The sequence below is a fragment of the Acidovorax sp. FG60 genome (assembly GCF_057808995.1).
Window position 1 is genome coordinate 1 of sequence record NZ_JBMDJC010000019.1, and the last position, 56,074, is coordinate 56,074.

Sequence of the window (56,074 nt, forward strand, 5' to 3'; positions counted from 1 at the left end):
CGCCAGTGCTAGCTTTGCGTACCGTCACTTATTGCACTGAAAACGAGGAGACCCCAAGGCACTAAGTACGGAGTATAGGAATCCGAAGGGGTCCGCACTGGCTGCGGACTCGTCAGGCATCCTGGTGTCCAGCCACAAACTCAACAAAGGGCCTCCGACAGACAAAACAATGGTCCCAAATTGGAACTCTCGCACGATCTTCTTAAAAGGTTTTGCTACTTTGTTCATTTTGACATCCAGAAGTTGTTTTTTGGGATGAATTGACGGCGTTTCCAGTGGAACGACGGCAGATGCTCAAGCTCACTGTCCGAGCAAGGCCTTCCAATCAGCCTCGGACTGCGGAGGCTTGAACGTGCTGTACCGGCCCTTGTCGTTCACGAAGATCAGAGGGAGCCTGTCAATTCCCGACTCGACGGCCATCCTGGAGTTCTTGTCGATGGCGAAGACGCCCTTACCAAGCGTTGCCTTGACCACGGCATCGTTTCGCAGACGGTTCTTGTCCACAAAGGACGCCTTCTCGCCGTCACGAAGCCACTCCGCGAGCCAAGGGAGCATCCGCGTGGTGCCAGCAGCGCCCATGAGGACGGCCTGCGCGCCGACGTTGATTTCCTTCTGGGCATCGGAGACAAGTGCCATGTCCACCCCTGCCTTGCTCTTCGCAGCGGTATAGCGCTGCAGCAGTTCACTGAGGAACTGACGCCCCTGAGGCTGCCCGAGATCCAACACAAGGACAATTCGACGGCTGCCCGTACCGGGCGCGAGCTCGGCCTTCTCCAGCAGCGCAGGCGACATTGTGTTGCCGGCCTGCTCTCTCATGAACGTGCTGCCGAGGTCCTTGCCCTCTTTCATGTCCACCACGGAGCCCACGACGGCGTAGCGGCCCGAGGTATCCGAGTAGAGAACTAGGCGCTCGGGCTTTCGCTGCCCGTTGGCTGGGTTCTCTATCATGGCTTCATAGACAACCGCCTTCAGCCCTTTGATCGGTGTATCCAGGGTAGAAAGCAGCCGGATGTCGCTCACCTTCCCGACGGCCGAGTTCGAGAGCAGCTTCTCCAACTGCTCGACCTTGTTGATCCAGGCGTCGTCCACCGCAACATCTGGTGGAGTCTCGATCTTCAGCTTCTGGCCCCCGAAAGAAGGAAGCGAGGTGGCCACGACAGCCACTGCGAGCGATATGGTGGTGATGAGTTTTTTCACAGTTCAGGCCTTGATGGATTGGCTGATAAGGCCGTTGAGCAATCCGAAGAACAGTTCTGCCCGCGCTGCCGCGTCTTCCGGCGTCACGACGAACTGGCCCAGGACGCCGAGGGAGGGGGTTTTCAAAACCTCATAGCGGCCAGCCGCGTCAAGCCACTGTTCGATTTGCGCCAAGGTCTGCTTCTGGCGCATCACCACCAGCGCCTTCCCGGCATCGCCATAGCGAGAGACGACCCCTTCGATGTCGGCGAGCGAAGGGCTATTCCCCTTGGCCTGCATCAGCTCAAGCGCATCCGCATCGAATTTCGCCATCGTGCCGGGTGCCAGCTTCCCCAGCGCAACCCTGGCCGACATCAGCGTGATTTCTGCCTGGCTGGATGCATTCAGGATCACAGGGTTCACGACAAAGCTGAGCGTGCGCGGCAGTGACTCGGCCCATTGCGCGATGCCGGCGTGGTATCGCTGGCATGCCGGGCACGCGTAGCTGATGAACTCCCGGACGCGCAACTTGTCATTGGCGACCGGATTGCGCAGCACCTTGTATGGCTTGGTACCGCCCACATCGGGCATCGACGCTTTCTGGGCAAGCGCAGCGACAGGCAGCGCTGCAGCGAGACCCAGCAAGGCCCTGCGCGTGGGAGAAGAAGGGTTAGGTTCCAACTGCACGATTTGCTCCTTCAAATGATGTGACCCCGCGCGCGACTTCTCGCACTGCGGCGGTCTCCAGGGTTCGGTAGTAGGGCTGCGCTTCGGCGGCCTTGCGCAGTGCGTGAATGTCAGACGCTTCGATCGCAATCCGCACCGCCGGCGTCGCCGTGAACATTTCGATGACAGCCTTGCGGCTGCGGTAGCCCGCGATGCAGTGTTCACATCCCGCAGCATGCGCGCGATAGATGAGCGAAGGGGCCTCGACCCCATGACGCACCAGGTGCGATCGCTCAAAATCATCCGGCTCATAGGGCTCCCGGCAGTGTTCACAGAGAATCGGGATAAGCCGCTGTGCACAGACCGCGCCCAGTCCCGCCGCCAGCGCGTTCGGATTGACCTGGAGGTCTAGAAGCCGCGACAGCGTGATCACTGCGCTGTTCGTATGCAATGTCGAGAGCACGAGGTGGCCAGTGAGCGCGGCCTGGACAGCAACACTCGCCGTCTCTCCATCGCGGATTTCCCCGACCAGGATGACGTCCGGGTCCTGGCGGAGCATGGAGCGCAGGGCCTGCGCGAAACCCATCTTCAGGTTGACTTCCGACTGGCAGATCCCGTCGAGTTGGTACTCCACTGGGTCCTCGACCGTGTTGATCTTGTTCAAGGGGGTTCGCAGGGTCAGGATGATTCCGTACAAGGTCGTCGTCTTTCCCGACCCCGTGGGCCCGGTCACCAAAAAGAGACCTTGAGGCTTGGAAATGACCTCGCGCATCGCTTCCTTGATATCGGCATCCATCTCGATCGCATCGAGAGTCTGGAGGTTCTTGGCGCCGTCCAGCACGCGGCAGACGATCGAATCACCGTGGGTGGTAGGCAGAATCGAGATCCGCAGGTCCACCACTTTTCCGGACTCCAACGACTTGAATCGGATCTTTCCATCGTGTGGCAGTTGGCGTTCCACCATCGAGAATCGCGCCTTCATTCGGATCTTGTCGTTGAAGCTGGACGCCATCTCCAGACTCACTCTCCGAACTTCCTGCAGATCTCCGTTGTGGCGGAACCGGACGATCATCTCCGTCTCGAACCACTCGAAATGGATATCGGATACTTCGTGATCGATGGCGATCGACATGAGCTTGTTCAACAGGTCCACCGCTGGAGCATCGCTATTGGACGTAGAGATGAACTGCAGCGGCTGTTCGTCTACTTCCCGGACGCGCCGCGTCGCTGTAGCTTGTTCCATGACTTCACAACCTTCTGTACGTAGATGAGCTTGGCGGCCGGTTTTCCGTTGGGCCCGGTGTTGTATGACCCAATCGCCTCGTTGGTAAAGCCAAACTGGCGGATGTTCTGGGCCAGGATCCACGCGCCTACCTGAGCATTGATGCATGGGTCATACAGGTCCGGCTCGGTGATTCCAAATTTCGCAAGCGTCCCCAGCCACACGGAGTTCACCTGCATAAGCCCGTGGTCCGTGGTTCCGTTTTTGTTGCTGTTGACCGCCGCAGGATTGAAGTTCGACTCGGTCTTCGCAATGGCCACAAGCCACTCGTGTGGAACTTGCTGGTAGGCGGCCGCGCTGCGCAGACACTCGTCAATCCTGGCCCAGGCCACGGGTGCCACGAAGAGGATCCCGCACGCGAGCATCGCGCTAGCGAGTTTTTTCATGGTTCACCCGCGAGCGCGAGAGGTCGGCGGACTTCGCCACTACGGCGTCCCGAATCTTCCTAGTGAAGAATGGGTCCGAGAAGTCCACCATGCCGAGCTTTGAGATCTGCTGTGGCGAGAGTAGGCCGGAGTAGTTCGGATTCACCTCGGCATACTGACCTTCATCCAGCAGCCCGATATGCTTCGCGGCCAACAGCACGCGATCTACGATCAGGTCTTCCGACAGCATGCCCTGGGACACCACGACGTGCTTGTCAGGGGGCGCCACCAGGACAGTTGCCGGGTACACAGAAACCTGCATTACCTTGCTGTGCCCGGCGTCCGGCAGGACCTCGTCGTCTGGCCTCATGTCAAAGATGGGACCGCCCTGCTTGGTGATGAAAATGACATAGAGCCCATGCTCCTTGGCCATGCGCTTGACGATGGGGTACTGCCTCTCACAGAAGCTGCACTCCGCGTCCAGGAACACCCAGAGCCCGGCCCTGTCCGACAGCTGGCGCATATAGTGCGCTTTGTTCTGGTTGATCTGGCGGTAGAAGTCCGACCGCATCGCGCTGCTGATGGGGAAGCGATTTGTTTCGTCGAGCGCAGCATCCAGAACAGCGCGCTCCTGGAACTTGTGAGAGAAGTTTGTCGCCTTGTCCACCATTACACGGGTGACGTAGCGGTACTTGTCCATCTTGGCGTCGGTAGGGTCGTCGATCGCATCTTCCATGACCTTGGAGTAGTTCTGTTGGAACCATTTGACCGAGAAGGTGGATGGGCCAGGTTGCGGCGCCGCTGCCGGGCTGGAAGCAGCCTTGGCGGGTACGGCGGCAACCGGCGGTGGTGGCTTCTGCTCCTTCTCCTTCGGCGCCGGGGGGTCCGGCTGCTGTTCGTACCAGAACCAGCCGCGGGCCTTGTCAGTCAGAAAAGGCTGATCGGCCGCGGACACGAAGCTCGCGGTCACCAGCATTGCCGCCGGTAACAAATAGGGTAGTAAACGCATGGATCATTGCTGACAAACGAATTCGTAGTCTACCGCAATTGTTACGCTTATCAAATGTTGTACTTGAATTAGTCTTTCTGCATCTCTGTCCAACTTTGTTACTGATCGCGCTGCAGCAACCTGATTTCCTGCCGCACGCGCGCCCATCAGCTCGCTCACTCGCTTGTACAGCTGACCATAGTAGGCGCGAGCCTGCGGGGTGCCCTCAAAGAACCCTGTTTTCCAAAGGACGCCCCGCAGCGCCATCAGCTGCGACGATCTTCCGCTCAAGGTGTTCACCAGTTTTTTCAGATATCGGCGAAGCTCAGGATCGGCAGCCACCTGTTCAGACCGGTGCTGCAGCACTCCCACCACATAGCGATACGCCGCGTCAGCGTTCCCATAGCCGGCCGCCAAGCGATAGCCCTCCAGCGTCGGCCCGTCCGTTACTTGGAGCACGTGCTCGCGCAACAAGGAGTAGATGTACCCCATCTTGAACGCCAGCTGACCGCGGAACGTGCCGATCTGGACCTTTGCAAGCGCATCGGCAACCTCCTGCTCGGTAACCTGCTCGCCAGCCACCCAGCGGCTGTAGACCAGGAACAGCAGGTTGTACTGCGCCTGCGGAACGCCCTGCCGTGCTGACTCCTCTAGCGCGGACTGCAGCGAGCGCATCGGCAAGTCAAGCTGGCCCGTGTAGATATTCTCGGCATGGATCAGCAGGTGAGCAGGTTCCCGGCGAGAAATCCCGTCAAGCCAGGCGAGGCGATTCTTCCTGTCCTGAGCGCGCGAGAGACCGCAAAGAGGGTGGGTTGCCTCCTGCCTCCCACCTATCCGGTCCGTCGGTATCCCCGTCTGAGCGTTCGCGCTACTGGCCGGGCCCAGGGCTAGGCCCAGAGTTGCCGCCGCCGCCATACCGCTCAAACAACGGCACGTTCTCAAGATTCGTCTGACCAATCCGATGCTCATCATGCGTTCCCTCATCGACGTCGCGCCGCCGGGCCCGGCGCTGCTTTCTCCGCCGCCGCTGCCGGGCGACGTACTCCTCATCGTCCTCATCCCCATCGAACGCCTTCTTCAAGGCCACGATGGCTACTGCGATCACGATCAAGATCAATGCGCCCACAACTTCCACACGTCCTCCTACTTTTCCGCTGGTTTGCAAGCTGCATACGATGAAGGCATCTTCGATTTGTCATTCGGGTCGTAGCAGTTCTCGAACTGATCTACAGCGCGGGACATGTCGAGCAGCTCAGAACTGTTTTCCTTGAGCAGATCAACGGTCTTGACCGCAGGCACTGTGCGATCGATGTCAGCGGTGGAGTCTTCGATGGCGAGCGAGCGGCTCAGATCAATTTCATTGCCTTGCACCCCGTAGCGCGACTCCGGGCTTTGCGGGTTGATGAGTCCAGACTCGATCAAGGAATCGGTCCACTCCGTCAAATCGACCTGCGCCCAGTCCACCTGGCCCAGCTCCTGAGGCGTGAACCCGCTGCAGTTCACAGAACACCCCTGAACCTGGTACCCCGAACGGCCAGGAATCAACCCTTTCCGCAAGATCTCTGTCGCGATCACTCGCGCTGCAATGGACTTGTAGCAGCAGTACAAATCACGTTTCTGGATGCAGCCCAGAAATGCTACTTTCTTAGAGCAACAAGTCCCCGCGAACGAACACAATCGCCATTTTTCATTTGCCGCCCACTCGTACTCCGGCGTCTTACAGGCAAAGATGATCTGAACGATAAGGCGGAAGATCAAGTACGAATTCATCGCCAATTCAAACCCGGGAGTGAGCGTGATGACCTTGTCCGGACCGACCATGAAGATGGCATTCGCCAGCTCTGGACTGATTGCATTCACAAACTCAAAAGCACGCTTCATCAGCTCCTGCTGGAAGCTCTTCAACGCACTGCCGAACTTCCCGAAGTAGGACTGAGCTGCTGGGAGCTTCGTGACTCCATCGGCCGCGGCTTCCGCAGGAATGGTGGTGGACGAACCCGATGCCCCAAAGAATCGATCGAGACCGCTGCTCACCGGCTTTACGATGGAGTCGTTGATGAAGGCCGAGCCCTTGTCATAGAGATCGTGAAACGGCGCAGTGATCTGATCGGAAACCTCTCCGTAGAAGCGCCCAGCGTTGTTGTAGACATCCTTGATCCCAGTGTTGGCAAGGTAGCTTTGGGTGATCGAGTTCTCGCCGATCTTCTTGACGATGTAGTAGCCCTGCAGGTACTGCATCCAGTTGGGTGCCTCGTTCTTCACGTCCTTTCGGGCCTGACGGCAGCAGTTCCCATCTACCAGTGCCACATCGGTGATCACCTTCCCGCTACCAACGGTATAGGAGCAGTAGTACTGTTTCCCGCCAAAAATGGACAGCGTGCAGGTTTCCGTGAGCGATGCAGGCGGTTTTCCAGTCTCCGCGCACACCATGTCGTACTTCATCATGTTGAGCGCTTCCATGCCGCTGGCTGCTGTCGCGAAGTCAGCTTTGGACGAGCCTGTCAGATTGGGCCGCGTGCACTCGGTGCCTACGCACCGCAACGTTCCCTGACAAACATCAACCTGGTTCTCGGTGTCGGTGGTCCAGTTTCCCGGAGCCTGCTCCCCGCAGTCGAATGCCTTGTTTTCCACATAGCAAATCCCCGAGAACAAGCCGACGAACCGCTGGTCCGCGCAGACGCTGAACGCCGGCAGCGGGCGGCACTGGGAGAGCTTCTTTCCGTCGACGTTTTCCGCGTATGCGCAGTTGCTCTGGTAGACCTTGTCGCCCTCCGTGATTTCGTCAAACTGGACTCCCTCGCCTTCCATCTTCCCGCACTGCAGCAGCGGGCCGCCCTTGGCTCCCCAGCACATCTTGTCCAGGCCGAACCAGTCTTCACTGTCGCTCGCATTTGGAGCTGATGGGCCTGCCTCGGCGTAGTCCGGGAAGGACGCGGAACCCTTGAGCCAAGGGCTCAGCATGTCAATGAATCCCGAAGTCGCCAGCCCGTGGCCAAACGTCACCGAACCACTCGTCACGGTCGAGCGTTGGTCCGTGCACGCCATAGTCGGCTTTTTGCATAGGTTGTCGCTAACCATCTTGAGGTAGTCGTTGCAACCGGTGATTTCATTCACCGTGACCATTTGCAAGGCGGCAGCGAACTCAACTTCGGTGCGCGAGCTGTCTGCGGTGGCGCTGACAGCTGGGAGCCAGCCATCCGAAGGGCGACCAAAGTGGCTTGCGTTCGCCGTGCCCCCGAGCATTCGGATGCGGCTCACGCCCGTCTTCTTGGGGTCACCTCCGAAAGGAGAGTGGATGTATTCAACGTAGTAGCCCTCCTCCGGCTCGGTATTGCAATCCGGGCAGTCAAGAGCGGGCGACAGAACCGGGAATCTCGCGATGTTCGCGACGGCACCCTGCACAGGGACAGGGTCCCTGCGGTACGTGAACTGGCCCGTCGGCTTCCCGAGCGCGTCCAGCACTGGCAGCTTGACCTTGTTCCACCCACGGACTCGCAGATAGACATGATCCCCAACCTCAGCGAGTCCAAACTGGCGCTGCATGCCAGAGCATCCGTTCGGAGTGAAGGCCTCTTTGATGATCTTCTCGCAGTTGTTGACCTGCTCCCGGTTGTATGGCTTCCCGCCGTTCTGCGTGAAGCTGCCGTCGCTGATCCGATTGCAAGAGTTGACCAGCTCCATGGCTTTCGTGCCAGAGGACGCGTTCATCTTTCCCACCATCTGCGCCTGAAGCCCAGTGTCGCTGGAGTGGTCGTTCCGTGCTGTGTTCGCGATCGCGTCGTTGACCCACTTGTGCCCAGTGTTTGCGGCCGTGTCCTGCCGGCGATCGTCATACATTTCGAGCACTGATGCACCGCGCTCACCAGGACACCAGTTGATCACGTCCCCGCCTCGCGATGGGATTGCGCATGTCGTCGGGGGATCTGGCATGCATCCGGATGGCGGAGGCTCGTAGTAGTTCACCTCCGTCCGGTACAAGTCCGCAAGCAAGATCACCTCGCTGGTTCCCTGGGGAACCGACGTGGTGATGACCGACGTCCACTTGTCCTTTGCCGTCCCGTAGCTCGCTACATGCTGCGTGGCATCCAGCATTGCACCATTGACCACGAAGAAAAGCCTGTGGTTGTATGTGAAGTAGTTGTACTTCGTGCCTGCTGAAAATGGCGTGTACTCGTACCGAATCGCATGTCCCTCGTCGACTTGGTCCTGCCAGGTACTGGCGCTCGCGCCGAGGGTCGGCAGCTGCAGACGCACTTGGCCTTGCGAGTAGGTCGAGGCCTTCGTGTCCACGTCGAACAAAGGCTCCTGGACGCACTCAGCGTTCGGATTTCCGTTGCGAAAGCACGCCTTCTTCTCGGGGGCACCCACCACAGCCCGCTTCTCGGTTTCTTGGAAGGTGATGCGGTAGATCCGGTGATTGGCATCGGCCGCGCGAGCTGAGCTTGTCTGCTGCTTGTAGAGCGACACGAACTCGGTCCTCCGGCACCCATCCTTGCGACGGTTGCGAGAGTTCTGTTTCGTCAAAGCCTCAAGCTTTGTGGGGTCGGCATACGTGTCCTTCCCCATCTGTGACATCTCGTTCGCCTCAGTCTGGTTAAAGTTTGGAAAAAGCTCGTTGACATTGACCTTTCTCCCCGTGCTGCTGGTCGATGTCACACCATCCTGAGCACGGTTGTAGTCCGCATTCGGGTTGGGCATCAGCGCATCCAGTGACTGCGAGGCCATGTCCTGCCCTGACTGGGCGCTGTCCAGCGTTGCGGCCTTCGAGGCGGGCGCAAACTGGGTGGACCACTTGGTCGAAGCCGCGCGATCAAGGCTGACCTCACCCGCCGTCGGCGCTCGGTAGATCGCGGAACCTGCCAACGGCGTGACGTTCGGCGAGGTCGGCCCTGGAAGCGTTGCAGGTTGGTCAATCCAGCCTGTGACGTTTCGTTCTTTGGTCGTAGCAGCATCGAGCGCGGACTGCTCCATCCGCGTGGTCACGGCCTGGGCAAGGGCGCCAACGCTGTAGTTGAACCCGAGAACGGCTATCAGGATTCTTCCGGTGAGTTTGAGCCACATGGTTTAGGGAGCGGGGGTAATACCGAAACAGCAGTCGGTGTATTGAAAGATCATGTAGGAGTGGTCTTCGCCGGTGGCGGGAACGTTGCGCCACATGCCCCACAAGGGGGTAGGCAGGCCCGTCGGGTGCGTACAGGTTCCTCGACCATGGGGCCGGTCGATCATTCGTACGGTGGCACCGTTTCCGCTCGCACCAGGAATGGTGTTGTACTCGGGTGATGGAGCGACCATCTGCCAGCGGAACGCATCCTTACGCATGATGGGCTGCACCTTGCGCTCGCAGATGTTCGACCCACCGACGGTGCCGCGCAGCAGCCCGAGGCGGTGCATCAGGGCCATCGAGCGCGCAGCGATCAGCGAGGAAAAGCGGACGGTGTCCGAGGTACTGCTTGACTCGTCAAAGCCCGTCATTGGATAGAGCATCCCCCACTGCCCTGCTGCCCAGTGCAGATAGTTCAAGGGCTTGTCATTAACGATGGTGCTCATCGAGTCGATCGGCATGGTGGCCAGCGCGCTCACGGTGCCAAGGAACATGCTTTCAGGGTTCATGAAAGCCGCGTATCGCCCCACAACATCGTTCCAGTTCGGAAACAGCGGACTCATGTTGATGACGTCGAAGTCCAGCAATCCGTCGGGCGCGCAGGCGTTCTCATCGAGCAGCCGCATCATGTAAATCAGAGGCGCGCTGTATGCGACCCAGTTGTAGAAGCCGTTGCTGCGGTCGGCCCGGCCGGTGTTACTTCCAGAACCGAACCAGCCAATGCTGGGCATGGACGCACGCGTTCCCCCAAGCGAGGCAAAACACATGGGCTGGCGTGTGACGTCGATGACCTTGGCTGGAGCCCAGAATCCCACGGAGAACCCAATCTTCGGAAACTGGCCTTTCGAAATGTCCCCACCGCACTTGCACAGTGGGCTCTTGTAGGCGTCCTCGGGAACCCCGCTCTTTCCGGAGATCATCGTGGCACCTGCGATGCGGATGGGGAACATGCCGCTCCAACACACGTCAGTGAACATGTTCTTGAGCATCGAGTAGTTGTTGCACATCGTGCTGCGGGCCTCGGCCCAGGCGCTCGATGTGGCGGCCAACAGCACGGCGAACGCCACGCACCGGAAAAGGTATGAAAGCATCTTGCTCATGGCCGATCCCCCGGCCGAACGTACTGGATCACCAGTTCCTGCCCCTCCGGCCGTACGAGCGCTGGAACGGCCTCTACACCGAACGCGCCCGACATCCAGTCATAGAGCGGGTATACCGGGGCGCCGATCTCTTGCTGAAGACGTGGGACCTCTGCCGAAGACACAAAGAAGACGTCCACGCTCTGGGCGCCGTACTGCTTCACCCATGACCGCGCCAGAGCGATCTGGCTCGCGTCCTGGCCGTTGATCACGACCACGGTCCGGTCGAACTTCGAATGCGCCAGCGGATTGACCAAGCCACCTGCAGGTGCGAGCACCTTGTACCTTCCCTGCTCCACCACCACCACGTCCTGCTGGACCGCAACGCGGGGCGAGTGCCGGATGCGTCTAGTCTCTCCAGTCGTCGGGAGCATGGACTGAGCTCGAACCTCGCCCCTAGAGGCCTTGTCGGCAAGTTTCGCCTGGATGCCGGCCCAGTCCAGCTTTGAGCCCTCCTTCTGGATTACGTCCAGCACGTCAGGTTCTGCGATGGTGTACATCGGCCCGATTTGCAATGGTCCGCGCTTGCGGACGTTCTCCACAGCGCCAAACAAGCTGATTTCTCCGCGTGATTCAAACCAGCTCTCCTTGTCCTTGACCAGGAACACGGGCACGGCTTGCGCCTCGACCTGGCGGAAGACGTTTGGATCCACGTCGATCAGAACGTACTCTGATGCGGGGTCGGGGAAGTGAGCTCTGAAGCCCGCGATGGTCCGGCCCAACTGGCGCGGTTCGAACCCGCGTACCGCAAAACGAACCTTCTCCGCGCCATACTCGTGCGCCTGGGCGAACAGCGCCCGTAGCGCACCGGCAGGCATCGAGGAAGAGATCAACACCACGATTTCTTCGGTGCCCTCAAGGTTGCGCTCGCGCTCCGCAATGTAGGGCTGCATGGGCGCAGAGAACTGCGACGCGGCCATTCGAGCCGTTTCCTCAAAAGAGGGGTTTCGCGTATCCGACGATGCGAGACTGCTCAACAGGCCCAAAGTAGCGGCTATCAAGGCTTTCCTTCTCGGTGCCATACGCAAACCAGGTGCCTTCTGGCACTTTGTACTTCGCATCAAAATCCCCAACAGTTTTTCCAGAAATCGACTTGGCCAGCCACAGTCGGTCGTAGGCCCAAGGCACCCCACGCATATACAGCTCGGTCCCCGCGATCTCCACCAGCTCGCCGGGTAGCGCCGCCACGATCTTGACGGCGCGTTGCCCTTCTCGGGCCCCGACTCCAAGGTTGGTAGCCGGATAGCTGAAGACCGCGTAGTCGCCGCGCTTCGGCGCGCGGATGGGTTTGCGGTAGTCCAGGAAGTACACGTAGGACGGCAGACAGCTTGGGAATCCCAACAACCTCTGCACATCGAATCCAAGGCGGAACGGGGACGCAAGGATTGAGCCGCCGATGGCGCCGGTGATAGCCGAAAGCGCGAGCGTCCAGCGGATGTACGACCCAGCCGTTCTACTCACGGCTTTTCCCCCGGAGAATCACCTCTGCCTCTTCGGGTGGAAGCCCACCGCGGGTGACGCGCTCCATCACCTCTCCTTGCCACTGCTTCTCGCGCGCACCGAGGAACTTGCAGTCCCGACCCGGCAGGAGCGCATCTCTTGCCTGCAGCGAGGCCTTGTGCTGAAACTCCGACCAGGACGAGTCACTGGCGTTGAACATGCGCGCGATCTCCACTGGCATGTCCACGACCGCGAGCAGTCGCTCGAGCCTCGCGCATTCATCCTTCTCGTTGAAGACGGCCGCCGCCCAAAGACCCGTGAGGACGACCGCAACGAAAACAATTGTTCGACCCAACATGTTTACCCTTTCAGCCGTACTCGGCGATGTAGTCGTTCACAGCGTCGACTGCAGGTTTGCCGCTATCGATGTCGGCCATGACCTGGCTACGCTCCCGTCCTTTGGTGGAGAAGAGGACCTGCGAGAAGCGATCGGTGATCAAGCGAAAAATCCCGATCCCCGAGGAGCAGATCACCATGAACTCGGAGTACTTGCCGAGTACCGTGTGCACGGAACCCATTTGCTGGAAGACGTTTGCGCCCAGGACGAGCTGTTTGGAGTCTTGGATGCGGGCAATTGACTCAGGGTTCTGCTTCATCACGATCTTGAAGTCGGAGTTCGTGGCAATGGCACGGCCCGAAGCCGACTCGTATAGGTCCGCAATATCTTGGGTGATCAAGATCCCGCATCCTTCGTACTTGCGGAATCGACGCCATGCGTCTTCGAGGAACCGCGCCACAATGGGATCCTTTAGGAGGTCCCAGGCCTCGTCGAGCAGCAGGATCAAGGGCCGAGACTTGCCGGCCAGGTACATCTCGTGCTGAATCGCCGAGATCACCTGCATCAGAACCACCTGTTGGAGGACTTTGTTGGACTTGAGCTCTTCGAGCTCCAACACGACGAAGTCCTTCGAAAGGTCAACGTTCGCGCGCCCGTTGAACCAGGAGCCCATAGAGCCCTGCTTTGTGAACGAGAAGAGTTGAGCGCCAATGTCACTGATGCGAGGGTCGTCCTGCTCCAGGAAGTAGGTGGCGACGTCGTCGATGGTCGAGGCATTCCCGTGGGACCCCCACACCGCCTTGATTCCCTGCTCAACTGACGACCGCTGGAAGTCTTCGAAGCCCTTCACAGGCGCCGCCATCTTCTCGATCAGTGCGCCAATGAGGGTCACCTCGTCATCGATCTTGACAACGTTCGTGAATGGGTTCAAGCAGATCCCAGAGTCGGCCCGAAAGTCAATGAACTCGCCCTTGTAGGCCTTGCACTGCTTGTAGTAGCTTCGGCCGACGTCGATGGTCCAGACTTTGGCGCCCGCGGCCAGGTAGTCGCTGACCACTTGCTGGGCCCAGAACGACTTGCCGGCACCTGATCCAGCAAATACCACGGCGTTGTAGTTTGCAGAGCCCGAGTAAAAGTCCAGAGTGCCCACCTGCCCACGGCGCGTCGCGTAGAGCATCGCGGCCTTGTCACGCTCCGTGCCCTTCCACTCGCCCATCAGGGGGGCCAGTGCCAGCGCATGGCTAACGCCCATGGTCGAGTACCGAAACAGATTCTTGACCGACTCTGCGGTAGGCGCCAGCGGAAGCAGGTTGGTGAATGCAGGGAGCACAATTCCCTTCTCTTCCTGCATGGTGATGTTGAGCGAGTCGTAGTAAGTTGCCAGCGCTGCCGTAGCGCCCGAAAGTAGTTCGCTGTCTGAATGGATCAGCGCGACACCGAGGCTCGCCTCGATGACGGGCTCACCGCGTTCGATGCAGTCCATCACGATGTCCATGCTGTTTTTCTTCGCAGCGAGGCGAGGAATGAACTTCAGCAATGGGCCAAAGGCTTGGTAGCTCGCGATGACCGATTTGGTCTTCATGTCGGACTTCTTCTTCGCCTGGTCCGGAAAATGAATGGAGAGCGAGAGAAGGTACGGGCACCGCAACTGGTTGTTGTTGCCGAGGTAGTCGCCCAGCATCATGTAGCCCAGCGCGAGGCTGGCGCTCTTGGGGAGGGCTTTCACCCCCAACACTCGGATGTCGGTCGCTTCGTTCAGCACCAGTCTGTCAAGCTCGGTGTCCAGGCGGTCCCCTGGCTTGAAGCACTGCTCGTCAAGCGTGAGGTTGTCGACCACTTCGATGTTCTGTGCACCCTCCCCCGACCTATAGAGCGAGGCAATCAGGTCGACATAGTCCTTGCCGCGCATCGGCCGCCCGAAGATGCCTGCGGCACGCAGACTATCCTCGTACTTCAGCTTCACGTCGCACAGAAACTTGGCTTCCTTTTCGGTCGGGTTCAGGCCCGCGATTGGAATCTTGAGGCTGATGATCAGGCGCCGATCGTGCATGAGCTGGCCTGAGCTTGGGAGCAGCGGCTCCTTCGCGCCAGCCTCGATGAACGCTGCGCGACGCGATGACACCTCCAGCAACGTGCGTTGCGTGTCGGAGCTCTCCACGCGATGCATACCCTCCGCCTTGACCTTCAGGTAAGACGTCGTGTACTGCTTGATGTGAGGGAGGCCGATCATGCTGAACTGCAGGAACGAGCCGGCCGGGAGTTGCAGAGACGATGCGTTCGCCAACATGTCCGCAGTCTGGTCGTCCGCACCAACCATGGGCGCAGATTCCCAGCAAACGCCGAGGTATCCCCCGCGGCACTGAAAGACATAGTTGTCAGAGTCGTATGCCAGGACCGGGATGTGGACGGATGGTCGGTTTCGCTTGGCCATCTAGCGGTCTCCCAGGACTGCCTTCACCACATCGCCTGTGGCGTCAAAGACTTCCAGAGTCTCCGGCGCAGCCAGGATCAGCGGCTTGTTAACCACCAAGTAGCCCTGGTCAGCCAGTGACTTGGAGGCACGTTGGATTCGGTCGGAAAGCTGGGCCGCGTCGCTGATGCCGGCAGACCCAATGCCACCGCTCTTGAAAATTTCGTCGCTCACTTTCCGGATGTCGATCGTTGCGATCTTGAGCTCCGGCGCTGCGTGATCCTGGTTCATCCGCGTGTATCCAAAGTACACGGACACAGACACCACCACGTACACCGCCAGTGCAATGGCGATCGATTTGACTACTTCCATGTGCGTCCCCTAGAACAACAGATTCACGCGGCCAGCGAGCCACTCATTCACTGATTGAAGAGCGGTGGGCAGGGAGCGACCCCGCTTCACAACGACAGGGCGAGCACCCGCGAAGTGTTTTTCAGCAACGTCCTCGATCACTGCCACTTCGTCAATCAGCTTCATCTCGAGGGCGACGTCAGTGGTCCAGACTTCACCACCATCAATATCGGCGGCTGGGGAGAGCTTTCTTCGTTCCCGGACCTCCGAAGAGAATCTGGCGCCCAATGTCTTCACGATCTGCATGGCCTTCTCCTCGTTGGCCGCAGTCGAAGGGATGTAGGGATTCAGCATCGCCTTGTAGGGACCCGATGCGTAGGCCTTGTAGGTAACGCCAACCTTGTTGAGGAGGTCCGAGAAGTTTCCGTTCATCAGAACCGCCCCAATCGAGCCCACCAGCGAGTACGGACCTGCCGCAATGACAGAGCCTTCCAGGGCGATCATGTAGCCGGCGGACGCGCACAGCCGCTCACATACGGCAACCACTTTCTTCTCGGGGAACTCGCGAGCCACCGACGCGATGCGATGTTTGATCCTCACTGCGTGATTGGGGTCTCCACCAGGCGAGTCGATGGCGAGAATGATCCCGCTCTTCGACGAGGCCATAGCGCGCTCAATTTGGCGATGCAGGCTGTCAATGTCGAGTGCCGGGCCGATCTCGCCCGTGATTCGGACGACTGGCACGACGTTTTTATCGTCCTTCTCTCCGCTGAACAAGATCAGTACGCAGAGCGTGAGTACCACCGCCACTACAGCGCCCCAGGCGAGGCGGCGCATCGTCTTCCAGCGTGCGTTCGCCCGCAGATCGCGGGAGGCGAGTTCGTAGTAGGTATCCATTGGAGTTTTCATTTCCGCAGCACCCCTGGTTCGCGATCGCCGCGAATCTGCACAAATGGCACGGAGGTTCCGCCGCTCCTGATCTCCTTCTCACCAACCTCCCAGCGGCGCTTCGAGATTTCGACGAAGGTGTAGCGCGCCCAGTGAAGGTTGTCCGCCTCATCAATCCACGGTGCAATCCAGATCCGCGCTACCTCCGATCCCGACCGCAGGGGGCGAACAGCCCTGTCGCCCGGCACCTTGACGGCTGTGGCGTCAATCAGGCCGCGTGTCTCCTTGCTGGCCCTTGTGTCCTGGTTGAATCGCACAACGTCGCTGGAGCTGGCCTTCCAGCTCTTCGGCGTGCGGCCCATGCGTACCTCGGACGAAATTCCATGGGTCGCCTCATAGACCTCGATCGGCGTCGGGCATCCCTCCTCCTTCTTGCAGGCGAACTCGGTCTCGCCGACGTTGAAGGTGGACGCGCAGCCGACGGTGGCTACCGAAGCAACGATCAATGCTGCGCCCAGGCCAATTCGATGGAGTTTGTTCTGTTCTGTCACTTGAGTGCTCCCAGGGTATTTCGTATTGCGGAATTGATGTCGTCGCTCAGCGACTCTGGCTTGGAACTTTCTTTTTCCGGGGTGCCAAAAGCTGCGCCGGACTGCCAGACAGGCTGCGCCTGGGGTTGCTTCGCAGGATCTTTTTGCGCCGCGGTTTCTCCACCCTTCGGCTGCGATGTCGGCCGGTGCAGCGCGGTTCTCACCGCACCATCGCCTGAGTCGGCGGCGATTCGGTTCAGCGAGGTCGATCCTTTGAGCGGGAGGGGTACGCCCTGGCTCACGACCACCGTGACCACTTCGCCCGCAGCCACGTCGATGACCGGGAACGTCTCTTCCGCGAGCTTCAAATAGTGCTTTGCGATGGCATTGGCGGTCTGGGAGAACCCGCCAGCAACGCCGCTTTGAAGCACTTGGCCCATGCTCTCGTCCTCGTAGATCGAGCCGGCACCAGGTGCCAGGTTGAGGGCGGGCACTCTTGACCTTTGGAGTGGGGACGCAAGTCCAGAGATGGTGCCGCCGAGGAGAGCATTTGCGATCAGCTGGCCCTGCTTGCTGGTAAGGCGGCCCGCAACACCTACTTGGCCATCTGATCCGACGATGTAGGCAGACAAGGGCGTCTCCAGGACACCGCCGTCAGGGCGCACGCAGGTCAGTGCCTCGCCGCGAAGAATCACGCGCTCAGTGGCCATCTGCCCGTAGCCGGAGGCGAGCAAAAAGCAGTCGCGCACGTCGATGGAGGCGAAGTTCGCAAGGATCGCCTCGCGCTTCACGCGGAACACCATAGGAATCGGGTTCTTTTGTGTCGCGGCCGACGTGGGCATGGACGCGCCGGTGAGCATCACCGCCGTGAACATAGAGCCCACGGGCATGAACACGTTCTGCGCCTTCTTCGCGTCAAAAGCGGCTTCAAACGCCTGCGCTTTCTCTTCCTTCACCTTCTTGAAGTCGAAGCTTTGGCCACTTGAATCGGTGATATTGATCTGGCGCGGCTGCACACTTGCGGCTGGCTGCGCTGGTTTTTCCGCGGCACTGGCTGGCGGCACGGCTGGGGCCGGGGCGCCGATTGGTCCGGCCCCAGCCAGAGGACGCGGCAAAGGTGGCGCGAGTGGTGGCGCAGCCTTGAGATCGAGAGTTTCGCGCTTGACATTGAACTCCGGCACCCGTTCAGCTGGAGCGTCCCGTTCGCGATCAGGCGAATCGCCATGTTTTGCACGACTCTGTGGCTTCTCAAGTTCGGAAACCCGCTGATTGAGCGTCTCCATGGAGCTCTGCTGCTTTTCAGCGATCTTTGTCAGGTCGGAGAGGCTCTTACGGACTGAGTTCATGTCCGAGGTGAATTGCTCAACGCCTGTGAGCCCGCCCTCGCGATAGATAGTCACCTCGGGCTTCTTCAGGGAAGGGCTCTTCTGCTTCTTCTTGTCGCCCCAGACCGCCATCAGAAGTGCAACGCCAAAGAGAACGATGACGGCAGCGGTGATGTAGAGAACGCGCTTGGCCTTCAGCTTGTCAATTTCCATGCTGGGCTCCCGTCACTTCGAGGTGCGGCGACCAGCAGGCCGCTCTTCGGAAGCAAAGTCCTTGCTGAAGTCCGTCGCCTTCTCGCTGATCAGAAAAGCGTACGTGAACTCCCCAGGTTGAAGCGAGACATGCGGAAAGAAGGTGATAGCCTTGATGCCCTCGCGGTAGAACGCTCCCTCGTTCATGTCGATGGGGGCAGTCCCTTCGTTCGTGAGCTTGTAGCGATAGATGTCCAGGTAGCTGCCCTGCATGACGAAGTTCGGCACGATGCGCACGTCATCAATGCGTGCTTCGCCTACCTCCAGTGGCACGGGCGAGAAGCCAGGGACGTTCCCTCGAATTGCACCTACCACCAACGAGGCCAGCATCGCCTCGAAGTCGTTGGAAGCAGGCTTCACCATGGGGCCAACATCTGGCACGAGCGAAAGCTGCCTGACGGACCGGAAGTTCTCCAGCTTGACCAGCAAGTTCTGGCCCGGGATACCCGCCCTTGGGACTATCGTCAGGCTGATGGTCTGGGTCGGGTTGCCCTTGTCAAAGATGTAGATCCCGATGGGGTCGACACCAGAGGGGAGGTAATACACCTCGCTGCCCGTGATCTTGTGTTTCTCGGATTTCGGGTCGGTAATATCAACCACGATGGGATCCTCGAACGGAGTCGAGATTCGATTCAGAAAATCCGACGAGAGCGTCACCATCTCGTTCACGCCCACCCGTGTGTGCAGGACAAATGGCTTGAATTGTGGATCGTCGGGTTTCAAGCCCGGAAGGCGAATATCGCGGACTTCTGGGGGCGGGGCCATTCCCGCGCGGGTGCGCAGGTCGGCAGCGGCCTTCAACGCTTCGCTGGGCGCGCCGCGTTGGATGACCGTTTGCTTCGACTCCCCCTTGACCGAGACTGCACCTTCTTTCGCCGGAGCCTTCGCCTCCTCGCCTGGGCCTGTTTGAGCGAATGACGTGTTTGCAAAGGCACTGAGAATCAGCGCGGCAAAGGCAGTCCACAATTTTCTGTTGCTATTGAACATGGGCATTAATCGACCTTGATTGCTGGTTTTTCTTTCAACTCGGTTTGAATCGCCTCCTTCAGGTTGCGCACGGGCAGATCGCGCTGCACGATAATTCCCTGAGCGTCGATTTCATTGGCTGCCTGGGCCTCTGGAGTTTCTTCTCGGCGTTGCACGGGCTGTCGTGCCGGTTCAATGTCCTCGATCTTGTTCTTCGCTTTCCCCATGAGAATGGTGAGACTCTGTGGAATATTTCCTACATAAGACGTGAAATGCGTAATCCAAGGTCGCCCATCGGAAATTGCGACGGTTAGCTCATAGACAATATTCCGCGTCTTATCTACGCCTGCTCCTTTTGTCCGCAGTGTCCCAATCACGAACACCCGATCAGTCTCCTTTTCATAGTGGACTTGACTAGGTGAGAAGTCGGTGCTTACTGCAGCTGCATTCAGGACTGGATCCTTGATTACTTCAAGTGCTTGCTTGCGGAACTCGCCAAATATCGCTGGCGAGACAAAAGTTGACATCGTGTCGATAATTCCGGGCGCGGAGAGTGGCTGGAGATTTGCGACTTGGTTCACAAAGAATAGTCCGAAAGCCTTCTTGTATTCGGCATTTGCCGCCCTGGAACCAATCTCCGCCCCTTGCGTCATTTGAGGAGGGATCACACGCGTGACAACTTCTCGTGAGGAGTAGGAGAACATAAATATCACTGAGGCCATGGCGAGCAGCACGTTCGTGGCAAGCGAACCGGCCAGTGCGAACTGCATCCAGCTCAGGTTTTGTGCGTATTTTTTGAAATCCATTTTTAGTCGTCGAATCGTCGATTGAGGCCGCTGTCGTGAACCGAGTTCATCCGAATCAGCCCGGGCCACCACAGCATATGAAACAATAGACCTCGCATATTCGATCCCTTGACACGTGCGAATGCTTTTGTGAAAGCTATCGACGCCACGATGGCAAGGAATGTCATATCCCAGAGATAGAGAATCACAAAAATTGTGAGGGCCGGAATAAATTCATCGGCCTCCCAGAAGAGGATATGCGGAGGATCGTCGACGATCGCGGATGGGATATCGATAGTTCTCATTGCAGAATTGCCCTTATCTCGATCACTGGGTTATCTGTAGCCATTACCTTCATTCCAGCCACAACGAACTTCCCGCGCTGATAGCCCGCTGCCAGGAACTTGGGCAAGACCTGCTCCGCCCATGCCTTGTCGATGCCCTCAAGGTCGGTCTCTGTCGCGACGACGAAATCCACCAAGTAGCGTTCCGCGTCTTTTGGCAGGAGCGATGTGGTTTTGACGCCTTGAAGGTCCGCCTCGCCATGGCGTACGGCAACGCGCGCGATCTGCTTCGTCGACAACGCAGCCGAACCGACGGATGCCTTCCCAGGCTTGGTTCTCACGTAACGCACGGGCTTGTCCCAGACGACGATGGCGAGGTCATCGACGCGGTCGGCGTTTCGTGGCCCATAGACCGGCGCGCCCTCCATGTCCGCAAGCCGGTAGGCCTCTTGCCGTGCCGGCAGCGGGGCCGAGCATCCGGCGACCAGCGAGCAAACCGGGATCAGGATGGCCGCAGCCTTCCAGCAGTGGGTAACAAACATGTCTTGCAAGGAGGATTGGTGCATTTGGTGCGTTATGTTACGCCATTCAGCAGCCAGACACCAAGAACAATTTTGTTATCACCTCTGTTTTTCGCGTTTGTTGCGTCAAAACGTATAATTGTTTTGTTACTTTCACCTAAACAAGGAGCCTTCATGCGCCCTGCCTTGCCTGTTCTTTTAGCGTTCTGCGCCGTTGCGCTGACGGGTTGTGCGACGGCACCCGCCCCTTGCTTGTCCTTTGGGGACCAGCACCGCATTTATCGAGCCGAGGCCTCGGGCGTGTACGACGCGTCGGCACGAGCAGCAGTTCTCAAGAAGATCGGCTGCGAGATCCCGGATCCCCAAGCAAGGGTGTCGCGCCTGGAAGGAAGGCCTGAGCTGGTTGCAAGCGACTCCATCCCGCAAATCAACTCATGGTTTGGCAACTCCCAGGATGCGGCCGCGTGGGCGGCTGGCTACGCCGCGCGTCATCGAAGCGCGGAAGTCAGCCGCGCGCTTGCTCAGGCCTTCGAGCGCAACGAGCGCCCGACAGCCACCGCGCTCTACGCAATGGCCCTGAATCAAGGCAGCGTGGAATCTGCTCATGACCTAGCCTTCGCCTACCTTCACGGCTGGGACGGACAGGCCAAAAGCCCATGGGCGGCGTACTACTGGTACCACCACGGTGCGATGCGAGGCATTCCCGAGAGCCTCAAAGCATGTGTCGCGCTGGAGGAGACCTTGTACGCAGCAACACCCGCATACGTCACGCCTTGCAAGACCATCGCCGCAGGAGGCCTCAAGTGAAGAAGCTTCCACTTCGCCTGCGTCCGGCCTGGCGCACCTACGTTCTGAACATCGGCTGCTCACTCGCCTTTCTGGCACTGGCCCTCTACGTGGGCCTTGACACGTGGTCATCGCCCGTGGTGCAAGAAACGGTCGTGTACTGGCTCAATGGCCTCGCTCTGCTGGCCGCTGGACCTGCCCTGTATTGGCGCTATTCCCACCTCTACGTCCTGGAGGATGGCCGTGTCACCTCGCGAAAGGGCATCTTCAGCGTGAGCACGACCACCGTGATGTTGCGGGACGTGCGGTCTGTGAACATGACTCAGTCGCTCATCGGCCGAATCTTCGATGTCGGCACCCTCACCTTCAACACCGCCGCGGCCGACGAACCCGACGTGCTGTTCGATGACATCTACACGCCAAGAACGGTGATGCAGCTAGCCCAGCGTTGCATCGCCTCTCCCGGAAAAACGTCCACCGACTGAGGAAGTCATGTCGAAACCCAAGCGCACACTTCGCGAGCTTCTCCCTGTCATCGAGTTCGGCGGGCGAGAAGACCTGCTGACGGCAGGATCTATCGCTGCGGGACTGACCCTGGCCAATCCCGGAATCGCATCACTCGCCAGCAGCTTTGTGAGCAGCCTCTCAGCAAGTGCCCCGATTGCGTCGGCTATTTCCTCCGGTGTGATTGGAGCATCGGCAATGGGCCTCTCAGCGGCTGGGGCATGGCGGCTGGGGCGGACCATGCGCGAAGTCGCGCTGTCGCCAAGACGGGCGCACGAGTCCAAGGTGAATATCCTTTCGGATGTAGATCTGCCCTCCCCCGCACGATGGAACGACTGGGACGGGATGATGCTTGGCTATGACGTCGTCACTGGCCGGCCTGTGACCGTGGACTGGGAGCACTGGATGCGACATGCGCTCATTGCAGGGCAATCAGGTGTCGGGAAGACCGTCCTTGCCGAGTGGGTCACACTCCAGCAGATAGCGCGTGGTGGCGGCGTTGTCTTCGTGGACGGAAAGATTGACTCGGACAATCTCCAGAAGATCTATGCGATGGCCTGCTGGGCCGGACGAGCGGCGGACCTACGCGTCATCCATGCTGGAGACCCGAACCTGTCCAACACTTACAACCCGGTCCTGTTTGGGGACCCGGACGAGATCGCCTCCCGCGTCCTGTCGCTCATCCCCGCGAGCGAGGGAAGCCCTGGCACCGACTACTATCGCCAGGCTGCGAATCAGGCCATCGCGACCCTCGTGAATGCTTTCAATGACATTCCGGCAAACCAGCACATAGCCGGCATGCGGGGAATCGGGTACAACTTTCTGGACCTTGCCATTGCATTGCAATCGCCCGCGGCCATGATGCACCTCGAGCGCCAAGTGAACCTGGACTCCGAAGGCGGGCGGATGTTCAAGCTCTGGCTAGACCAGTTCAAGGTCGCCTCGCGAGAGGCTGGCGGCAATCCGACCCTCGACATGAAGAAGATGCGCGATCTATTCGGCGGGATTGGCGGTCGTCTCTATGGCTTCGGGACTGGCAGCTTTGGGCAGTTCACGAACACCTATAGTCCGGAGTGCAACCTGTTCGAAGACATCATGGCGAACAGGATCATCTACGTCGCCCTCCCCACGATGGGAAAGGCCGAAGCGGCGTCGAACTTCGGGAAGATGTTCACCGGGGACTATCGGACCGCCATCAGCTGGATCCAGCAGCTTCCGAAGCATATGCGACCATGGCCCCCTACTCTTGGTCTCTTCGACGAGGCGGGGAGCTACGCCACGCAATCGTGGGCTCGGATGTTCGAGCAAGGTCGATCCGCGCATCAAGCCCTGGTCCCAGCCATTCAGACCATTGCGAACCTGGATTCCGTGAGCCCGGAGTTCCGCTCGATGGTCGTCGGGAACACCTGGACGAAGATCTTCTTCAAGCTCGGTGAAGAGGAGACTGTCGCGGCTGGTTCGGCAATGTTCGGAGAGGAGGAAGCAATGGCCTACAGCGTGAGCAGCAGCCGGTCGTCGGCGACAGGCGCGAGCGAAGGTCAGCTTTCCACGGCGAATCGCACCCGCTCGGACGGCATGGGCATCACGAAGCGCTCCGAGCGTGTACCTCGGGTCCACCCGACGACCTTTCAGAAGTTGGGCAAGGGCGAGGCACTCGTCCTGTATGGCAACTCGCAGATCTACCACATCAAGATTCCCAAGTTCGACTTCACGGCAGACTTCTACAAATCCATCGGGCAGTACGCGGTGAACCGCCTCGCGACTCCTACGGTCAAGGGACTGGACTTCTACAAGAACCCACAGCGGTGGACCTCTTCCGAGAGCCAAGGGGGTACCTCCTCGCGTGGCGCCGGGCGCGGCCTTAGTCCTCTGTAAGGAGCAAGAATGCTGCGAGCCTTGCTCTCCGTTTTCATTGGCTGGAACATCATCGCGCTGGCTGCCGGCTCCCTCTTCTCTGATCAGCCACTGGACATCATCTACTCCCTGGTGCTCTTCTTGATGGTGATGGCCGCGGCGGGCGCGTTCGCGGCCCTCTCGTTCACCGATTTCGACCTATTCGACTCCGAGTGGAAGGGGCTACTTGGAAGGGCAGCGGGCCAGACGCGCTTCGAAATCAAGAACTCGATGGGTGCCTTGCCGACAGTACGGTTCTACCTAGCGGCCACTCCGGGAACGCCGGCTCAAGAGCTGTGTGTCAAGCGCGCTCGGATCGGCGACATGACAATGTGGTGGGACCCGCAGCTGAGGGGATGGTGGAACCGATATAGGGCGTCGCACCCCGACCATGCTGCGGTCATGACGGCCTGTGCCGAGTTCCTCCAGGCAAATCGGTCCGTGCCAGCAACGTTCCATCCTCAAGGCCACGGGGGAGCCAGTCTTATCGACCACTCGCAGAACGTGGTTCTGATGATGCACCGTCATTGCGCGGAATGGAGATACACGGGGCACCACAACAAGGCAGGGGCAAAGATGTTCGAGCTTCTGGATCGGTCCAAGCCTTCTCACGCGTTCGACGCTGACGACCCGCTGCCACCCCTCGCTGCATTCGCGCACGACATAGGTAAAGCGATCTGCTACCAAGAGGGAAAGGCTGGTGTCTGGACCGAAGTGCATGCGGACCATGACACCATCGGCGCGCGAATTCTGAGGATGCTTCCAGAATGCGAGCGATTGGACACGGCGGAACTGATGCGGCTCCTCATCGCAGTGGGCTATTACCACAAGATCTCCCGCATTCCCGGGACGCCGAGAATCGACGATCGAGCCCGAAGCCTCACTGAACTCCTCTATCGCGTCGACAACCTCACCGGGATTGAGGAGGCAAAGGGCCGTCTCATTGGCACAAGTGAGGACGCACAAGGGCCGGTTGACAATGCCGAGCCTGCCCTTTTGGGGAACGCACAGCCTGCGATTCCTGTTCCCTTTCAGACGCCCATGGATGAAGCCGAAGTCGCACAAAGTACCGTGCACGCTTGGGATCAGTCCACCGGTGTACAAGGCATTGCCGCGCCCGCCTCGATGCAGGATTTCGACACGGCCGCCATGGAGGAGCCTGACCGTGCGGAGTTGTGGGGCGAGCTCGCCGGCCGGGAAGTGGAGCCAGAAGTCTCCTATCGAGCCGGGCCGCAACGACAAGCAGGACCGCCACCGCAACACGCCGAGTCGATCTCCAACACGTTGAGCTCCTGGGAGGCTCCTAGCATGGACCATGGGCTTCGATTTGAAGCTCTGCTCGCTCTTCTGCAGGGGGCGCAACATGGAAGCGGCAATCCCAGGGGACGAGGTCTGGCGTATCGGTTCGGAGACTGGGCCTATCTGATGATGGACGAAATCATCGCGGGCCTTCAGGCGAACGGCTACCCTGTGCCCGAAGAACTGCTCCACAGCGCGGACTGTGCCTCGATCTTCGAGCAGAGCATTTGCCGCGTCCTGGAAGACAAACAGGCACTGTTCCGCCTGCACGCGGGGAAATACTATCCGCCATCTGCGTCCATCTTCCTCGTGAAGAAGGAGCCCTCTGCGAGTGTTGCACGGCGGGCGATCATCGCCCTGGCCACGAGCATCGACGTGGAACACTCCGAAGAGGCCAAGCGCCCATCGTTTATCGCGGAGCCAGTGTTCCCGTCCCAAGGTGAATCGCACGATCAGCTTGTGCAGAGGGCACTCGTGAAGAGGCAGGCGACCGTCGGAAAGAGTCCCTCAAAGAAGAAGGATCTGGGCGGCCCACTAGGCGATCCGCTAGCGTTTGACGCATCGCTGCTATTCGCCTGGCAGACGTCGAACCCGGGCTCGAATCCGATGGTTCGGACAGACATGGGCTCGTTGTTCCTTGTCGAGGCGGTGGAGGCAATGAACATGTTGCCGCCCCAAAGGTCGAGCCTTGCTGAGCATGAAGGACGCAGCTACTACCTGGTGCCAAAATCCCCCAGCCGACGCCGATAAGGTGCAAGCTGGGATCCGAGAATGAAAAAAGCCACCCGAAGGTGGCTTTTTGTATTGCGCGATCAGAACTTGTCACGCAGGGAGCGCTTCTAGCGTGCTCGATTCGGACTCTTCGTCCGTGGTGTGACGGGCGATGATCGACTTGTCGATGCCTCGCTCTGTCCACCACCGCTTGTAGGCAGGGGTACCCCGCCGCGTCACCACCGAGAAGTAGGGCCCTACCAGTTGGTCCAGGCCCAGGCTGGACATGAGCACCTTGGCCTCTTCCTGCACCGGTTTGAGCTGCGTTTCCGCCTCCGCCAGCCGCTTCACCTGGCCATGGTACATACCAATCGCGTCCTTCAGAGGCACATCCAAAGGCTTGGCACGTGAACAGTTAAAGGCGAGTACCGGCTTGCTCCGGTATCTGTCGATCTCGTCCTCCGTGGCGCCCACTTCCTCGATGATCGCGCGCCAGTCCGTCTTTGGCTTCGGCGCAACCTGCTTCAGCTGGAAGCCGTCTACGCGATGCCCCTCCGACATGGCTTGGACTAGAGTTTGCTTCGAACCAAGGACCAACTCTTCTGCGGCAAGCTTCTCTCGGATGAGAGGTTCGATCTTCTCGATGAACTCCATGAACCGGGGGCCTCCCGCCGGCGCCACGTTCTTGCGCAACGAGTCGATGAATCGCTCCTCGGCCGCAAGCAACTTTCGCGCAAGGAACTGGAGCTGCCCAGAGTAGTAGGTCACCGTGGCGATGTCCTCGAGCTCGGGATGACCAGCGCAGAAATAGCCTACGAGATCGGGCCTCCAGGTGTCAGGGTGGCCGTGGTAGACCAAGAACTGATGTGCCAGCTGCGGTGTGTAGTACTCCGGGATTTCCTGAAGCAATGCGCGCTGGTAGCACTTCTCGCTGCCCTTGATCTCGGTGATTCGGTCGTCGAAGGAAACACCATCGAACGACGAACGGATCCGCCGGTTGAACTCGCACTCTCCGAACGATGGCATCAGCGGAATGCCTGTCCGCCTTTCGAAGCGTTCACGGATTATTGGCTCAAGCTCAGTGCCCCGCCGCATTGCCTCATTGGTCTGCACCTTGAAGCAGTCATAGCCGCGCTTTTCGAAGAACAGCGCGTTGATGTGTCGGACCCACGAAGGGGGTTCGACCAGGCCTTCGGCGGCTGCGATGATGATTGCATCAGAGCCGCCTATCCCACGCTGGCGCCACTTGTGCCATTCGGCGGTGTCAGGTGTGCCGGACTGCGCCTTGAAGTTTACGTAGATCATGAATTCTCCTGTTTATGAACCCGGCCTCGCCGGTACAGGGAGAATTGACGACCCGCGGCTAGTAACCGCCCCTACGGCTGCCGCGTTGCCGCATCGATTGCCGCGACTCGTTGCATGACCTCATCAGGAATGCGCTGAACACACGCATGCTCGTAGGAGATGTAGGTGGCCTTCTTGACCCCGAGCGCTGCGGCCATCTCGGCCTGTGTCAAGCCATGGCGCTTGCGGACGGCCTTGAAGACCTCCGCCTGGTCCTTGCTGCCGCTCCCATACTGATTGCGCACCCGGCCTGCGGCCGCGCGCGCGACGTCTTCTTGGGCGAGCGTCTCGAAGTCCAGGTCCCCGCCAGCTGCCGCCCGCACGCTATCGCAAAGTGTCGCGAACGCCCTACTTGAGTCCAGGTGCTGTTCCACCTCCACTGCCACGTCATCCCGCGCAGGCAAGGCGTCCAGGACGTGTGCGTGATCACCTTCGGGATCGTCTCGGACGACCGGGCGGTGTTCATCGTACTTTCGACGGAGTGCGCCAGCAATGAGAAATGCGCAGCGATATGCAAGGCCGGCAAGGGGGCGATCGTCGATTTCGTGCTTGCTCAGCTCGATCCAGGTGTCTTGCTCCACGTCGTCTACGTGGTGCATCGCGCCGCGCTTGTAGCAAGCCAGCTGTACCGATCGGCGGACGGCAGCCCGTATAGCCGGGTCGCGGCTCAGGTGAAAAGCATTGGCCATGTGAACACACGTCGCTTGGCGATAGAGAGCTGTGTAGGGTTGGCGCCGATGAGAAAGCAGCGCATGGCATCGCCTGTCCCCGTGACACCCACAACACCCCGCGCAATCATCTCGTCGAGAAGCTGCGGAGCCTGGCCATGGTTTCGACACGCTTCGACCGCTTCGGCAAACGGCATCCCGGGGTATTGCCAGAGATCCGCGGCGACCTGCTCCGCTTTCCGGTACTGAGGGAACGCATGGAACACCATGTCGCCGATTTCCGCAGGGATTCGATCTGAGAGCAAAGGGAGGCTTCGGTGAAGCGGCGCATCTCGCAGCCAGAGTTCATACATAGTGCGCAGCTGGACGACCTCAGGCCTGCAGCTCAATGCTTCGCAGGAGAGGTGGAAAGACACCCCCTTCGCGTCTTTTGCCCCGTTGACAAACAGCCATTGCACCGCCCTCCAGCGGGATTCCTGGCTGGAGCCTTTGGAGGTGAGCACCTTGATGTGCCTTTTGAGCCTCATGACGATCCAACGCGTCTCGGGCTCGTAGTCCTCGTCTGTTACCTCTGGCGTCTGGCGGTCATCTTCAGCGGCGTCAGCAACCCGGTCGAACAATTCGGCCATCTCGCTGTCAGCTGGCGTGAGCGTGTTCTCGAACGCGAACGGATCGAAATCCTCAGGCACCGCCTCGTCATCGAACTCCGACAGTTCGTCGAGATCTTCGGGCCCTCCAGACGTGGACAAATCCATGGAAAACCTCAGCCAGCGTTGTCGAGGGCCTCGTCACTACCTCCAGTCGGGCCGCCTTCGACCGGCGCCGTGTCCGGGGATTGTTTGGCGACCGCCTCCCTGCGACGCAACATTTCGTCGCGGTACGTGGTGATCCAACCAGGCACGGAAAGAATGTCCTGCCCCTGATTGGCACGCTGCAGCAGGTCCGTCTCGATGTAGACAACGTCGCTGATGATGCCCTGGCCGTCAGGGGCGGGAACGATCTTGCGACGCAGCCTGCCCGCGACCTTGATAGCCACTCCGGGGTGCTTTACCCGCTCGAGTTGGGGTCGAACTTGCGAACCCACCAGGCGAATGGGAAGCGACTTGTCCCGTTCTTCGTGCTGGCGAATGTCGACTCGCCCATGGCCATGCTCTTGGTACTCGTTCGGCGGCACGTAGGAACGGCGATCGACGAAGCCTGCAATCATCACTCGGTTGCCGTTGTTGTCCAGCGCGCCTGTCCGGTTGCTACCGCGCGTCATTTCGTACATTTCAATGATGGCCGAGATCGCCTCGTCTTGACTGTTTTCCTCCTTGAGGAGATCCAAGAACTCCTTCTTGATCGAACCATCGCGGTGGTACGGAAGCTTGATCTCGCCCATCAAATGCTCCAGCTTCTCGGAAGAGATTTTGTTTCGGAAGCCAAGCAGGAAGTTGCTCATCGGTGGCATGGTCAGCACCGACGGATCGCTGACCGAGACCACGACCGGCTTAACGCTCGTGCCCGAGTCGGTGATGTGGGAGTAGCAGTGGACCACCACCGTTTTGATGGAATTGCGCGGCGGCATCCGGTAGCCCAGGTTCGGCAGGAAGACTGGGATGTCGAGCTGCTCGTTGCCAGTCTGGCGGACATAGAAGCGGTCGCGCTCTTCGGTGATGACGATGGCACCTGTCAGGTAGCCAATGTTGAGCATTGCATTGACGAAGCGAAAGTTTGCGTTGGCACCGGCCATGTTGGCTCCTCGGAAGAAGAAGGCGTTATTAGTACGCAAATTGTACCAAAGAGGACTCAGGCCGAAAACAATTAGTGATAACAATTTTGCAACGCTTGCACCAAAGAAAAAGGCCCGCGCAGGGCGGGCCTTTTTTGGTGTGATGCAAGCTGGTCATGGGCTTGGGGCCCCTCTCAGGGTCTTGAGGTAGTCATTCCAGTCGTTCCCGGCGGGTGCGGGATCGTCGATGACATTCAGTTCAAGGGTTGCCAGCTCCCCAGAGATCTTCGCCATCGCGTCCCTGCCTGGTTCATCGTTGTCCAGGCCGGTGTGGAATGTCGAGTATCCGTGTGCTTTCATGCTCGAAAACCATTCAACCTGCCATGAATTAGTCCCAGGAATACCCATGATCGATCTCGTTTCACCGAGCTCAATACAGGACAGGACGTCAATTAGGCCTTCGACAATTTTGACCTCCTTTTCCGCCTTGATGAAGTATGGATAATTCAGAGAACCAAATCTCAGTGCCTTTTTAAAGGTTTCTGATTCTTCGACCATTCTGAACTCTACCGCACAATCCTTAGGCAATATACCCACGACGGGTCTGAAGGCCGCCGCAGGCCATTTCTTTGGCGCTGTCAGTAATCCGCAGTTCTCGGCTACATCTTGACCGCCAAGCACTTCGAAGATCATCTTTCTAGCAAGATGCACGTCACTCGGGAGAAATCGCAATTGGTCTGCCTCCACCATCTTCTCAATGGAGGCCGAAGAAATGCAACGTCCCCGCAGATATGCGAATACCTTGTCGTCCGGATGTTTCGATAGGCCCTCTCGAAGCAGTTGGATATGCGAGCGAGACATCGCGCTGCTCGGCCGAGATGGCCGTTGCGGTGGACAGGGCTCTTTCGCGTCCGAGGGCGCGAACCGTCCCCCATTGCGCGTTCGGGCGAACGCATCTGCCGTTGAGCAGCCGGTGGCCGCTACGATGAAATCCACAATGTCACCATGACTGCCGCATGCCTGGCATTTCCAACGCTCCTTATCATCCTTCCCAAAAAAGATGCAGAAGCGATTTGAGTGCGGGGTTCCGATGCCACAAGTTGGGCACCGCGGCCCCCCGAACGTGCGTCCTTGCTTTCGAACGGGATAGCTGAGATCCAGCGCTGTTTGTACGAGTGACATGGAGCCCTCCGTTGTTGATACAGCACTACTTGCGCTCAGTGCGCGGATAACTGCCCGGGAGAGATCGCGAGGTCTTCGACGTTTCCGCCATTGTTGCGGTAGGCAATGAACCACTCAGGCCTCTTTCCGGCACCAGACCACGTGATACTCGCGTCCAGAGGATGACGATAACGAGGCTCGCCCTTCGACTTGCGTCTATTGGCTGGGATCGCGAGAACCCGGGAGAACATGATCTCCTTTTCCCAGGGTTTGACGATCTCTAGGATCACCTCGGCGAGCGGGCGCTTTCGTAGTCTAGACAATTCGGCGATGGATTCGCGAATGGAGTCGTACGACTCCTTCACGCGCTGATCGACTTCTTTTCGCACCCCCTCCATTCGGTCCATTGCGGCTTCCAGATCGCCCAGTGGCTCAGGGATACTGTCATTTGCTGGTTTGCTTCCTTGCATTTCCGGCTTAAACTCCATTAATACTCGTGCGGTGCTACAATTCAAGATCGGGAGTAATAATCTTGGCTGCAAAACCTTTCCTGTTCGCACTGTGTGCACTTGGGCCGTCCGTATCGATGGCTTCCCAGTCCCCGGATTCCACGAGCAACGCCGTTTTGGTAACTGTGCTCATTTTTTTCGGCATTCTGGTTTTGGTGTCTGAGAAGCTGAGGACATTTGCGGCCTGGTTGGTGGTGAAACCTTTCATTTCTTTTGGTAAGGCCCATGTTTCGCTGGCGAAACATTTGTTGCCGAAGGATGTTGTGTTTCCTGACGTGGCCAAGCGGACTGCCACGGATCAAACCCCTTGACAGCGGCCTGTCTAGGCTGCGTCCAACTCGATCTTGAAGGGACGCATCCGCCCACTCGGGGTGCCTGCCACCCCGTAGACGTCTGATTCACTGAGGGACCTGACGGACGTTGCGAATCCCGTGACCTTCCCGTTGGCGTAGCGTGCTTCAAGGACCTGCGCAACGCACCGATTCGCCGCCTCGAAGTCTAGGTCATGGAACAGTGTCATCCCGAAGTCGTCGACCATCAGGAAGTCATACTCCGAGAGGAGCGACATGAGGCTGCTGCCTTGGTGGGACTCTTCCGCGAGAAGCGCCTGAACCATGTCGTACGCCGTGACGTAGATTGCTGATAGCCCTGCAAGGCCCATCTCGCGCACTAGAGCGATGGATGTATGCGTTTTCCCATGGCCGTGCTCTGCGACCAGCACCAGATCGCAGTCGGTGAGGTGTTTGCTGACCTGAAGTACATATCGATCCAGGAGTCGCGCGGCTCCCGGGAAGAACGAGGCCACGCTTCGGACGTTGGCTTGCGCATACCTGGCCGGTGGGTTCGTGCCCATCAACCCCGCGTTGAGAAACAAAACCGACCGGACTGCTGAAAGATCTGACACTCCCGACCCCTCGTGAAAACAAATGGTACCGCAAATGATACCATTTGTTATAGATCACAAGGTGGCTTGCGTATCAAATAATGCTGCTTAGGGCTTTGTTTGTTACGTTTTTGCTGCGCAGAGTTGGAACTGCTGCAGCACGGCCTTGCCGAGCGCGGTGCCAGAGCTCGGAGTCGCCTCCAGCAGGTCTGCAAGCCCTGTCAAGCCCTCCATCCCACCCGAGAAGAGCCAATTCCGCATGTCGTAGAGAGCATCGCGAGCCTCTTCAATCGACTCAAAAACCAGAACGGTGTCAAGTCTTTCGCTAAGCCATGACAGCGTGGCCTCGTACTCGTTGATGGGTTCAATCGAGTAGCTGCCGTCATCCTTTGTATAGGCATCGGCGCGATAGAGCTTCGCATGCATTCCCTGGTCCATCAGCACTTCGTAGAGCCATTCCTGCTCAGTACCAATGAGCTCGCTTGGAGCTGGGTTGCCGAGGCGCCCGAGCAATTCCTTAGCTGTGATTCGCTCGAACATCACACGATCAGTCACGTGGCAAATCGTCTTGCGCTCCAGTTGGACCTGGGCAACGAACGATTCCATATCTGGCGCAGACCAGCACTTCGGCAATCCCTTTTTTGGTACCTCAACAACGTAGAGCATGCGTCCCTCGAAGCAAACGAAATGAGAATTATTGGTTATTGTCACTAATTGTAGCAGTCAATGCTTTCTCATTCGTCTACAAAGGTGTAACAATACATTGTCATCTGCCAAGGTGTTGACCACGAGCAGGATCGCAGGCTAGCTCCAATTGTTCCAGGGTGATCCGGCCCTCACGGGAACTGGTGGCAAAGACAATACGCTGTACCACGTCGGCGCTTGGGGACAGCATGTAGACAGCGCCTGCCGCCCGAGCAATTGCAATGGCCGGGCGCCGCAGTGTGGCAGAGACCGCCATCGCGTTTGCGAGTGCCCGCCACATCTCCCTCGAGCTGAACTGGGCCGTCCAAAGATCGGATGTGTGCTCAGGGCCATGGCCGCTGTCTGAAAGGACGATGAGGCCATCACCCAGCTCAAACAAGGCCTCTGGATCTGCCCGCCAAGCTCCAAGGCTGGCACTCTCGCCAGAAAGCGACAGCTGCACTGGCAGGCGGCCAATGAACATCGGGAGCTCGCGCCTCACTGGAGGGAAGCCGGCAAACGCTCGTGGCGAGTGAAAGGCAGCCTGGACTCGAACACCAAGGCGATCGGCAGTTGCGTCCCATCGGATCGGGCTTGCTTTCAAGGTGCCCCCCCTGCCCGTTCACGCTCCTGGGCACGCTTGATCGCGGCGCGGATAACTTCGGCCGTCCGGAGCATCGACTCATCGGCCAATTCTCGCGAAGCTGCGGGTAGAACGAAAGCCTCGTTGTTGCGCGCCGCGCTGGCTTCGCTTGCCTGTTCCGCGTGCAGATGCTCGACGTTCCGCACCTGGCGGCTGTCACCGTCAATCAGCGGCTCACCGGCCGGCGTAAGCACGGCGAGGCCGATCGCGCCGATGGCCACGCCCACCATCGCGCTCACGCCGGCGGCCACGGATGCGCGCCAGGTTGTGCCAGTTTTCAGTCCAGGGCTAACAGCCTTCAAGTCATCCGCAGGCTCAGGCGCGGTTTTGGTGTCGCGCCGCGGAAGCTCAAACGGAATCCATCCTCCGGGCCCGCCAAGGTCCAGCTCTGTCCCAATCGCAATCATTCAGCACCTTTGATTTGTTACTTCATGCAATTCTATTTGTTGCGCGCAGTTATCTCAAAGTCTCCTGCAAGTGTGGCTGTACTGCTTGCGCAGGTTTTTCTGGAGATTCCAATGAAGTTCTATACCGTGGTTGCACAAGATGGCCTCACCTATGTGGAACCGTTCGTTCGCTCGCCCGCGTCATCGCTTTCCGTCGTGCGGGCCTCAGCCCATCATTTCGCTCACCAGGTCGCCAGTGGGTGCCGATCATTCTGGAATTGGTGCTGATGCAGTACCGCAGTAGCGCTACAAGGCCAGCATGCGCGCCAGCTGTTCCGCCTGATGGTGGTTTCGTCGACCTCTACAGCTCTCTTGAGGGGTTTGATGGTGACGTCGAGCGCCTTTCGTACGTATCGCATAATTGCTATCGCGGCCAGACCATCTTGCCGGTTGAGGATGTGCCCTTCTAGGAGGGTTGATTTGACGCCCCATAGCGGCCGCCGTCGAACCGATTGCACCAAATGGTGTATTCCATCCCAAATGCCGGCAGTAACAACTGTCGGCATTTTTTATGCGCAAAACGTTTTTCGTCCTGGCTCTGTGCGTTGCTTTGGCCAACTGCGCGGGCTCACCCAACAATCGCTCGCGTTACGGAACAATCAAGGAGGTGACCCTGGAGAAGGTGTACACGCGAGGCGCGTCAACCGGCGCTATGGTCGGTACGGCAGTCGGGATGCTATCCGGCAGCCTGACCGGTGCCACTACCGGGTATGCCGCCGGCCTGGCAGTGGATGACGCCGCGAAGGATGTCGTCTACGACTACGACGCTTGGAACGTCCTGGTCGAGCTTGACAATGGAGAGGTTCTCAGGATCGGCAGCCGCAAATACTACGGAAGCCATTTCGAGGCCGGACAACGCATTGAGATCTATTCACCCATTGCGGTCGACGGCAGTGCACTCTTCAGGCCGGCAAAGTAGTCTGTGTTACTCAGGGTGTCCAAGCGCTACTAGGTCCTTCCCGGCCAGGTCACTCGGAGGGCCACCCTCCCCTGCCCGGTAGCCCGATAGAGGATGCGCCCTCAGTCCTGATGAACACTCAGCTCTAGTCGAGTTAGTTCGCCGCGTATGTCCGTGCCGGCGAGAGCGCGCAGCTGGTCATAGCGCCCAGCAGGAAGCGCTGCCGGCGGGTAGGCCGTCCAATCAACCGGCGGCATCGTTTTCTCGAAGGCCGTGGCGCTTTGCTCTACCTCGAACTCAATCGTTTGCTTCTTTTCGCATGCATTGAGGATTGCCGCGCTTGTGGAGCGAGAAAAGCAGATAGTTGACATTCGAGTTCCTGAGCTGGCCGCGAAAATTGCTAGCGCCGCGCTTCCTGTCGCCACGCTTCGAACTCGGCCGGATCGATAGCGGTCACGCGGAGCTTTCGGCGCTGCCAGGCACCGAAGTTTGCTCGTTCGATCGTGTCCTTGAACTCGCCTTTTTCCGGTGCGAACGACGAGATAGAGTGTTTGTCTGAGTCTGCAGCAAACTGGTGTACCAATGCGACCTTCTCTTCGAGTGTGAGCGCCTTGATCGCGTCGGAGGTCTTCTTTCGCAAAAAGTCCTCCTGGAGGCTTTTTAGGCGATCGCCCTTCCCTATCCCATTCGCGGGCGGAAGGCTCTTGTCAACCGGGGTCGAAGGCTTCTGCTCCTCTTGCTGCAAGCGGGCCTGCAGGTCAGCACCCCAGTCGTCGGTGATGGCTCGCCTGTAGATCGCTCCTATGTTAGGGGAGGCGCCCTCCTCGCGTTTGGACGCGACGTACTCATTTGCGCGCTGAATGCTCAGAGCGACGGCCTCTGGCGCTCGGTCGCGCAGGTACTCCATCTGCAGCTGCGCGCTTATCTTGATCTGGGCTTCGCTAAATGCTCCAGACGACTCAGCGGAAAGTGCAAGCTGGTCCTTTTGCGCCACCGAGAACCAGAGACCAAGGACCTTGCGCCCCTGAGTCTTGAAGTTCACCGAAACGGCTACATCGCTGATCTCCGACTCATTGATTTTCTTCACTGGACCATTGATCACCCATTGGTTCAGGCGCTTGAACTCGGTGTACTCAGTGGCGGCGATTCCCATGTAGTCGCGGTACTGTTCAAGCGTGAAGTACGGTGTGCGCTGGACCCCTACGTAATCCTTACAGAGCTTGTAGACGAGGGCGTCATACTTCCCGCTGTAAGAGTTGAAGATCGACCAGTTGAAGATGTGGAAGATCGAGCTGTAGCTGTCGAGGCTTTCGATCGAACGGCGGATTAGCTTGGGGAAGATCACCCCTACTCGGCTTGAGCTGACGAACCACTCTGAGATAAACCCCGCGCCCACCATCGCCGGGCTTCCATCCTTCTCGAGCAAATTGTAGTGAAGAGGCTCGATGCGAATTTGCTCCAGATCTCGCTTGAGCTCGGACGTCTTTGGCTCGTAGCCCAGGCGTTCTGCCAACGTGGAAGTGCTGATGTAGCAGGGCTCTCCATCGACCAGTGCCCTTCCCGTTTGCTCAAAGAGCTCGCGGTAGCGCCTGATGAGCAAAAGCCAGAGCTTGTACTGGACCAGGGTAATGCTGTGCCGAACGTGAATAAATTCCTGGGGCGTGCGAAACACCGGCTGAGGCCTTTGTGCATCCGATATCAGTTCAAGCTGCATGCGATCAATGGTCTAGGTGGAGATGGTGCGCCACTAGACTATACGACATGTGCCGATCGGCACAAAGCAAAAATTCTTGCACCGGGGAGGGGGTTCTCTAGACCATAGCTCCGAGTTGCTCATAGGGGGGGTTCTCTAGACCATTCTTCGCCACCCCCAATCCCAGGGGTTTTTCTAGTCCATTGACACTGATCTGCGGCGCAAGGGGGATCTCTAGACCTTGGCTCTTAGTCATCTAGGCAGGGGGATTTCTAGACCATTCCAATCGCGGGCCGTTTGAGGTTGTCGAGCTATGGGCTGGGCACGCCATTGGTACTCCCGTGTGGTGCATGTTCAAGTTATCCACAGGTTTCAGGGGATCTCTAGGCGATAGGTGGGGGATTCACTAGACCATAGGGGGAGATCACTAGACCATCAGGACCTTGGGGGAGGGGGTTTTCTATACCTTTCTGGGGGGTTTTCCTAGTCCATGTGCACGCTAACTCATTGATTTTAAAAGAGAAAATAGGGTCCTAAAGATTGAAACTGCTTTTATTAAAAGAGTGCAGTAGTAAGGGCTGTGGATAAGTGACGGTCGCGCCATCCCTGAGCCTCGTTACTGCCCCCTTTTTCTGAAAAGAATACAAAAAACATCCAGATCGAGCGAAAACGTACTGTTTTTTGTTCAGAAACGATTCCAATCCGTTCAGTTCAGTTGCACAATTGGAGCATTCCACCAATTTTCGGATAGGAGTCGATTTTTGATACTGCTATCCATCCATCAATGCAGCAGCCCAACGAAAAGGTTCGAACATGAATACAGCAAGTAAGACGTCTAGAAAACTCTCTGCCAAACGTTCTTGGACTCTTCAAGATCTAGAGGACATTGAGGAGCGCGTTGGGCAGACCATCGACCTGGTTCGAGATGCGATGCTCGCACCCGATTCAGTCAAGTCTGCACCGACCTTTTCGAGTGCTCAGCTGCTGTCATTCTGCGGCATCGACAAGAGCAAGTTCAACTACAGGCTGAGCAAGGGCAACCTTCCAGATGGGATGCGTGGAGACGCAACTCGACGGAGGTTTACATTGTCTGAGCTTCAGCAATGGGTGAGAGCCTGTCGGCCGAATAAGCAGAGGCCTGTTGGGGCCCAGGGCTGCGTGATCTCTGTGGTGAATTTCAAGGGGGGCGTCGGGAAGACTTCCAACGCAGTTACGCTCGCGCAGGGTCTGAGTTTGCGTGGTCACAGCGTGCTGGTGATTGATATGGACGCTCAGGCTTCCATGACAAACCTGATGGGGGTTGTGGGCGACCAGGACGGCGGTGGAGATGACGACCGAACGGTGTTGCCACTACTGGTTGGCGCTGAACCAAATATCGACTACGCAGTGCAGACCAGCTATTGGGCTGGTATCGATGTGGTTGCCGCGGACCTGGGGTTGTACTCCGCAGAGTTTGCGCTGCCATCTAGGCAGAAGGACAACCCGAACTTCGAGTTTTGGCACGTGCTACGTGATGGGCTGCACACGGCACGGGAGAACTATGACGTCGTCATCATCGACACGCCACCTTCGCTGTCGTACACCACGGTGAACGCCATCTTGGCCAGTGACGGGCTGGTCATGCCCTTGCCGCCATCGCAACTTGACTTCCTTTCGTCGGCGCAGTTCTGGAGCCTTATTAACGATCTGCTCACTCAGCTGATTACGAAGCGTGGCGGCACGAAGGAATTTGCCTTTATCGACGTACTGCTTTCCAAAGTGGATACGAACGATCCATCTTGCAGTGTGGTGCGCGAGTGGATTCAGGCGGCGTACACAGATGCCGTGATACCTATTGAGATCCCTAAGACTACTGCGACCTCGTCTGCGAGTGCAGAATTCGGGACGATCTATGACCTCGACGTGTCGAAGGTGAACGCACGGACCTATCGTCGCGCGTTCGAGGCATACGAGCGCATGGCTGAATTGATCGAAGAGCAGATCATCACTTGGTGGTCACGTGAAGGAGCGCGGAAATGAGCTTGAAGGACAAGAAAGATCGCGTCGACTTTTCGTTGCTGGGGACGAAGCGCAACAGCAGTGAACGCAGGGCGGGTGCAGTGGTGTCGACGGTGGCTGATGATGCAGTGCCGACCGTGCCGAACCGGGAACCTCGCACTGCGATCGGTCTTCATGCAGCCAGCATTTACGGCGATTCCGAAATTCGGCGTGAGAACGATCTGCTCAAGCAGCAGGTTCGAGTGTTCGAGGGCGCGCTTCCAGTGAAGCATCTTGATCCCCTGAAAGTGAAGGGGAGCAAGTGGGCAAACCGTATGGAAGAGTCCTTTGCGTCTGCAGAATTTCGAGCTCTTGAAGAGGAGATCGTGGCGGCCGGCGGCAACGTTCAGCCGATCAAGGTACGCCCGATTGAAGGAACCGACGAGTTTGAGGTCGTGTTTGGACACCGGAGGCATCGCGCATGCCGGAACGCGGGGCTGCCCGTTCTAGCGATGATCGCGCCAATGGACGATGCCAGTCTGTTTGCCGAGATGGATCGGGAGAACCGGGAGCGCGCAGACCTTCGCCCGTTCGAGCAAGGCATGCAATACGCACGAGCACTAGAGGAAAAGCTCTTTCCGTCCATCCGCAAGATGGCTGAGAAGTTGGGCGTGGATGCATCGGGCGTGAGCAGGCTGATCGCGATGGTGGACCTGCCGCGCGAGATACTGAAGGCTTTCGCCTCCCCGCTTGACATCCAGTTTGACTGGGGAAACAAGCTGGCGATTGCGCACACGGCATCTGCCGACCGCGTACTGGAGGAGGCCAGGCGTATTGCTGATGAGCGTGAGCGCGGCGTCTCAATCCCTGCGGCGAAGGTTTTCAGCCGGCTGGTATCTGCATCGCCGACAGTGGCAGCAGCGCCGACTGAGTTGACTGGGACCGAAGGAAAGGCGGTTGTGAGGTATGGACGAGGAGGTTCAGCGAAGATCCATATCACCGGGCTTAGCAAGGCCAAGGTCGCTCAGCTGGACGGGCTGATTTCTAAATTTTTGGAGTCGGAAGGTTAGTCGAGCCGCACACAAACGAGCCCGCAGATGCGGGCTTTTTTTATGGCTTGGAGGTGGGCTGTATCGACTGGCAGCAGGTGTGGAGTGACTCCACACCCGGTGATTGGCGGAGGTCTGAACCTCGCGAGTTTTTCCCGATTCTGGGGTAACTGGCGGTCATGGCTTCGGAATGAGGACGTTCGATGGGAAGGTGTGGAGTGACTCCACACCTTGATGCGACCGGTGGGTCACCGTGGGATGCATTCAGGGGTGTGGAGTCACTCCACGCTTGGTTGTCCCCGAGGCCTTTGTTCCTTCCGCGGATGCACCGGAGTGGTGGAATGAGCAAAGGCTCTGCTTGCAGCGTTCGGCCTTAACTTTTAGTTCTGGCAGAGTGGGTGTGGAGTCACTCCACACGCAGTCTGTTTGTAGCGGCAGCGGGGGGTTGGTGGTGTGGCAATCCCCCGGCTAGGACTCAGTCTCCCTCCTTAAACGGGAGGTAGGATGCACCGGAGCCTAGGGGTGTGGAGTGACTCCACACCCCAGTTTGGTGAACCTATATGCACTTCCCTACCAGCAGCCGAAGGTGTGGAGTCACTCCACACCCCTGCGAATGGGCTGATCTGCCCGCACCTCAGGCAGGCGAAAAAAAGCCACCTGCAATGCAGGTGGCTTCGGCTGGCCGCGGAACAAGTCCTGGGCGAATTGCTAGTGAAACAATCTCGAGTGCTGTTCATCCGTCACGCTAATGACGATTCCGGTCAAGGCGCAGACATGGATGCCATCGGCAATGGACGATAGGTAGGTGTCCCTGTATGCCTCGTGTGCGTCTGAGCCAGGCAGGTAACCGGCGCTGGTAGCAGCTGCGAAAGGGCTGAGAAACTGAGACCCCGCTTGCAGGCCGCAAGCTGCTGTGAAGGCTTCTGCCATCGCGTCAAAGTCGAGGGTGGCTGGAGAGTCTGTCGAAGTCATGGAGAAAATCCTCTGTAGGGAAGGGAAGGGAAGGGTAGGGGCGGGAGGTGCCATATCCCGGTACTTGACATATCGGAGGAGGTAACCGTAGGGCAACCTCCAAAGCCGAAGAACCACCACGACGCCCAAATGGTGCCAGCGTGGCGTATGTGGCAATGCGGTGCCGCATTGGCGTCGCTGCCAACGTGGCACCAAAGTTGCGCCAACGCGGTCGTATCGCTCTCATTGGCGGTGCGCTTTTCGGGAAGTTGCGAGCAATGCTGCGGGAAGAAATCACGGACGAAGGTGAAAGACGCTGTTCGGTCGGAAGGTCAGCAGCGGCTTGTGCGCAGCCGCGTAAAGACGGACCCATACATCCCGCTCTACGAACTCGGTCGGGGCAAGGCATGGCAGATGCACGCCTAAACGTGCGAGGAAGCACTGGCGTTGGAGAGAGGAAGCAGGCACTCGGCCGAGCAGCACGGAGCTTCGGAGTTGCCACACTCTGGCGTGCCAGCATGGCCCGACCAGGATAAGTTAGCCCGGGACCCTAAGCGACAAGGAGGGTTTCTTTTCGCCCGGCATTCATACCTGGTCGGAACTTTGCGATCCATTGATCAACAGGCTCGGGCCTCCCAAACAGGAATCCCTGCAACAGCTCGCACGCACCACCGAAGAACTTTGCCTGTTCGATGGTTTCGATGCCCTCTGCAACGATGCGAAGCCGGAGCTTGTTGCAAAGCTCGATTACGGCATTGCAAACGATCGCGTCGCGCTCCCTTGACGGAGCATCGCGTACCAGCGATCGATCAAGCTTGAGTTCATGGATGGGGAGCTTGGCAAGATGAGCGAGCGAAGAATAGCCTGTTCCAAAGTCGTCCATCGACAGCGAGATGCCCAGGCTCGCTAGAGACTCAAGCCGCTCAACGACTTCGGTCACCGGTCTCTCGAAAAGACTTTCGGTGATCTCGAGAGTTAGGCGCGCTGGTGCCAGATTGTGGCGATTCAGTGAGTCGCTGACCGTCCGGACAAAGTCAGGTCCAAGAAGGTGGCGTGGGCTGATGTTGACCGAAATGCGTGAGGGGTGCTGATGCCTAGAAAGAACGCTGCAGCTGCTCTCTAGGACCCATTGCTCAAGCTCTCCCATTAGCCCAAAGGTCTCCGCAACTGGAATGAACGCAGCTGGCGCAAGGATGCCGTGCTCAGGGTGGGCCCACCGGACGAGGGCCTCGGCGGCCGAGACCGCGCCGCCCGCATCCACCTGGCCTTGAAGGAATAGGCGGAGCTCACCACTTCTTATCCCGCGGGCAAGGTCGCCGGCGAGTGCGGGGCCAGAAGCGAGCGGTGGGAGAACCTTGGACAGGTGCATAGGATCCTCATGCCGGGCAGGAGCTCGCCATCAGTGGGCAAACTTGCCGTTTGTTTGTTGCGTACCAATTGACTGATAGCGTGAATTTTATATTTGTTACGCCAAAAATGAAAAACCCCGTGCACTTCGCAGTGGCACGGGGTTTTGATACGAGCTATTTGCTCTTCGCGGCCCTTAGGCGCGGTCTTTTCTCACATGCTCGATGAACACCGAAGCGAGCCCAGAAATCTCGGTCCACGGGAATCGGCATGGTGGTCAAGCAGTCCAGGTTTACAAAGGCACCGTGGTGCTCGATTTCACCTTTCGTGAACAGGTTCCAGAGTATGGAGCTGGCCGCAAGTGCCATCGCCGGGTTGATGAACAACGCCTGCTTCTGCAGTGCCTCTGCGAGGGAGCACGACGGCGTTTCATCCTCCATGTGGTCCTGGCCACTGTCGATCAGTGCAGGAAACATCTCGCCCACGTGGGGTAGCCTCGTTGGGTCTGGTTCCGTTCGCCGGCGCCCCTGAACTTCCCCCAGCAAGATCTGGCCGTCGGAGGATCTGTTGCCCATGTCGAGGTAGTACGTGTGATCGCGCCTTGAGTTTTCGATGGCTGACAGGATCGCTCGGCGCGCGGTCCGGTTGTCCACCGCGCCTATGACCATGTCGAAGTTTGAGAAGCCCTCAGAGTCGTCGCTGACGCGATCCACTATCGCTGTCCACGAGACCTGCGCTGCCATGTTTGCCCGATTGATCAGCGTGAAAGCCTTGTAGCTTCCAACGTCGCACGGGTAGAAGGCCTGACGGCCCACATTGGATGGTGACACTACGTCGTCGTCGATCAACGTGACGTGGAGCCCTCCAGGATGGCCAAGAGCAACCATGGCCCGATGAAGGTTCATCAGGTTCTCCAGCATCCTCGATCCAGTTCCTCCAGCGCCCACGAGCGCTACTTTCACCTGCTTCTGGGCGAGCCTTCCATTCAGTTGGTGCTTCATTGCGGTGCCCCTTCGATGATCTGGCCCAACTGGAACGATCCATCGGAATCGAGCTTGAGCTTGTAGTGCAAGCCCGCCACGCAGAGGCGCATTGCCACTGAGACCGTTGTGTCCAAGTCGCCAAAAACCGCTGAGACCTTCACGCTCCCGGCGTCGTCCAGGTCATCGATTGACGAGAATCCTGCAGGAAGGCGCCCGTGGCTGTGGATGTCCACGACCGCGATCTCGCCGGGCTCCAGTACCGGATTGCGATAGTCGACTCGGGTAGGTGAGGCGCTGAGCGCGTCTCTCATCGCGAGCCGCCAACTGTCAGTCGATGGGGCCCAGACAAACAGGGCTGCGCACTCATTCGGCATGGCCTGGCGAGCTTGCTCGGCAAACGCTTGCCAAATGGCGATCGGCGGGAACGAGCATTTCCACTCGACCATGGGCTTCAGAGGCCCATAGGGCAGGTGGATATCCGAGACTGCGACCCGGTGGCGCAGAGCCAGCCAATCGCTGCTCAAATCCTGCCACAAACCGTCGCTGGCCACTGCGTAGCTGACCGGAACATCGTCCTGAAAGGGGAGGGTGCATTCGGTGGTGGCCACGCGCAGTGGAAACGCTTGCTGGATCATTGAATCCATACTCATCAAAACTCTCCTTCTGGTCGTTCGAGACCTGCCAGGCGATCGCGTGTGTTCACTTCGATCAGGTCACCCACCGTGAGGCGAACTGCAGCGAGGCGACTCGTAGGGAAACGCCGGGTTGGCTTTTCCACCTGCGACTTCCAGAACGCCGCGGGATCGAGGCCTTTGACAAGGCGGTCCTTCTGGCTGAAGTTCGGGTGCGTGAACGACGAGCCAAAGAACATGTCTTCCCACGCCTTCGGCTCGAATGCACGCTCCGCAGTGGGTGTACTTGCGTTCCCCAGACAGACCTGGCCGCTGCCCCAGACGTTGAAGAATGGCGCTTGGAAGAGCTGTGTCTCAGGGGTTGGGCGTCCGGCACACTTCACTGCATAGAGATGCAGGTGTTGCGCATCGATGGTCATCCATACCAGGGCGGGGACTGGGCAAATCGCATGTCCATCGAAGGACGCCTTGGAAGTGGACGACTTCTTGAAGAACATCGAGCGGTGCCCTGGCGGTGTCCACCAGACGAGCCGGTCGGCACCCTCCGCGAGCCGCGTGTCTTCGATCCAGTGGACGGGCTTTCTGACAGCCTGCTTAAGCGCAAGCTGTGCGTAGATCAATCCCAGATCCTTTTCGGTCATCAGCCTTCCAGGCGTCACCTCAGGGCGCTCGCGAATGACCGCCACTTCATGCACGGTCGCGTAGTCGAAGACGTCACACACGCTATCGTGGGAAGTCCTTCCTCCGTAGAGCAGGATGGCGCCCTTGAGTAGCGATACCGGTGCACTGCTTTGTGCGCTTACTCCCATCATTTGGAATCCTCCTTAAAAAATGACATGAACCTGCCGAGGCACGAGTGGAGGTCGATGAATGCCTTGAGGGCACGCACTCCGGCCCTCATCGCCTTGGGGTCCTCCGTTGATATCCGCCAGGTCCTGAAGGAATCGCGGTACTCGCTCTCCTGAAGCCACCGTTCGGAGTGCTCGACGACTTCCATGCAAACCTCGGGCGTATCCCAGACCACAAAACATGTGGATCCGAGTGCGTCAAGGCCTTCCATTTCGTGACCTTCGGGAACATCTCCGTGGCTCTGGTCCCACTCGCCAAGGCGATGTCGTTTGCTCGCGTTGCAGAGGTCCAGGCCTGCGGCGACAACGGATTGGATCTCCGGGTCGGAGCAGGCCTTGAGCACTTCTTTTGCCTCTTTCAGGGTCATGCGTCGGGGACGATGCTGAGAGGCGCCTTCCTTGACGCCATACATCCAGCCGTGACCCCCGGCCGCTGTGGCAAAGTGTGATGGCCATACTCCTGAAAACTGTTCCTGCAGCTCAGCCACAGTGCCATTGACAGCTTGGTTTTCCCGTATGAACTCGGCGGCACCTTCGTCAGAGTCGCCGTCAAACCAACCGGCGAAGTACGCCGCGTGGCGCTGGAAGCTGAATGAGTACATGGGATAGCAAAATCCGGCATCCTCGATCAGGAACCAGGCCCACCATCCCAAGCCAGCTCGGTAGGCGTTGAGCTTCTCGATCATTGGCTTGAGGCGGAATAGTGGAATGACAGATTCGGGCGTGACCTCGACATGAACAAGCTCTGGATGGGCTTCGATGGACAACTGCATTGGGAGTACGTTGTCCGAGTCGCCATTCGCGCGCAGGTAGGTGCTCCATTGCTGGGTGATCGTCACCTGTAGATCTGTGAAGTTCTCACCTACAACCGGGACTCCGGCGGAATTGGCGGCGAGGATGAACTTGGCCAAAGACGAATTCGCCTTGCTTGCCCCGTCCTGTACCCGTAGGGGTACAAGTGGAGACAAGCTAGGCAGGCACCAAGCGCCCAAGAAGGGCGCTTGGCTCAACCCCACCTGCTGAACGCCGAACTCGGCAGAGGCAGGGGATTCGAGCTTTGACGAGAGTTCACCACCTGCTGGAGGGGGATTGAACATTTCGTGCTTTCATTTACTGATTGGGGATCTGCCTGGGCCAACGGGTCGGCCGAGGCATTCGAGAAGTGACCACCCGTTGCGATTGCTTGGATGGCCTTCAGATGCGCGCTCATCCCTTGCTGCCAACAGCGCGTTGGAAGTTGTAGGTAGCGACGCCAGCCTTTGTGCTGGGTCCCTCTACAACTGCAGTGAGCAGCTCGGGGAACTGGTTCGCGAAGAAGATGCGGATCTGGTCGGGGTCCTTGCCAGGAGCAGGGTCCGCCAGGGTCATCCCGTTGTAGGTGAACTTGCGTGTGAGGACGGTGGATTGCAATGCCATATTCCCTCCTCAAAGTGTGAAAGGAACCTGCTGCGACTCACCGGCGGGGCCAGGCGAGTCGTTTCCTTCGCCACCCTCGGCGGGTTCTTCTTCCTGGAGCGCTGGCGTCGATTTGCCTGGCTTCGATTTGTTCGATGCCGCGGCCGACTTGTCTTTCGCCTGGGCCACAGCCGCAGCCGCTTGCTCCTGAATGCCCTCGAGCTGCTCTTTGAGCGTCCCGTTGACTGTGCAGTACTCGCTGATGACAGAGGCAAAGTCGGCATCGAGCTCGGTGGGCGTTGCCACAAAGCTCTTGGCCAACAGCGGAGTTCCGGACTTGCCCGCGTCTGGGAAGACGTTTACCTCGAGTTTTCCTGCGCCGGCGTCGGTCACCTTGAGGGTGATCGCGACGCCCTTGGTTGCCAGATGGTGGAGATTCTGAAAAAGCATGTTTTACCTCGTTGAAAATGCCGCGGGATGCGGCTTCAGCGGTACTTGCCCATCAGAGGGTGGTAACCAAGAAAAAGGCCCTGCCCCCGGAGAAGGGGCAGGGCCGTTTGGGTACTGGTTCAGTGGGACAGGATCGTCAATCGTCGCTTGGAGCGATGGTCCAGTCCCACACGCCGGCGCCGATGGCGTAGACCGTCTTTCGCGTGCCATGCACGCTGATCTCTTGTGCCGGGTATGCCTTGGCTCCTGGGGTGCCTGCACCGATCACGAAGGCATCGGTCTCGGCGTCGTAAGTGAGGTCGTCAACGATGTTGAGAAGGTAGTTCCCGACGGGCCTCTCCATGTACGGTATCCGGTCATTGCCCATGTAGGCAGGGACAGCGAGGCGCAGCCAATTCGTATCCACTCTAACCGGCCAATACACCGGGCCGGCAAACGAAACGTATTGCGCAAGGAACGTTTCGCGAAGCGTGATGCTGCTGTTGTGGCTGCCAGGCGCGCGATACCGCACGACTTCGCCTGTCTCAGAGACCACCTCGACCACGTGCCGGCTTGCGTTCTCGAAGAACCCGACTAGCGGCTTCCCATCGTCCTGACGCACGTCATTCACAAGGCGCGTACGCTCGAACGACAGTGATAGCACGGGGGTGTCGCCGTCCTGCGGCAGCGCGATGAGGACCAGATGGTCCTGCTCATAGTTGACGATGGTGGAGCCCAGTTCTGCGTGCCGGACCAGCAGGCGGCCCTGATCTTCTTTGGGTTGGATTTCGAGCTTCAGGCCAGGAGCCCAATTGATCTCGGCGGGCTGGGAGATCTTCTCGCGCAACGCGGCAATGCGTTCTTCGATGTCGCGGATTTCCTTCTTGATGTCTTCGTGGTTCATTGCACGGTCCTTTGCTTCGGGGTTGCACCGCGGGTTCGCGGCTTCGGCCGTACTTGTTCAGGACCGTGAAATAACAAATCAATCTGCTTGATTTGCTCCGGTTCGGTATCCGTAGGTGGGACTGCTGCTTTTAGGCAAAAAAAAGCCCGGCAATGCCGGGCGGTAGTAAGCGACTCTCGACCGACTACGGGGTCCGCCAGCCGAAGGAGTCATAGCGGGCGTCTACACCTGCAAAAGTAGCATCGTACAAAGGAGCGTTGCTCTCGATCGCACCGCCATTGTCTTCAGCGCGAAATGCGTTGGTATGCTCGTCCGTATGGGGGGACCGCATCGCGAGACCCGCGGACTCTTGATCACGAATCAATTGTTCATTGGCGGACACGGGGGCCTCATCCCGTCCAAACACGACCGCAAGACCGAATCCGGCCGCAACAACAGCAAGCGACGCGTAGATCGTCAAAGTATTCAGACCCATCCCGAAAACCGAAGTTTCGGGCGCGTACCGCCAGCCCAAATACATGCCAACGCACCCCAGGCCCATTAGCAGCTTAATAATTGCGTTCATTTTATTCTCCGCATTCTTCTAATCACTAGTAGGCATTTTCCTATAATAGCTCGAATTAGTCAAGTGTTTGTTACGCATTTGTTGTGCATACTCCTCGCTGGAGGCGCGCACTAGGATCAAGGCCAGGACCAGATCACGCCGACGGGATGAAAGGCTCTTGCTGGGTACCTATGAAGCTGCCTTCCGGGAAATGCGTCAATTTCGCTTCTTTTTCGCGGGGGATTTGAAGCATCCGCTCGTCGAGAATCGGTGCCTTCGGCATTCAAGTTATGGGAGAAACCATGTGGACATTCGACGGATCGATGGAGGATTTTCGGGCGCTGCGCCTGAAAGGAAACCAAATTGACCGCGGCGCTTTTGTGGTGCTGCTTATTTTCGAGACCGGGGCGCGTGAACTTCGTTCGAGTATTGAGCCCAACCGGCAGCTGCGCAAGTGGGCGGGCTCTTCGGAGAAGTCGGTCATTCGACTGTTTGCTGCGGGCGAGTTCCGCTCGCCCGAGCGGGTGTGTAGGGAGGCACTTCCCACCTTGGACGCTCTTGCTGCTGCGAACGATGATCTGGTGGTCGGACAGATGCGCCAGGTGCTTGCATCCTCCCGGTATCTACTGTCCGGGTCCAAAGACCCAGCCGACGGGACCGCATAGTTGAGACGCGACAAAGAAAAAGGGCTGCCGGATGGGCAGCCCTTTGAATAGGTGGTTAGCGACGCTACTAGCAGACCGTTCGCACCTCTAACCGGACGTTGCGCCACAAGGGCGCTTCTCGAATCGAAGTATAACACTGCGATGCCATTCTGTTCAAGCGTCAACGTTTCGTCTGTGGAAAGCGCTCTCTCAGCTGCTCGCCTCGGATCTTACCAATCCCTCGTCGTCGGAGCCACGCCACGCGCTGTCGTGGGCGCCTATCTCTGGGGACTCGAACTCAACACCGCATTCTCGCCCGTTCTAAGCATGGTGGAGGTAGTGCTTAGGAACAGTGTGCATAGGGCTGCCAGCGCCATGGTCGGGAAGCCAGATTGGTACTCTGACGTCCTCAAGAGTTCAGGCGATGAGGAGTGGAAGCGCAAGGTAGCCCGCAACCCCGCCCTCGCTACCGACTTCTACAGGAAGGGCGTCGCCCCGCATCACAAAAAGTCCAGGACGACGAACGGCCGGAAGGTCACGCTTCGGCACTGGCGCTCACAGGCGGAGAGCAGTTTCGAAGAAATCACTTCCCGGCTCGCGAAGTCCAACGTTCAACAGGCGCCGGATCAGATCGTCGCGCATGCCATGTTTGGTTTCTGGTTGCATCTGTTGGGCCCATCTTTCGAGGCTGCCGCGAGTCCGTTGGCACTGTGGCCGAGTTGTACGGCCCAGGTCTTTGGAGGGGACCCGACGATGACTCGATCACGAGCCCATGCACTGCTCGTGGACATCAAGGGCTTGCGGAATCGAGTGTCGCACCAGGAGCCTGCATGGAGGCTGGGCAGACCTCTCACCCCGGCCGGCGTCCATGCGACGCTGTCAACAAGGGTTTCGGACATGCGACAGTTGCTGCGCGCAATGGAACCAGCGGTCGATCGATTGCTAGAAAACGCCGGGACATTTGATCGCTTGCGGTGGCTACTGGACCCAGCCACCATTGCGACATACGCGGGGGCCACTAAACCCGGTGCCGTCGACATGCGTAAGCTTTCGAGGACTGTGCGCAAGTTTGCCGAGCGGGCGAGTCGCACGGTGGGCGTGGCCAATCCCATCGTGACTCACGCTGTCACAGTCCAGCATGCGGGAAAAACAATGATGGCCATTGTTCCAAACTACTAGTTGTGAGTCTGGGCTTGGCGCGCCGAGCAAGGACGTCAAGAGAGGCCCAGATCGGGCTTAAGTCTGGTCGCAGCCAGGCTCACCTCACTCTCATCGCCAGGTAGGTATCCAAGCGCCTCTGCAGCTGCTAGCACGCGCACAGGCGGGTAGCCGAATTGGTCGGCCGTGATGTCTACAACAAACTGACGCTGTCCATCCAACACGGCCTCTACCCAGTAATGTCCTTGCCAGCGGCCTTGGACGTCCATTGCGCCCAGCCCAAGAGCACCGTTGCCGCCCCGAACGCATGCCTTTGCCAAGGTGAACCGATGCAGTATCTCGACCAGAAGCACCGCTGCGTGGAGGCAGCTCCCGGCACTTGTTGCGCAGTCTGTGCCATCCCGGGCCAAGCCCGGCTCAAAGGCCTTGCGAGTGATCTCGGCGCAGGAGATTAGGTCTTCAAGCGACGCCATCGCAGCAATGTACCTAGGCGCGCATGGACAAGAAAAACCCCCGGTGGCAATGCCAACCGGGGGTAGGGGAATAGGGCGTCGTGCGCCGGCGCCTAAAAGCGCATCATCTTGGGAACCAGGCCCCGGTACTCGAAATCCTTGATGCCTAGAACGGCATCGACGAACTCCTTCTTGGAACCATTGCGTGCTTTCACATAGCCATCGCCGAGCTTCTCCTTCAAGCCCAGCTCGATGGCCACGGCGTCAACCTCGTTCTTCGTCAGAAGAGTGAGGAATTCGCTGTTGAGCTTCCAGTACTGAGTTAGATCGGTCTCGATGGCCTTCAAGAGCCCGCGGATGTTGTCCACGGACATGCTGGTTGAGACATGGGCGGCAATCAGGTCCACAGCAATGCGCAGGTGCCCAGGTTCGATCTCCGTGAAGAGCTTGTAGGCCTCGGGTAGCTTCATCAGCTTGGCAGAGCCCGCGATGGTCATCCCATCCTCGCCTGCAGCCTCCTTGATCGCGTCCAGCAGCGAGTGCGAATCCAGCGAGGATGGCTGGGTGATGCAGATCGCCAGCAGTACCTGCCGATTCTGCGATGTCGGTAGCTTCGGCACGGCCTTGCGAAACACAGTCCGCCAGATCTTCTCCCGATAGTCCTGCACGGCCCGGCTTGGCTCTGCACTCGCTCCAGCCTGCTTCTTGGTAGAAGCCGCTGCAGAGGCCTTGCTAGCTGGAGCGCCGCCCGGCTTGCTGATCCCCGCCTTCGTGCCTGTTCCCTGAGCCTTCGCGGGCCCGTTGGCCGTCGTTTTCTCTGCCTCGGCCGCCTCCCTTTCCTTTTTTCTGGCATCGACGTGTTGAGAATTGCATGGTACGTTCATGCACAGGTTCTTGAACACCTTGCCGAGCTTGTCCGGAGCGGCAGAAACCGCAGCACCAAAATGCTCGCAGGTCCTGCAGGCCAAGGCCTGTTCCGCGCCCACACCCTTCGGGCCATCCGCGTGCAGCGGAATGACAGTCAGGTTCTCACCCGGGCGCACAATCCGCACCACCTGAAACTCTTCCTTGAGGCTGTCGGCAGTGGCCTGCAGCTGCTTATCCGTCTTCTTGTCGAAGCACTGCTTGTTGGTGCACCTGCCATCGGAGATGGCCACGCCGAAAAGCGCAGACTGGCGAGAGCTGTTGTGATGGCACGGGCCGCAGTCCGACTTGTCGAAGATGGCCTTATCCAGGAGCAGCGAAGCAGACTCCAGATAGGCCCGCAACTCCACCACCGTCCACATCTTCTCCTGCTTGAGAAGGTGATCCAGCGCGGAATCCTGGGTCTCCTTACGGCAGGCCGCCAGCAACTCAGCATGGCCGAGGTTCAGGACTTTGTGCTGCAGAGCGTCACGTACCTTCTCCGAGGCGTTCATGAGCGCGAGCCGCTTCTCAAGTGTGGGCAGTGACCAGCCCATCCGTTTTGCCGCCTCGGGGCGGTCGCCCTTGCAATCTGCAAGTGTCTTGGCTGCGCCTTCCGCCTCCTCGACCGGAGTCATTGGCTCACGCTCAATGTTCTCAGTCAGCGCAGCGGCGTTCGCGAAGGCTTGGTCGCCTTTGCGTACCAGCGCTGGCATGAGGCCCTCAGGGCCATACACGGCGCCGAAGGCTCGATGGCGGCGTCCACCAGCGACGAGCTCATAGCGGCCATCCGCAAGCTCTCGCAGGAGCACAGGGGTGTGAAGGCCTTGGGCACGAATCGACGCTTCGAGCGACCGTTGTCGGTCCGGATCGAAATGCTTGCGCGGATTGTCCCCGAGGACAATGTCCGCCCACTTCACCTTCATCAGTTCGCCCTCGGGCGCCGCTGGGACTTCTATCGTGTTTTCCATGGGTAACCTTTCAAAAAACCAGCTGCGGGATGCAGCTACCTGGTCTTTTGATCGGCGCCGCAGGATAACGACCGCCCGACCAGGCGCTGGGGGGATCTCATGACCTTTGGACTTGAAGGGAGGACGCTTGGGTGAGCGACCGATGCATAAAGAAAAAACCCAGGTCACCGATGAGGTGACGCTGGGTTTTGGGGATGTGCTCAAGCAAGGATGCGGGGTTGGAAGAATCCCAAGGCAACCTCGGCCAGGTCGAGCGAAGGCTCTGCAAAGGGCTTGTAGCTCGCGGTTCGCCCGGCGCTGGATGGACCGCTTCCATGCTGCGCTGGTAGGCGAAGCTCAGTGATCTCGAATGTGGCCAGCTTGTAGCCGCGGCGCGGATCGATCTTGCACGTGAATGCGCAGGAACGGCGAAGCAGCTGGTTGAGCTCGACCTGATCGCGGAAGGCGCCTCGTTCGACTTGCATGGTGCAGTTGTGCGAACACTCGGGAAGCAGGCTCATCTTGTTGAGCTTCTTGAACTTGTCTTCGTCGGACAGCTGCAGTAGCCCAGGAATGGATCCGCCGTTGCCTTCGTAGAACTGGTCCGCGAGGTTTTTGAGGATGAAGGTGACTTTCATGATTTTCTCCAGGGGGAAGGTGCGTGGAACGCGTTGTTTGAGACCGCGGCGCGGTCCTTCACCATGGATTGAGCGTTGCCACCAGATAACGCCAGCAGGGCTCTGAGATTTGTTGCGATTGTCTGTATTGCACCATACAATTGTTACGTGCTCCATTCCACATGAGCGCCAAGCTGTTCCAAACCATGCCCTCATATCGCCCGTCCACGCGAGAGTTTGAAAGCCCAACCTCGGAGACCTATTCAGAGCTGCAGGCGGCCTACGACTTCTTCAACGCAGAGCTTTTCGCGGGCGAGCTGCCGCCGTGCCTCATAACGCTGCAGCGAGAAAAGCGAAGCTACGGGTACTTCTCGGCGGAGCGGTTTCAACGGGCGGATGGAACGCGCACGGACGAGATCGCGATGAACCCCACTTACTTTGCGACGCTGCCTCTGGTCGAGATCCTCCAGACGCTGTGCCACGAGATGGTGCACCTGTGGCAGCACCACAAGGGAAACCCTGGGCGCGCCCGGTACCACAACATGGAGTGGGGGCAAAAGATGAAATCGATCGGCCTTATGCCCTCCGACACCGGCCAGCCAGGCGGAAAAGTGGTCGGAGATTGTATGGCCGACTATCCCATTGCGGGTGGGCCTTTCGTGGCCGCATGCGAGAAGCTGCTGACCCGGGACTTTCAGATCTCGTGGCACGACAGGTTCCCTTCCGCGCGCGTCGTACTGACCAGCCAGCAGAGCTATGGCCTGTCGATGGACTTGCCGGTGGCGCTGCTCGCCGTTGCCGGGGTGCAGGCGGCCGTGGCGTTGGGAGAATCCCCGGAGCACGCGGGGCAGGATAGGCCGCAAGAGGCACTGCGTCCCAACAAGAGCCTTCGTGATAAGTACCAATGCGCATGCCGGACCAACGTGTGGGGAAAGCCCGGGCTCAAGATCCGCTGTGAAGGATGCGGCCAGCTCTTCGAAGTCGTGTCGCCCTGAGCCGAGGCCGGCGCAGCAGAAATGAAAAAGCGGCCCCGATGAAGGGGCCGCTGTGAGAGGATGACCTAGAACAGTGCGAGTTGCTCAAGGCGCTGGTTGACCACGTATTGCGTGGCCGACTCTGGGATGGGCGTGGGTGCGGGAGGCACCGACACCTCCTGTGGCGAAGACACGAGGTCTTCGGTAGCGGGCATGCTGAGGACCTCGCGCATTGCGCGGACTGCTTTTGGAAAGTAGAGACGCTTGTCCCATCCTCCCAAAACGTGCGCTGGAGTGACCCAATGCGCCCACTCTGTCATCGCCAGCGAGTTGCCGTGAATGACGATGGCGGGCACATGGAGGAGAGAGAGCTGGACGTAGGCCATGTGGACGGCGGTCGAGTCGATATCCTGCAGCGTGGCGTGCAAGTAGTGCTGGTAGTTCACGTCCTGATCGAGCATTGCCTCGGCAAAGGCGATGACCATGCCCCCGGCTCCGCAAGCGGGTTCATTGAGGGCGATGTGATCCTGCTGCTTGATCTGTTCCTTCACATCGCCTGCTGTCATGCGGGCCATGAGGCTTGAGACGGGGTAGGGGGTGAAGAACTGGCCCTTGCCGCGTTCGCCAAGCTCGAGCGACATGAACAGGTCTCCGAGTGCATCGCACATCCCGAGACTCAGCCACTCGACGAGCACCGCAAGCGCCTGGCAAAACCGCGTGATTTCCTCTGGTTGGTACTTTGCAACGATCTCAAGGTACCGTTTCTCGCGGGCATCTCGGTGGATGGGATCCACGGCGTTGCTGAAAGAGAGTGCAGAGACTTCGCAGAAGTCGGAGAAGACTGTGTCCAGTCGGTGCGTCCGGGCATTGGCGCGCAGGAGGTCGCCCATGTCTTTTGCGTGAGAGCGGGGCCCTGAAACGAGTTTGTGAGGTTTTTTGGAGGAGGACATAACTTCGGGAATGGGATGGAAAAAAGGCCACAACCGAATGGCTGTGGCCTTTTGGGAATCGCGCCCGAATGGGGATCGGTGGCGCAACGTGAAAGCTGGTCGTGATCGCTAGAGAAGCCCTTGGAAGCCCTCAAGCCATTCAGGGCCCAGCTGGTTTCGGATCTGACGAAGCAGGGAACCGTCGGGTATCGATTCGTCCTGGCCAGAAGCCCAGGCGACCGACAGCGCGGCTTTCCATTCCTGACCATGCTTGGCGGCGAAGCGCTCCAGGGCCTGGAGCTGGGCAGCCGACAATTCGTCGCCTAGAGTCGCGGGCGGCTGGAAGGGCTCCGCGTGCGTCTTCAGTTCGTCCGCGAGGGTGTTCCACTCGGTCGTTTTGCATGCCGGTGCATCCGGCACAGGCCAACACACGGGCGAGAAATGAGCATCTGGCCGTGGGTAGATCAGCAGCGCGTCTGGTCCGGCGGGCTCGCCGGCAGAGGGGAAGACTTGGAACGGATAGCGAGCACGGCCGTCTGTGGTGCAGACGGGCAGGCTGCCGTGCCCTTTGGAGATGAGCTCCAGCGTCACTGCGTGGAGGTCGAAGACGGTCAAAGTGTGGAGTCGGGGAATGATCGTAGAGGGCATGTGGAAATCTCGTGCGTGAAGAAAAAAAAGGCCACAACCATGAGGTCGTGGCCTTTGCTGGAGGTGCCGACTCGAAAGTCAGAACCTGAAGTCCTTACCAGGGACCGTCGTCGTGGTTGTCGTCGGCAGGAGGTGTCGAGTTGCCGTTCGAACCCGAACCCTTCCCTGCAGGTTGTGTAGGGGCGGAATTGCCGGATGGCTTGCTGCTTGGGAGCAGCTTCATGACGTTCGAGATGATCTCGTGCACGTACACGGTGTGGTCGTCCTTCTCGTAGGAACGAACACGAGGCGATCCAAGAATGAAGACGGGCGCGCCCTTCTTCAGGTGCTTTGCAGCAGTTTCGGCGTCGCGCCCGAGGACAACGACGTTGTGCCAGAAGGTTTTCTCTTCGCCTTGAATGAACTCGGATGTAGCCATCCGGAAGTTCACGACAGTTTTGCCTTCACGCGTGGTGCGTGATTCGGGGTCCGCGCCGAGGTAGCCGAGGAGGATAGTTGCAGAATACATGGTGAATTCCTATGAGGTGAGAGTGGGTTGAGAAGTCTCGCGAGCGGCGAGTACATTCTCATTTGTTGCGGTGTCGGAGATAACAAGGCCCGGGAGCTGCAGCTGCTTCGCGTGTGCCGCTGGCGCCGGTGTCGTCGCGGGTGGTGCTGGGCCCTCGAGTCGCGCAATGGCCTCAGCAACGATGAGCTCTCTCACCCGCCTGGAGAACCCGCTCTCGCGGGCCGGTGGGCGCCCGGCGTTGTAGCTGTCCTGGAGCTCGGCATCGACGCGACGAACCGCGAGGTAGAGCCACTCGTTGAACGCCGCATGGGTCTTCCAGATGCAGAGGGCCAGGCGGACGATGGTCTCGTCCAGGCTGATGGAGGTGCGGAAGGAATCATGACGTCGCACGCGGACCACGACGATGCCGCGGGCGTCTGGCACCAGGGATGTGTTGCTCATGGCTGGGGTTCGGGAGTGATTGCGAGCAACAATTTACCACCGAGGTAACAAAAAACAAAACGCGAGCATTTCTGAAGCCGCGCAAATGGTTGCGCCAGCGATCAGCCCGGCTGTGCCGGGAAGGTCTGGCCCAGCGAAGCTGGGCTTCCGGG

Annotated in this window: 58 protein-coding genes; 9 read left to right on the forward strand and 49 right to left on the reverse strand. The window is 58.9% G+C overall.

The features are described from left to right. Positions 1-300: 300 nt before the first annotated feature. From ACODS0_RS21885 to ACODS0_RS21985, 21 genes are all read right to left on the reverse strand, one after another. Positions 301-1,197 (reverse strand): hypothetical protein, encoded by an 897-nt coding sequence (locus ACODS0_RS21885; protein WP_431153350.1) that lies wholly within the window; start codon positions 1,195-1,197, stop codon positions 301-303. Positions 1,198-1,200: 3 nt separating this feature from the next. Further along, complete coding sequence (locus ACODS0_RS21890) at positions 1,201-1,863, reverse strand: thioredoxin domain-containing protein (RefSeq protein WP_147433318.1); 663 nt, start codon at positions 1,861-1,863, stop codon at positions 1,201-1,203. After that, on the reverse strand, positions 1,847-3,085 hold the full coding sequence (locus tag ACODS0_RS21895) for a GspE/PulE family protein (RefSeq protein ID WP_431153349.1): 1,239 nt from the start codon (positions 3,083-3,085) through the stop codon (positions 1,847-1,849). The genes ACODS0_RS21890 and ACODS0_RS21895 overlap by 17 nt, the downstream gene beginning before the upstream one ends. Next, complete coding sequence (locus ACODS0_RS21900; protein WP_431153348.1) at positions 3,046-3,510, reverse strand: lytic transglycosylase domain-containing protein; 465 nt, start codon at positions 3,508-3,510, stop codon at positions 3,046-3,048. Before ACODS0_RS21900 ends, ACODS0_RS21895 begins: the two co-directional genes overlap by 40 nt. Further along, positions 3,494-4,498 carry a conjugal transfer protein TraF gene (locus tag ACODS0_RS21905; RefSeq protein WP_431153347.1) on the reverse strand — a complete coding sequence of 335 codons (1,005 nt, stop codon included), beginning with the start codon at positions 4,496-4,498 and terminating at the stop codon, positions 3,494-3,496. Before ACODS0_RS21905 ends, ACODS0_RS21900 begins: the two co-directional genes overlap by 17 nt. 3 nt (positions 4,499-4,501) lie before the next feature. After that, positions 4,502-5,152: a hypothetical protein gene (locus ACODS0_RS21910; protein WP_431153346.1), complete on the reverse strand. Its 651-nt coding sequence runs from the start codon at positions 5,150-5,152 to the stop codon at positions 4,502-4,504. 193 nt (positions 5,153-5,345) lie between these two features. After that, on the reverse strand, positions 5,346-5,612 hold the full coding sequence (locus tag ACODS0_RS21915) for a hypothetical protein (RefSeq protein WP_121423113.1): 267 nt from the start codon (positions 5,610-5,612) through the stop codon (positions 5,346-5,348). 8 nt (positions 5,613-5,620) lie between these two features. Beyond that, positions 5,621-9,538 carry a conjugal transfer protein TraN gene (gene traN, locus ACODS0_RS21920; protein ID WP_488837149.1) on the reverse strand — a complete coding sequence of 1,306 codons (3,918 nt, stop codon included), beginning with the start codon at positions 9,536-9,538 and terminating at the stop codon, positions 5,621-5,623. Between the two features lie 3 nt (positions 9,539-9,541). Beyond that, entirely contained in the window at positions 9,542-10,678 is a 1,137-nt protein-coding gene (locus ACODS0_RS21925; protein ID WP_431153344.1) for a TraU family protein, read from the reverse strand. Then, the gene (locus ACODS0_RS21930) at positions 10,675-11,637 is read right to left on the reverse strand and encodes a TrbC family F-type conjugative pilus assembly protein (RefSeq protein ID WP_488837151.1); all 963 of its coding nucleotides are present in this window, start codon (positions 11,635-11,637) and stop codon (positions 10,675-10,677) included. Before ACODS0_RS21930 ends, ACODS0_RS21925 begins: the two co-directional genes overlap by 4 nt. 13 nt (positions 11,638-11,650) lie before the next feature. After that, the gene (lepB, locus tag ACODS0_RS21935) at positions 11,651-12,028 is read right to left on the reverse strand and encodes a signal peptidase I (protein ID WP_431153342.1); all 378 of its coding nucleotides are present in this window, start codon (positions 12,026-12,028) and stop codon (positions 11,651-11,653) included. A gap of 142 nt (positions 12,029-12,170) precedes the next feature. Next, positions 12,171-12,515 carry a hypothetical protein gene (locus tag ACODS0_RS21940; protein WP_121423110.1) on the reverse strand — a complete coding sequence of 115 codons (345 nt, stop codon included), beginning with the start codon at positions 12,513-12,515 and terminating at the stop codon, positions 12,171-12,173. 10 nt (positions 12,516-12,525) lie between these two features. After that, positions 12,526-14,925, reverse strand: coding sequence for a type IV secretion system protein TraC (gene traC / locus ACODS0_RS21945; protein WP_431153341.1), 2,400 nt, complete (start codon positions 14,923-14,925; stop codon positions 12,526-12,528). Beyond that, positions 14,926-15,276, reverse strand: a complete 351-nt coding sequence (locus ACODS0_RS21950) for a hypothetical protein (RefSeq protein WP_431153340.1) — start codon at positions 15,274-15,276, stop codon at positions 14,926-14,928. A gap of 9 nt (positions 15,277-15,285) precedes the next feature. Continuing rightward, positions 15,286-16,152, reverse strand: coding sequence for a S49 family peptidase (locus ACODS0_RS21955; protein ID WP_431153339.1), 867 nt, complete (start codon positions 16,150-16,152; stop codon positions 15,286-15,288). A gap of 8 nt (positions 16,153-16,160) precedes the next feature. Then, positions 16,161-16,694, reverse strand: a complete 534-nt coding sequence (gene traV / locus ACODS0_RS21960; protein WP_431153338.1) for a type IV conjugative transfer system lipoprotein TraV — start codon at positions 16,692-16,694, stop codon at positions 16,161-16,163. Further along, positions 16,691-18,211 carry a TraB/TrbI/VirB10 family type IV secretion system protein gene (locus ACODS0_RS21965; protein ID WP_431153337.1) on the reverse strand — a complete coding sequence of 507 codons (1,521 nt, stop codon included), beginning with the start codon at positions 18,209-18,211 and terminating at the stop codon, positions 16,691-16,693. The genes traV and ACODS0_RS21965 overlap by 4 nt, the downstream gene beginning before the upstream one ends. 12 nt (positions 18,212-18,223) lie before the next feature. Beyond that, on the reverse strand, positions 18,224-19,237 hold the full coding sequence (locus tag ACODS0_RS21970) for a hypothetical protein (protein WP_431153336.1): 1,014 nt from the start codon (positions 19,235-19,237) through the stop codon (positions 18,224-18,226). A 5-nt stretch (positions 19,238-19,242) separates the two neighbouring features. After that, positions 19,243-20,022, reverse strand: coding sequence for a TraE/TraK family type IV conjugative transfer system protein (locus ACODS0_RS21975; protein ID WP_431153335.1), 780 nt, complete (start codon positions 20,020-20,022; stop codon positions 19,243-19,245). Between the two features lie 2 nt (positions 20,023-20,024). Then, complete coding sequence (gene traL / locus ACODS0_RS21980) at positions 20,025-20,306, reverse strand: type IV conjugative transfer system protein TraL (protein ID WP_055400059.1); 282 nt, start codon at positions 20,304-20,306, stop codon at positions 20,025-20,027. Next, entirely contained in the window at positions 20,303-20,827 is a 525-nt protein-coding gene (locus tag ACODS0_RS21985; RefSeq protein ID WP_431173717.1) for a hypothetical protein, read from the reverse strand. The genes traL and ACODS0_RS21985 overlap by 4 nt, the downstream gene beginning before the upstream one ends. A gap of 153 nt (positions 20,828-20,980) precedes the next feature. Between ACODS0_RS21985 and ACODS0_RS21990 the strand changes: the two genes are divergently transcribed. Genes ACODS0_RS21990 through ACODS0_RS22005 form a run of 4 tightly spaced genes read left to right on the forward strand, consistent with a single transcriptional unit; the run spans position 20,981 to position 26,038 of the window. Further along, entirely contained in the window at positions 20,981-21,613 is a 633-nt protein-coding gene (locus ACODS0_RS21990; RefSeq protein WP_431153333.1) for an SEL1-like repeat protein, read from the forward strand. Beyond that, complete coding sequence (locus tag ACODS0_RS21995) at positions 21,610-22,077, forward strand: PH domain-containing protein (protein WP_055400053.1); 468 nt, start codon at positions 21,610-21,612, stop codon at positions 22,075-22,077. The genes ACODS0_RS21990 and ACODS0_RS21995 overlap by 4 nt, the downstream gene beginning before the upstream one ends. Before the next feature lie 7 nt (positions 22,078-22,084). Then, complete coding sequence (locus tag ACODS0_RS22000) at positions 22,085-23,971, forward strand: type IV secretory system conjugative DNA transfer family protein (RefSeq protein ID WP_121423102.1); 1,887 nt, start codon at positions 22,085-22,087, stop codon at positions 23,969-23,971. Between the two features lie 9 nt (positions 23,972-23,980). Next, positions 23,981-26,038, forward strand: coding sequence for an HD domain-containing protein (locus ACODS0_RS22005; protein WP_488837158.1), 2,058 nt, complete (start codon positions 23,981-23,983; stop codon positions 26,036-26,038). Between the two features lie 72 nt (positions 26,039-26,110). Here ACODS0_RS22005 and ACODS0_RS22010 read toward each other — a convergent pair whose 3' ends face one another. From ACODS0_RS22010 to ACODS0_RS22055, 10 genes are all read right to left on the reverse strand, one after another. Continuing rightward, the gene (locus tag ACODS0_RS22010) at positions 26,111-27,304 is read right to left on the reverse strand and encodes a YqaJ viral recombinase family protein (protein ID WP_488837160.1); all 1,194 of its coding nucleotides are present in this window, start codon (positions 27,302-27,304) and stop codon (positions 26,111-26,113) included. A gap of 71 nt (positions 27,305-27,375) precedes the next feature. After that, a complete protein-coding gene (locus tag ACODS0_RS22015) occupies positions 27,376-27,942 on the reverse strand; it encodes a helix-turn-helix transcriptional regulator (protein ID WP_431153330.1) in 567 nt (188 codons plus the stop codon). 68 nt (positions 27,943-28,010) lie between these two features. Next, positions 28,011-28,766, reverse strand: a complete 756-nt coding sequence (locus ACODS0_RS22020) for a hypothetical protein (RefSeq protein ID WP_431153329.1) — start codon at positions 28,764-28,766, stop codon at positions 28,011-28,013. Between the two features lie 8 nt (positions 28,767-28,774). Continuing rightward, positions 28,775-29,743: a hypothetical protein gene (locus ACODS0_RS22025; RefSeq protein ID WP_431153328.1), complete on the reverse strand. Its 969-nt coding sequence runs from the start codon at positions 29,741-29,743 to the stop codon at positions 28,775-28,777. A gap of 153 nt (positions 29,744-29,896) precedes the next feature. Continuing rightward, positions 29,897-30,904 carry a toprim domain-containing protein gene (locus ACODS0_RS22030; RefSeq protein WP_431153327.1) on the reverse strand — a complete coding sequence of 336 codons (1,008 nt, stop codon included), beginning with the start codon at positions 30,902-30,904 and terminating at the stop codon, positions 29,897-29,899. A 35-nt stretch (positions 30,905-30,939) separates the two neighbouring features. Then, positions 30,940-31,371 carry an H-NS histone family protein gene (locus tag ACODS0_RS22035; protein ID WP_055400039.1) on the reverse strand — a complete coding sequence of 144 codons (432 nt, stop codon included), beginning with the start codon at positions 31,369-31,371 and terminating at the stop codon, positions 30,940-30,942. Positions 31,372-31,387: 16 nt separating this feature from the next. Beyond that, the gene (locus ACODS0_RS22040) at positions 31,388-31,687 is read right to left on the reverse strand and encodes a hypothetical protein (RefSeq protein WP_431153326.1); all 300 of its coding nucleotides are present in this window, start codon (positions 31,685-31,687) and stop codon (positions 31,388-31,390) included. Between the two features lie 27 nt (positions 31,688-31,714). After that, a complete protein-coding gene (locus tag ACODS0_RS22045; RefSeq protein WP_431153325.1) occupies positions 31,715-32,296 on the reverse strand; it encodes an ATP-binding protein in 582 nt (193 codons plus the stop codon). Between the two features lie 102 nt (positions 32,297-32,398). Continuing rightward, on the reverse strand, positions 32,399-32,941 hold the full coding sequence (locus tag ACODS0_RS22050; protein WP_431153324.1) for a hypothetical protein: 543 nt from the start codon (positions 32,939-32,941) through the stop codon (positions 32,399-32,401). A 618-nt stretch (positions 32,942-33,559) separates the two neighbouring features. Further along, positions 33,560-34,009 carry a hypothetical protein gene (locus ACODS0_RS22055; protein ID WP_488837164.1) on the reverse strand — a complete coding sequence of 150 codons (450 nt, stop codon included), beginning with the start codon at positions 34,007-34,009 and terminating at the stop codon, positions 33,560-33,562. Between the two features lie 550 nt (positions 34,010-34,559). Here ACODS0_RS22055 and ACODS0_RS22060 point away from each other — a divergent pair. Continuing rightward, the gene (locus ACODS0_RS22060) at positions 34,560-34,967 is read left to right on the forward strand and encodes a hypothetical protein (protein WP_431153322.1); all 408 of its coding nucleotides are present in this window, start codon (positions 34,560-34,562) and stop codon (positions 34,965-34,967) included. 101 nt (positions 34,968-35,068) lie between these two features. Here ACODS0_RS22060 and ACODS0_RS22065 read toward each other — a convergent pair whose 3' ends face one another. Both ACODS0_RS22065 and ACODS0_RS22070 read right to left on the reverse strand, forming a co-directional pair. Continuing rightward, complete coding sequence (locus ACODS0_RS22065) at positions 35,069-35,317, reverse strand: hypothetical protein (protein WP_488837166.1); 249 nt, start codon at positions 35,315-35,317, stop codon at positions 35,069-35,071. Positions 35,318-35,346: 29 nt separating this feature from the next. Further along, entirely contained in the window at positions 35,347-36,660 is a 1,314-nt protein-coding gene (locus ACODS0_RS22070; RefSeq protein WP_431153320.1) for a replication initiation protein, read from the reverse strand. Positions 36,661-37,452: 792 nt separating this feature from the next. Here ACODS0_RS22070 and ACODS0_RS22075 point away from each other — a divergent pair. Together ACODS0_RS22075 and ACODS0_RS22080 are read left to right on the forward strand one after the other, a co-directional pair. Further along, entirely contained in the window at positions 37,453-38,658 is a 1,206-nt protein-coding gene (locus tag ACODS0_RS22075; protein ID WP_431153319.1) for an AAA family ATPase, read from the forward strand. Continuing rightward, the gene (locus ACODS0_RS22080) at positions 38,655-39,686 is read left to right on the forward strand and encodes a ParB/RepB/Spo0J family partition protein (protein WP_055397608.1); all 1,032 of its coding nucleotides are present in this window, start codon (positions 38,655-38,657) and stop codon (positions 39,684-39,686) included. Before ACODS0_RS22075 ends, ACODS0_RS22080 begins: the two co-directional genes overlap by 4 nt. Positions 39,687-40,373: 687 nt before the next feature. Here ACODS0_RS22080 and ACODS0_RS22085 read toward each other — a convergent pair. From ACODS0_RS22085 to ACODS0_RS22130, 10 genes are all read right to left on the reverse strand, one after another. Continuing rightward, positions 40,374-40,637: a hypothetical protein gene (locus ACODS0_RS22085; protein WP_431153318.1), complete on the reverse strand. Its 264-nt coding sequence runs from the start codon at positions 40,635-40,637 to the stop codon at positions 40,374-40,376. A gap of 529 nt (positions 40,638-41,166) precedes the next feature. Next, positions 41,167-41,985 (reverse strand): EAL domain-containing protein, encoded by an 819-nt coding sequence (locus tag ACODS0_RS22090; protein WP_431153317.1) that lies wholly within the window; start codon positions 41,983-41,985, stop codon positions 41,167-41,169. A gap of 154 nt (positions 41,986-42,139) precedes the next feature. Continuing rightward, on the reverse strand, positions 42,140-42,964 hold the full coding sequence (locus tag ACODS0_RS22095; RefSeq protein ID WP_431153315.1) for a PRTRC system ThiF family protein: 825 nt from the start codon (positions 42,962-42,964) through the stop codon (positions 42,140-42,142). Then, positions 42,961-43,596, reverse strand: coding sequence for a PRTRC system protein A (locus ACODS0_RS22100; protein WP_431153314.1), 636 nt, complete (start codon positions 43,594-43,596; stop codon positions 42,961-42,963). Before ACODS0_RS22100 ends, ACODS0_RS22095 begins: the two co-directional genes overlap by 4 nt. Then, complete coding sequence (locus ACODS0_RS22105) at positions 43,596-44,390, reverse strand: PRTRC system protein B (RefSeq protein ID WP_488837170.1); 795 nt, start codon at positions 44,388-44,390, stop codon at positions 43,596-43,598. Before ACODS0_RS22105 ends, ACODS0_RS22100 begins: the two co-directional genes overlap by 1 nt. Then, positions 44,387-45,523: a PRTRC system protein F gene (locus ACODS0_RS22110; RefSeq protein WP_431153312.1), complete on the reverse strand. Its 1,137-nt coding sequence runs from the start codon at positions 45,521-45,523 to the stop codon at positions 44,387-44,389. Before ACODS0_RS22110 ends, ACODS0_RS22105 begins: the two co-directional genes overlap by 4 nt. 109 nt (positions 45,524-45,632) lie before the next feature. Then, entirely contained in the window at positions 45,633-45,842 is a 210-nt protein-coding gene (locus tag ACODS0_RS22115; protein WP_055397623.1) for a PRTRC system protein C, read from the reverse strand. A gap of 9 nt (positions 45,843-45,851) precedes the next feature. Further along, positions 45,852-46,271, reverse strand: coding sequence for a PRTRC system protein E (locus ACODS0_RS22120; RefSeq protein ID WP_055397625.1), 420 nt, complete (start codon positions 46,269-46,271; stop codon positions 45,852-45,854). A gap of 136 nt (positions 46,272-46,407) precedes the next feature. Beyond that, complete coding sequence (locus tag ACODS0_RS22125; protein WP_431153311.1) at positions 46,408-47,154, reverse strand: hypothetical protein; 747 nt, start codon at positions 47,152-47,154, stop codon at positions 46,408-46,410. A gap of 184 nt (positions 47,155-47,338) precedes the next feature. Beyond that, positions 47,339-47,719, reverse strand: coding sequence for a hypothetical protein (locus ACODS0_RS22130; RefSeq protein WP_488837173.1), 381 nt, complete (start codon positions 47,717-47,719; stop codon positions 47,339-47,341). A 281-nt stretch (positions 47,720-48,000) separates the two neighbouring features. Here ACODS0_RS22130 and ACODS0_RS22135 point away from each other — a divergent pair, with 281 nt between their 5' ends. Further along, the gene (locus ACODS0_RS22135) at positions 48,001-48,363 is read left to right on the forward strand and encodes a hypothetical protein (protein ID WP_291470265.1); all 363 of its coding nucleotides are present in this window, start codon (positions 48,001-48,003) and stop codon (positions 48,361-48,363) included. Between the two features lie 1,702 nt (positions 48,364-50,065). Here the strand turns inward: ACODS0_RS22135 and ACODS0_RS22140 are convergent. Next, the gene (locus tag ACODS0_RS22140) at positions 50,066-51,826 is read right to left on the reverse strand and encodes a PRTRC system ParB family protein (RefSeq protein WP_431153428.1); all 1,761 of its coding nucleotides are present in this window, start codon (positions 51,824-51,826) and stop codon (positions 50,066-50,068) included. Positions 51,827-52,026: 200 nt separating this feature from the next. Then, positions 52,027-52,443, reverse strand: coding sequence for a hypothetical protein (locus tag ACODS0_RS22145; protein ID WP_431153427.1), 417 nt, complete (start codon positions 52,441-52,443; stop codon positions 52,027-52,029). 161 nt (positions 52,444-52,604) lie between these two features. Between ACODS0_RS22145 and ACODS0_RS22150 the strand changes: the two genes are divergently transcribed. Continuing rightward, positions 52,605-53,417: a SprT-like domain-containing protein gene (locus tag ACODS0_RS22150; protein ID WP_431153426.1), complete on the forward strand. Its 813-nt coding sequence runs from the start codon at positions 52,605-52,607 to the stop codon at positions 53,415-53,417. A 65-nt stretch (positions 53,418-53,482) separates the two neighbouring features. Here ACODS0_RS22150 and ACODS0_RS22155 read toward each other — a convergent pair whose 3' ends face one another. The 4 genes from ACODS0_RS22155 to ACODS0_RS22170 form a co-directional block, all read right to left on the reverse strand. Beyond that, positions 53,483-54,286 (reverse strand): N-6 DNA methylase, encoded by an 804-nt coding sequence (locus ACODS0_RS22155; protein WP_431153425.1) that lies wholly within the window; start codon positions 54,284-54,286, stop codon positions 53,483-53,485. A 168-nt stretch (positions 54,287-54,454) separates the two neighbouring features. Then, complete coding sequence (locus ACODS0_RS22160) at positions 54,455-54,940, reverse strand: hypothetical protein (RefSeq protein ID WP_431153424.1); 486 nt, start codon at positions 54,938-54,940, stop codon at positions 54,455-54,457. Between the two features lie 127 nt (positions 54,941-55,067). Continuing rightward, a complete protein-coding gene (locus ACODS0_RS22165) occupies positions 55,068-55,481 on the reverse strand; it encodes a single-stranded DNA-binding protein (protein WP_488837177.1) in 414 nt (137 codons plus the stop codon). 9 nt (positions 55,482-55,490) lie between these two features. Beyond that, complete coding sequence (locus tag ACODS0_RS22170) at positions 55,491-55,922, reverse strand: hypothetical protein (RefSeq protein ID WP_488837179.1); 432 nt, start codon at positions 55,920-55,922, stop codon at positions 55,491-55,493. Between the last annotated feature and the right edge of the window lie 152 nt (positions 55,923-56,074).

What these genes read in the sequence shown, in the direction of transcription:
- ACODS0_RS21910 (WP_431153346.1), bottom strand. Translation starts at nt 5,152, where the DNA reads ATGCGCTCGCTGCAGTCCGCGCTAGAGGAGTCAGCACGGCAGGGCGTT.
- ACODS0_RS21895 (WP_431153349.1), bottom strand. Translation starts at nt 3,085, where the DNA reads ATGGAACAAGCTACAGCGACGCGGCGCGTCCGGGAAGTAGACGAACAG.
- ACODS0_RS22070 (WP_431153320.1), bottom strand. Translation starts at nt 36,660, where the DNA reads ATGCAGCTTGAACTGATATCGGATGCACAAAGGCCTCAGCCGGTGTTT.
- ACODS0_RS21930 (WP_488837151.1), bottom strand. Translation starts at nt 11,637, where the DNA reads ATGGCCGCGTCGCAGTTCTCTGCGCCCATGCAGCCCTACATTGCGGAG.
- ACODS0_RS21990 (WP_431153333.1), top strand. Translation starts at nt 20,981, where the DNA reads ATGCGCCCTGCCTTGCCTGTTCTTTTAGCGTTCTGCGCCGTTGCGCTG.
- ACODS0_RS21925 (WP_431153344.1), bottom strand. Translation starts at nt 10,678, where the DNA reads ATGAGCAAGATGCTTTCATACCTTTTCCGGTGCGTGGCGTTCGCCGTG.
- ACODS0_RS21900 (WP_431153348.1), bottom strand. Translation starts at nt 3,510, where the DNA reads ATGAAAAAACTCGCTAGCGCGATGCTCGCGTGCGGGATCCTCTTCGTG.
- ACODS0_RS22150 (WP_431153426.1), top strand. Translation starts at nt 52,605, where the DNA reads ATGAGCGCCAAGCTGTTCCAAACCATGCCCTCATATCGCCCGTCCACG.
- ACODS0_RS21905 (WP_431153347.1), bottom strand. Translation starts at nt 4,498, where the DNA reads ATGCGTTTACTACCCTATTTGTTACCGGCGGCAATGCTGGTGACCGCG.
- ACODS0_RS21955 (WP_431153339.1), bottom strand. Translation starts at nt 16,152, where the DNA reads ATGGATACCTACTACGAACTCGCCTCCCGCGATCTGCGGGCGAACGCA.
- ACODS0_RS22105 (WP_488837170.1), bottom strand. Translation starts at nt 44,390, where the DNA reads ATGATGGGAGTAAGCGCACAAAGCAGTGCACCGGTATCGCTACTCAAG.
- ACODS0_RS22085 (WP_431153318.1), bottom strand. Translation starts at nt 40,637, where the DNA reads ATGACTTCGACAGACTCTCCAGCCACCCTCGACTTTGACGCGATGGCA.
- ACODS0_RS22145 (WP_431153427.1), bottom strand. Translation starts at nt 52,443, where the DNA reads ATGAAAGTCACCTTCATCCTCAAAAACCTCGCGGACCAGTTCTACGAA.
- ACODS0_RS22015 (WP_431153330.1), bottom strand. Translation starts at nt 27,942, where the DNA reads ATGCACCACGTAGACGACGTGGAGCAAGACACCTGGATCGAGCTGAGC.
- ACODS0_RS22005 (WP_488837158.1), top strand. Translation starts at nt 23,981, where the DNA reads ATGCTGCGAGCCTTGCTCTCCGTTTTCATTGGCTGGAACATCATCGCG.
- traL (WP_055400059.1), bottom strand. Translation starts at nt 20,306, where the DNA reads ATGAGAACTATCGATATCCCATCCGCGATCGTCGACGATCCTCCGCAT.
- ACODS0_RS22025 (WP_431153328.1), bottom strand. Translation starts at nt 29,743, where the DNA reads ATGGCCGGTGCCAACGCAAACTTTCGCTTCGTCAATGCAATGCTCAAC.
- ACODS0_RS22165 (WP_488837177.1), bottom strand. Translation starts at nt 55,481, where the DNA reads ATGTATTCTGCAACTATCCTCCTCGGCTACCTCGGCGCGGACCCCGAA.
- ACODS0_RS21965 (WP_431153337.1), bottom strand. Translation starts at nt 18,211, where the DNA reads ATGGAAATTGACAAGCTGAAGGCCAAGCGCGTTCTCTACATCACCGCT.
- ACODS0_RS22135 (WP_291470265.1), top strand. Translation starts at nt 48,001, where the DNA reads ATGTGGACATTCGACGGATCGATGGAGGATTTTCGGGCGCTGCGCCTG.
- ACODS0_RS22065 (WP_488837166.1), bottom strand. Translation starts at nt 35,317, where the DNA reads ATGTCAACTATCTGCTTTTCTCGCTCCACAAGCGCGGCAATCCTCAAT.
- ACODS0_RS21950 (WP_431153340.1), bottom strand. Translation starts at nt 15,276, where the DNA reads ATGGAAGTAGTCAAATCGATCGCCATTGCACTGGCGGTGTACGTGGTG.
- ACODS0_RS22120 (WP_055397625.1), bottom strand. Translation starts at nt 46,271, where the DNA reads ATGCTTTTTCAGAATCTCCACCATCTGGCAACCAAGGGCGTCGCGATC.
- ACODS0_RS22080 (WP_055397608.1), top strand. Translation starts at nt 38,655, where the DNA reads ATGAGCTTGAAGGACAAGAAAGATCGCGTCGACTTTTCGTTGCTGGGG.
- ACODS0_RS22170 (WP_488837179.1), bottom strand. Translation starts at nt 55,922, where the DNA reads ATGAGCAACACATCCCTGGTGCCAGACGCCCGCGGCATCGTCGTGGTC.
- ACODS0_RS21975 (WP_431153335.1), bottom strand. Translation starts at nt 20,022, where the DNA reads ATGGATTTCAAAAAATACGCACAAAACCTGAGCTGGATGCAGTTCGCA.
- ACODS0_RS21970 (WP_431153336.1), bottom strand. Translation starts at nt 19,237, where the DNA reads ATGTTCAATAGCAACAGAAAATTGTGGACTGCCTTTGCCGCGCTGATT.
- ACODS0_RS22095 (WP_431153315.1), bottom strand. Translation starts at nt 42,964, where the DNA reads ATGAAGCACCAACTGAATGGAAGGCTCGCCCAGAAGCAGGTGAAAGTA.
- ACODS0_RS22035 (WP_055400039.1), bottom strand. Translation starts at nt 31,371, where the DNA reads ATGGAGTTTAAGCCGGAAATGCAAGGAAGCAAACCAGCAAATGACAGT.
- ACODS0_RS22000 (WP_121423102.1), top strand. Translation starts at nt 22,085, where the DNA reads ATGTCGAAACCCAAGCGCACACTTCGCGAGCTTCTCCCTGTCATCGAG.
- traC (WP_431153341.1), bottom strand. Translation starts at nt 14,925, where the DNA reads ATGGCCAAGCGAAACCGACCATCCGTCCACATCCCGGTCCTGGCATAC.
- ACODS0_RS22110 (WP_431153312.1), bottom strand. Translation starts at nt 45,523, where the DNA reads ATGTTCAATCCCCCTCCAGCAGGTGGTGAACTCTCGTCAAAGCTCGAA.
- ACODS0_RS22075 (WP_431153319.1), top strand. Translation starts at nt 37,453, where the DNA reads ATGAATACAGCAAGTAAGACGTCTAGAAAACTCTCTGCCAAACGTTCT.
- ACODS0_RS21985 (WP_431173717.1), bottom strand. Translation starts at nt 20,827, where the DNA reads ATGTTTGTTACCCACTGCTGGAAGGCTGCGGCCATCCTGATCCCGGTT.
- ACODS0_RS22115 (WP_055397623.1), bottom strand. Translation starts at nt 45,842, where the DNA reads ATGGCATTGCAATCCACCGTCCTCACACGCAAGTTCACCTACAACGGG.
- ACODS0_RS22055 (WP_488837164.1), bottom strand. Translation starts at nt 34,009, where the DNA reads ATGATTGCGATTGGGACAGAGCTGGACCTTGGCGGGCCCGGAGGATGG.
- ACODS0_RS22020 (WP_431153329.1), bottom strand. Translation starts at nt 28,766, where the DNA reads ATGGATTTGTCCACGTCTGGAGGGCCCGAAGATCTCGACGAACTGTCG.
- ACODS0_RS22155 (WP_431153425.1), bottom strand. Translation starts at nt 54,286, where the DNA reads ATGGGCGACCTCCTGCGCGCCAATGCCCGGACGCACCGACTGGACACA.
- traN (WP_488837149.1), bottom strand. Translation starts at nt 9,538, where the DNA reads ATGTGGCTCAAACTCACCGGAAGAATCCTGATAGCCGTTCTCGGGTTC.
- ACODS0_RS22030 (WP_431153327.1), bottom strand. Translation starts at nt 30,904, where the DNA reads ATGTCACTCGTACAAACAGCGCTGGATCTCAGCTATCCCGTTCGAAAG.
- ACODS0_RS22130 (WP_488837173.1), bottom strand. Translation starts at nt 47,719, where the DNA reads ATGAACGCAATTATTAAGCTGCTAATGGGCCTGGGGTGCGTTGGCATG.
- ACODS0_RS22010 (WP_488837160.1), bottom strand. Translation starts at nt 27,304, where the DNA reads ATGATCTACGTAAACTTCAAGGCGCAGTCCGGCACACCTGACACCGCC.
- ACODS0_RS22140 (WP_431153428.1), bottom strand. Translation starts at nt 51,826, where the DNA reads ATGGAAAACACGATAGAAGTCCCAGCGGCGCCCGAGGGCGAACTGATG.
- ACODS0_RS21940 (WP_121423110.1), bottom strand. Translation starts at nt 12,515, where the DNA reads ATGTTGGGTCGAACAATTGTTTTCGTTGCGGTCGTCCTCACGGGTCTT.
- ACODS0_RS22125 (WP_431153311.1), bottom strand. Translation starts at nt 47,154, where the DNA reads ATGAACCACGAAGACATCAAGAAGGAAATCCGCGACATCGAAGAACGC.
- ACODS0_RS22100 (WP_431153314.1), bottom strand. Translation starts at nt 43,596, where the DNA reads ATGAGTATGGATTCAATGATCCAGCAAGCGTTTCCACTGCGCGTGGCC.
- ACODS0_RS22060 (WP_431153322.1), top strand. Translation starts at nt 34,560, where the DNA reads ATGCGCAAAACGTTTTTCGTCCTGGCTCTGTGCGTTGCTTTGGCCAAC.
- ACODS0_RS22090 (WP_431153317.1), bottom strand. Translation starts at nt 41,985, where the DNA reads ATGCACCTGTCCAAGGTTCTCCCACCGCTCGCTTCTGGCCCCGCACTC.
- ACODS0_RS22050 (WP_431153324.1), bottom strand. Translation starts at nt 32,941, where the DNA reads ATGCTCTACGTTGTTGAGGTACCAAAAAAGGGATTGCCGAAGTGCTGG.